Annotated in this window: 46 protein-coding genes (1 of these 46 only partly in view); 18 read left to right on the forward strand and 28 right to left on the reverse strand. The window is 72.3% G+C overall.

Features of this window, described 5'->3' with window-relative positions:
* Positions 1–550: 550 nt before the first annotated feature.
* Both IE198_RS08575 and ptsP read left to right on the forward strand, forming a co-directional pair.
* Positions 551–1,000, forward strand: a complete 450-nt coding sequence (locus tag IE198_RS08575) for a PTS sugar transporter subunit IIA (protein WP_189884422.1) — start codon at positions 551–553, stop codon at positions 998–1,000.
* Between the two features lie 75 nt (positions 1,001–1,075).
* Positions 1,076–2,746, forward strand: coding sequence for a phosphoenolpyruvate--protein phosphotransferase (gene ptsP / locus IE198_RS08580; protein ID WP_189884424.1), 1,671 nt, complete (start codon positions 1,076–1,078; stop codon positions 2,744–2,746).
* Between the two features lie 81 nt (positions 2,747–2,827).
* Here the strand turns inward: ptsP and IE198_RS08585 are convergent, their stop codons facing one another.
* Positions 2,828–3,760, reverse strand: a complete 933-nt coding sequence (locus IE198_RS08585; protein ID WP_189884426.1) for a DUF8829 domain-containing protein — start codon at positions 3,758–3,760, stop codon at positions 2,828–2,830.
* A 25-nt stretch (positions 3,761–3,785) separates the two neighbouring features.
* Positions 3,786–5,063: an MFS transporter gene (locus IE198_RS08590; protein ID WP_308426798.1), complete on the reverse strand. Its 1,278-nt coding sequence runs from the start codon at positions 5,061–5,063 to the stop codon at positions 3,786–3,788.
* A 48-nt stretch (positions 5,064–5,111) separates the two neighbouring features.
* Here IE198_RS08590 and IE198_RS08595 point away from each other — a divergent pair, with 48 nt between their 5' ends.
* Positions 5,112–6,431, forward strand: a complete 1,320-nt coding sequence (locus IE198_RS08595; RefSeq protein WP_229833799.1) for an aminotransferase class I/II-fold pyridoxal phosphate-dependent enzyme — start codon at positions 5,112–5,114, stop codon at positions 6,429–6,431.
* A gap of 40 nt (positions 6,432–6,471) precedes the next feature.
* On the opposite strand, the gene IE198_RS08600 is transcribed toward IE198_RS08595, so the two are convergent.
* Positions 6,472–8,448, reverse strand: coding sequence for an acetoacetate--CoA ligase (locus IE198_RS08600; protein ID WP_189884429.1), 1,977 nt, complete (start codon positions 8,446–8,448; stop codon positions 6,472–6,474).
* Between the two features lie 214 nt (positions 8,449–8,662).
* On the opposite strand from IE198_RS08600, the gene IE198_RS08605 reads away from it, so the two are divergent.
* Complete coding sequence (locus tag IE198_RS08605; RefSeq protein WP_189884431.1) at positions 8,663–11,026, forward strand: glycoside hydrolase family 31 protein; 2,364 nt, start codon at positions 8,663–8,665, stop codon at positions 11,024–11,026.
* A 16-nt stretch (positions 11,027–11,042) separates the two neighbouring features.
* On the opposite strand, the gene IE198_RS08610 is transcribed toward IE198_RS08605, so the two are convergent.
* Positions 11,043–11,570, reverse strand: a complete 528-nt coding sequence (locus tag IE198_RS08610) for an NUDIX domain-containing protein (protein ID WP_189884434.1) — start codon at positions 11,568–11,570, stop codon at positions 11,043–11,045.
* Between the two features lie 39 nt (positions 11,571–11,609).
* Here IE198_RS08610 and IE198_RS08615 point away from each other — a divergent pair, with 39 nt between their 5' ends.
* The 4 genes from IE198_RS08615 (at position 11,610) to glpK (ending at position 15,385) form a co-directional block, all read left to right on the forward strand.
* On the forward strand, positions 11,610–12,425 hold the full coding sequence (locus IE198_RS08615; protein WP_189884435.1) for a M15 family metallopeptidase: 816 nt from the start codon (positions 11,610–11,612) through the stop codon (positions 12,423–12,425).
* 31 nt (positions 12,426–12,456) lie between these two features.
* Positions 12,457–12,807 carry an Mpo1-like protein gene (locus IE198_RS08620; RefSeq protein ID WP_189884437.1) on the forward strand — a complete coding sequence of 117 codons (351 nt, stop codon included), beginning with the start codon at positions 12,457–12,459 and terminating at the stop codon, positions 12,805–12,807.
* A 242-nt stretch (positions 12,808–13,049) separates the two neighbouring features.
* A complete protein-coding gene (locus IE198_RS08625) occupies positions 13,050–13,811 on the forward strand; it encodes an MIP/aquaporin family protein (protein ID WP_189884439.1) in 762 nt (253 codons plus the stop codon).
* A gap of 62 nt (positions 13,812–13,873) precedes the next feature.
* Entirely contained in the window at positions 13,874–15,385 is a 1,512-nt protein-coding gene (gene glpK, locus IE198_RS08630) for a glycerol kinase GlpK (protein WP_189884441.1), read from the forward strand.
* 130 nt (positions 15,386–15,515) lie between these two features.
* Here the strand turns inward: glpK and IE198_RS08635 are convergent, their stop codons facing one another.
* Genes IE198_RS08635 through IE198_RS08650 form a run of 4 tightly spaced genes read right to left on the reverse strand, consistent with a single transcriptional unit; the run spans position 15,516 to position 19,813 of the window.
* Positions 15,516–16,121 (reverse strand): GTP-binding protein, encoded by a 606-nt coding sequence (locus IE198_RS08635; protein WP_189884443.1) that lies wholly within the window; start codon positions 16,119–16,121, stop codon positions 15,516–15,518.
* Entirely contained in the window at positions 16,102–16,506 is a 405-nt protein-coding gene (locus tag IE198_RS08640; protein WP_189884445.1) for a DUF742 domain-containing protein, read from the reverse strand. Before IE198_RS08640 ends, IE198_RS08635 begins: the two co-directional genes overlap by 20 nt.
* 8 nt (positions 16,507–16,514) lie before the next feature.
* A complete protein-coding gene (locus tag IE198_RS08645; protein ID WP_189884447.1) occupies positions 16,515–16,970 on the reverse strand; it encodes a roadblock/LC7 domain-containing protein in 456 nt (151 codons plus the stop codon).
* Complete coding sequence (locus tag IE198_RS08650) at positions 16,967–19,813, reverse strand: sensor histidine kinase (protein ID WP_189884449.1); 2,847 nt, start codon at positions 19,811–19,813, stop codon at positions 16,967–16,969. Before IE198_RS08650 ends, IE198_RS08645 begins: the two co-directional genes overlap by 4 nt.
* Before the next feature lie 458 nt (positions 19,814–20,271).
* On the opposite strand from IE198_RS08650, the gene IE198_RS08655 reads away from it, so the two are divergent.
* Positions 20,272–20,712: a hypothetical protein gene (locus tag IE198_RS08655; protein WP_189884452.1), complete on the forward strand. Its 441-nt coding sequence runs from the start codon at positions 20,272–20,274 to the stop codon at positions 20,710–20,712.
* A 32-nt stretch (positions 20,713–20,744) separates the two neighbouring features.
* On the opposite strand, the gene IE198_RS08660 is transcribed toward IE198_RS08655, so the two are convergent.
* The 8 genes from IE198_RS08660 to IE198_RS08695 form a co-directional block, all read right to left on the reverse strand.
* Entirely contained in the window at positions 20,745–25,682 is a 4,938-nt protein-coding gene (locus IE198_RS08660; protein ID WP_189884454.1) for a coiled-coil domain-containing protein, read from the reverse strand.
* A 110-nt stretch (positions 25,683–25,792) separates the two neighbouring features.
* Positions 25,793–26,710, reverse strand: coding sequence for a hypothetical protein (locus IE198_RS08665; protein ID WP_189884456.1), 918 nt, complete (start codon positions 26,708–26,710; stop codon positions 25,793–25,795).
* 558 nt (positions 26,711–27,268) lie between these two features.
* Positions 27,269–28,813, reverse strand: coding sequence for a hypothetical protein (locus IE198_RS08670; RefSeq protein ID WP_189884458.1), 1,545 nt, complete (start codon positions 28,811–28,813; stop codon positions 27,269–27,271).
* A 410-nt stretch (positions 28,814–29,223) separates the two neighbouring features.
* A complete protein-coding gene (locus tag IE198_RS08675) occupies positions 29,224–30,114 on the reverse strand; it encodes an SGNH/GDSL hydrolase family protein (protein ID WP_189884460.1) in 891 nt (296 codons plus the stop codon).
* Positions 30,114–31,280 carry a glycosyltransferase gene (locus IE198_RS08680; protein WP_189884462.1) on the reverse strand — a complete coding sequence of 389 codons (1,167 nt, stop codon included), beginning with the start codon at positions 31,278–31,280 and terminating at the stop codon, positions 30,114–30,116. Before IE198_RS08680 ends, IE198_RS08675 begins: the two co-directional genes overlap by 1 nt.
* Positions 31,277–32,401, reverse strand: coding sequence for a glycosyltransferase family 4 protein (locus IE198_RS08685; RefSeq protein WP_189884464.1), 1,125 nt, complete (start codon positions 32,399–32,401; stop codon positions 31,277–31,279). The genes IE198_RS08680 and IE198_RS08685 overlap by 4 nt, the downstream gene beginning before the upstream one ends.
* Before the next feature lie 173 nt (positions 32,402–32,574).
* Positions 32,575–33,993 carry a HEAT repeat domain-containing protein gene (locus IE198_RS08690; RefSeq protein ID WP_189884466.1) on the reverse strand — a complete coding sequence of 473 codons (1,419 nt, stop codon included), beginning with the start codon at positions 33,991–33,993 and terminating at the stop codon, positions 32,575–32,577.
* 267 nt (positions 33,994–34,260) lie between these two features.
* Positions 34,261–34,653 carry an ankyrin repeat domain-containing protein gene (locus IE198_RS08695; RefSeq protein ID WP_189884468.1) on the reverse strand — a complete coding sequence of 131 codons (393 nt, stop codon included), beginning with the start codon at positions 34,651–34,653 and terminating at the stop codon, positions 34,261–34,263.
* A gap of 294 nt (positions 34,654–34,947) precedes the next feature.
* On the opposite strand from IE198_RS08695, the gene IE198_RS08700 reads away from it, so the two are divergent.
* Together IE198_RS08700 and IE198_RS08705 are read left to right on the forward strand one after the other, a co-directional pair.
* Positions 34,948–35,142 carry a hypothetical protein gene (locus IE198_RS08700; RefSeq protein ID WP_100106149.1) on the forward strand — a complete coding sequence of 65 codons (195 nt, stop codon included), beginning with the start codon at positions 34,948–34,950 and terminating at the stop codon, positions 35,140–35,142.
* 31 nt (positions 35,143–35,173) lie between these two features.
* A complete protein-coding gene (locus IE198_RS08705) occupies positions 35,174–36,757 on the forward strand; it encodes a hypothetical protein (RefSeq protein ID WP_229833801.1) in 1,584 nt (527 codons plus the stop codon).
* Positions 36,758–36,908: 151 nt separating this feature from the next.
* Here IE198_RS08705 and IE198_RS08710 read toward each other — a convergent pair whose 3' ends face one another.
* Positions 36,909–38,408 (reverse strand): SCO1417 family PLP biosynthesis transcription factor, encoded by a 1,500-nt coding sequence (locus IE198_RS08710; protein ID WP_189884470.1) that lies wholly within the window; start codon positions 38,406–38,408, stop codon positions 36,909–36,911.
* A 64-nt stretch (positions 38,409–38,472) separates the two neighbouring features.
* On the opposite strand from IE198_RS08710, the gene yczE reads away from it, so the two are divergent.
* From yczE to IE198_RS08730, 4 genes are all read left to right on the forward strand, one after another.
* Complete coding sequence (yczE, locus tag IE198_RS08715) at positions 38,473–39,156, forward strand: membrane protein YczE (protein ID WP_189884472.1); 684 nt, start codon at positions 38,473–38,475, stop codon at positions 39,154–39,156.
* On the forward strand, positions 39,153–39,917 hold the full coding sequence (locus IE198_RS08720) for a glycerophosphodiester phosphodiesterase family protein (RefSeq protein ID WP_189884474.1): 765 nt from the start codon (positions 39,153–39,155) through the stop codon (positions 39,915–39,917). Before yczE ends, IE198_RS08720 begins: the two co-directional genes overlap by 4 nt.
* A gap of 38 nt (positions 39,918–39,955) precedes the next feature.
* Positions 39,956–41,320 carry an MFS transporter gene (locus tag IE198_RS08725; RefSeq protein ID WP_189884476.1) on the forward strand — a complete coding sequence of 455 codons (1,365 nt, stop codon included), beginning with the start codon at positions 39,956–39,958 and terminating at the stop codon, positions 41,318–41,320.
* Between the two features lie 266 nt (positions 41,321–41,586).
* Positions 41,587–41,961 (forward strand): RNA polymerase-binding protein RbpA, encoded by a 375-nt coding sequence (locus tag IE198_RS08730; protein ID WP_003959706.1) that lies wholly within the window; start codon positions 41,587–41,589, stop codon positions 41,959–41,961.
* A 646-nt stretch (positions 41,962–42,607) separates the two neighbouring features.
* Here the strand turns inward: IE198_RS08730 and fxsA are convergent.
* The 4 genes from fxsA to IE198_RS08750 all read right to left on the reverse strand — a co-directional run bounded on the left by fxsA (position 42,608) and on the right by IE198_RS08750 (position 46,643).
* Positions 42,608–43,186, reverse strand: a complete 579-nt coding sequence (gene fxsA / locus IE198_RS08735; protein WP_189884478.1) for an FxsA family membrane protein — start codon at positions 43,184–43,186, stop codon at positions 42,608–42,610.
* 46 nt (positions 43,187–43,232) lie between these two features.
* Positions 43,233–44,027 (reverse strand): polyprenol monophosphomannose synthase, encoded by a 795-nt coding sequence (locus IE198_RS08740; RefSeq protein ID WP_189884480.1) that lies wholly within the window; start codon positions 44,025–44,027, stop codon positions 43,233–43,235.
* A 521-nt stretch (positions 44,028–44,548) separates the two neighbouring features.
* On the reverse strand, positions 44,549–46,192 hold the full coding sequence (locus tag IE198_RS08745; RefSeq protein WP_189884482.1) for an amidohydrolase: 1,644 nt from the start codon (positions 46,190–46,192) through the stop codon (positions 44,549–44,551).
* 10 nt (positions 46,193–46,202) lie between these two features.
* Positions 46,203–46,643, reverse strand: coding sequence for an Lrp/AsnC family transcriptional regulator (locus IE198_RS08750; protein WP_189884484.1), 441 nt, complete (start codon positions 46,641–46,643; stop codon positions 46,203–46,205).
* A 204-nt stretch (positions 46,644–46,847) separates the two neighbouring features.
* Here IE198_RS08750 and IE198_RS08755 point away from each other — a divergent pair, with 204 nt between their 5' ends.
* Positions 46,848–47,267 carry a hypothetical protein gene (locus tag IE198_RS08755; protein WP_189884486.1) on the forward strand — a complete coding sequence of 140 codons (420 nt, stop codon included), beginning with the start codon at positions 46,848–46,850 and terminating at the stop codon, positions 47,265–47,267.
* Between the two features lie 402 nt (positions 47,268–47,669).
* On the opposite strand, the gene IE198_RS08760 is transcribed toward IE198_RS08755, so the two are convergent.
* The 4 genes from IE198_RS08760 to IE198_RS08775 form a co-directional block, all read right to left on the reverse strand.
* Positions 47,670–48,842, reverse strand: a complete 1,173-nt coding sequence (locus IE198_RS08760) for an acyl-CoA dehydrogenase family protein (protein ID WP_189884488.1) — start codon at positions 48,840–48,842, stop codon at positions 47,670–47,672.
* Positions 48,843–49,035: 193 nt separating this feature from the next.
* A complete protein-coding gene (locus IE198_RS08765; RefSeq protein WP_189884490.1) occupies positions 49,036–49,701 on the reverse strand; it encodes a TetR/AcrR family transcriptional regulator in 666 nt (221 codons plus the stop codon).
* 136 nt (positions 49,702–49,837) lie between these two features.
* Positions 49,838–49,987: an SCO1431 family membrane protein gene (locus IE198_RS08770; RefSeq protein WP_107489991.1), complete on the reverse strand. Its 150-nt coding sequence runs from the start codon at positions 49,985–49,987 to the stop codon at positions 49,838–49,840.
* 115 nt (positions 49,988–50,102) lie between these two features.
* The gene (locus tag IE198_RS08775) at positions 50,103–51,476 is read right to left on the reverse strand and encodes a C39 family peptidase (RefSeq protein WP_189884492.1); all 1,374 of its coding nucleotides are present in this window, start codon (positions 51,474–51,476) and stop codon (positions 50,103–50,105) included.
* A gap of 187 nt (positions 51,477–51,663) precedes the next feature.
* Here IE198_RS08775 and IE198_RS08780 point away from each other — a divergent pair, with 187 nt between their 5' ends.
* Together IE198_RS08780 and IE198_RS08785 are read left to right on the forward strand one after the other, a co-directional pair.
* A complete protein-coding gene (locus IE198_RS08780; protein ID WP_189884494.1) occupies positions 51,664–52,296 on the forward strand; it encodes a uridine kinase family protein in 633 nt (210 codons plus the stop codon).
* 392 nt (positions 52,297–52,688) lie between these two features.
* Positions 52,689–54,578 carry an AAA family ATPase gene (locus IE198_RS08785; RefSeq protein WP_189884496.1) on the forward strand — a complete coding sequence of 630 codons (1,890 nt, stop codon included), beginning with the start codon at positions 52,689–52,691 and terminating at the stop codon, positions 54,576–54,578.
* Between the two features lie 14 nt (positions 54,579–54,592).
* On the opposite strand, the gene IE198_RS08790 is transcribed toward IE198_RS08785, so the two are convergent.
* The 3 genes from IE198_RS08790 to IE198_RS08800 form a co-directional block, all read right to left on the reverse strand.
* Positions 54,593–55,714: a hemolysin family protein gene (locus tag IE198_RS08790; protein ID WP_189884499.1), complete on the reverse strand. Its 1,122-nt coding sequence runs from the start codon at positions 55,712–55,714 to the stop codon at positions 54,593–54,595.
* Positions 55,711–57,063: a hemolysin family protein gene (locus IE198_RS08795; protein ID WP_189884500.1), complete on the reverse strand. Its 1,353-nt coding sequence runs from the start codon at positions 57,061–57,063 to the stop codon at positions 55,711–55,713. The genes IE198_RS08790 and IE198_RS08795 overlap by 4 nt, the downstream gene beginning before the upstream one ends.
* A gap of 189 nt (positions 57,064–57,252) precedes the next feature.
* Positions 57,253–57,357, reverse strand: the final stretch of a protein-coding gene (locus IE198_RS08800; RefSeq protein ID WP_189884502.1) for a PH domain-containing protein. Its footprint extends 384 nt past the window's final position; 105 of the gene's 489 nt are visible here — the last part of the coding sequence; the start codon falls outside the window, past its right edge — the gene reads right to left on this strand; it ends in the stop codon at positions 57,253–57,255.

Here is a 57,357-nt window from a genome sequence, read left to right on the forward strand (position 1 = left end):
CGGAACAACCGGTCGGAATAAGACCGGTCGTTCACAGCGTCCTCGCTGTGATTGCCACCCCGCAAGCAGGATGGACTTTTCAAAGGAACCTCGACCATCCAAAGATGGACGGGGTATCAACATATCTGGCGTTGATTTTTGGCACACTGTTGAGTTCTCAAGGAACGGACGCTTCCTTTGGGCCCTTCTCACAGGGTCCTCCGGGCGCTTCCCTTCGGTGTTTCAAACACTATCAGGCTTTCTCGGCCCTCCTGACCACCGCCCCCGCTTGCACCCCGAAGGGGGTGCGCACAGTGGTTTAGACCAGTTAGCATCTCGGCTTGATGAGCGCTGCCGGCCTCCGACTCACTGTCGCGTCGGGGCCAAGCAGGGCTACGACCCTACCGCCGGACCGGCAGACGACGCAAATCGTTTCCGGTGCCCACCTAGGTCCGTCAACTGGGAGATCTCAGACGGAACTAGGACTTCTCATGACCTACTCTTCAGAACGGTGCGTCGTCCCGGATCAGACAGTGGCGACGCCGTACGAATCTCCGCCCCTGGAGGCTCCATGACCACAGTGACGTCCCCTCTTGCCGGCCGGGCCATCGGACTCGCGGCAGTGCCCGATCCGGTGTTCTCCGGGGCGATGGTCGGGCCCGGGACCGCCATTGACCCCGTGCGGGAACCGTCGGAGGCCATCTCTCCCGTCGACGGCATCATCGTGTCCCTGCACCCCCATGCCTTCGTGGTCGTCGACGACGAAGGGCATGGCGTGCTCACGCATCTCGGTATCGACACCGTGCAGCTGAACGGCGAGGGCTTCGAGCTGCTCGTCAACAAGGGCGACACGGTGCGGCGCGGTCAGGCGGTGGTGCGCTGGGACCCGGCGGCGGTCGAGGCCGCCGGGAAGTCCGCCATCTGCCCGGTCGTGGCGCTCGAGGCCACGGCCGACGTCCTGTCGGACGTCCGCGAGGACGGCGACGTGAAGGCCGGCGAGAGCCTCTTCGGCTGGCAGTGACCCCGTCGGCGTCAGTGACGGCGAGTCCTAGATCCATCGCGGCGGCCGGGCCGCCGCCCAATCGGAGACGGTGAAATGGAGACAACGCTGCGAGGCGTCGGCGTGAGCCACGGGGTGGCGATCGGCGAGGTGCGGCACATGGGCACGGCGGTTCTCGAACCGCCGGTCAAGCAGAACCCCACGCAGGACGCGGAGCGCGAACAGGGGCGCGCCCGCAAGGCCGTGGAAGCCGTGGCCGCCGACCTGATTGCTCGGGGCAATCTGGCAGGTGGCGAGGCACAGGCCGTGCTTGAGGCACAGGCCATGATGGCCCAGGACCCGGAGCTCATGTCCGATGTCGAGCGCCGTATCGCTGTCGGCAGCACGGCCGAGCGCGCGGTGTACGACGCGTTCGCGGCGTACCGGGCTCTGCTGGCGGGCGCCGGAGAGTATCTGGCGGGACGGGTCGCGGACCTGGACGACGTACGCAACCGGATCGTGGCGCGGTTGCTGGGTGTGCCGATGCCGGGTGTGCCGGACAGCGACGAGCCGTATGTACTGATCGCTCGGGATCTGGCACCGGCCGACACGGCGCTGCTGGATCCCACCTTGGTGCTGGGCTTCGTCACGGAGGAGGGCGGGCCCACGAGCCACAGCGCGATTCTGGCACGGGCGCTCGGCGTTCCGGCTGTGGTCGCGCTGCCGGGTGCGGGTGAGCTCGCCGAGGGCACCCTGATCGCGGTCGACGGCAGCACGGGAGAGATCTTCGTGGAGCCGAGCGACGAGAAGCGGGCGCTGATGGAGCAGGCCGCGGCCGAGCGCAGGGCGGCGCTGGCGGCTTCGAGCGGACCGGGCGCCACGTCGGACGGGCACAAGGTGCCGTTGCTGGCGAACGTCGGAGGGCCCGCGGACGTGCCTGCCGCCGTGGCCGCCGGTGCCGAGGGTGTCGGTCTGTTCCGTACCGAGTTCCTGTTCCTCGACGACAGCGAGCAGGCTCCGTCGCAGGAGAAGCAGGTCGAGGCGTACCGGAAGGTGCTCGAGGCGTTTCCCGAGGGCCGGGTGGTCGTGCGGGTGCTGGATGCGGGTGCGGACAAGCCGCTCGACTTCCTGACGCCGGCCGACGAGCCGAACCCGGCGCTGGGTGTGCGCGGGTTGCGTTCGCTGCTGGACCACCCGGAGGTGCTGCGCACACAGCTGTCCGCGCTGTCGAAGGCTGCGCAGGGCCTGCCCGTCCACCTCGAGGTCATGGCGCCGATGGTGGCGGACCGCACGGATGCCAAGGCGTTCGCGGACGCCTGCCGGCAGGCGGGGCTGGAGGCGAAGTTCGGGGCGATGGTGGAGATCCCGTCCGCCGCGCTGCGGGCGCGTTCGATCCTGCAGGAGGTCGAGTTCCTCTCGCTGGGAACCAACGACCTCGCCCAGTACACCTTCGCCGCCGACCGTCAGGTGGGTGCGGTGTCCCGGCTCCAGGACCCGTGGCAGCCCGCGCTGCTCGACCTCGTGGCGCTGTCCGCGGAGGCCGCGAGGGCCGAGGGCAAGAGCTGTGGTGTCTGTGGTGAGGCTGCCTCCGATCCGCTGCTCGCCTGTGTGCTCACCGGTCTCGGAGTGACGTCGCTGTCGATGGGTGCCGCGTCGATCCCGTATGTGCGGGCGACGCTGGCGAAGTACACGCTCGCCCAGTGCGAGCGTGCTGCCGCGGCGGCACGTGCCGCGGACACCGCGGAGGAGGCCCGGGTGGCCGCGCAGGCGGTGCTGTCCGGCGAGTAGGCGCCTGCAGTCGCGGCCCGAGTGATCCGGTGAACCGGGAGAGAGGGGGCTTTCCGCCGAGGCGGAAAGCCCCCTCTCGTATCAGTGGTGGTTCTCCGGATCGTCGGTGGTCACGGGGAATCCCGCGCAGTACTCGACACCGGGTTCCGGGGAGAGAGGGTCGCCGGTGGCCGCGTCGGTGCAGTACGCGCTGAACACCTCTCCCGCGGTGAGCGGGTCGAGGCGGCCCTGGTGAAGACGCCATCCATGGAGGTGGTCGGGGGTGCCCGGGGTGCTGGTGCGCAGCACCACTCCCCCGGAGCCCCCGAGTGCGATGCCCGCGGCGAGGACGCTGACGAACTCGGCGCCTTCCCCGGCGTCGATCTGTGCGGAGGGGGCCGACGGCGGGCCGCCCTGGGCGTGCAACGTGGCGAGGAGCTGTTCGTCAGGGCCGGGAACGCTGCAGACGAGGTGGTGCTCGCCCGGCCCGGCGAGCTCGAGGAGGCGCATCAGGATGCGCGAGGCCCGGTCGAATGCGGCGCTGCCGATGTCCTGGCCGCAGTCGGCGCAGACGCCGAGGTCGGCGAGGAGCATGGTCGCGTACTCCCAGGTGGCCTGGCGGACGGTGCGGTTGATGAGCTCGGGGAGCAGAGTGCCCATGGGCTGGCCGGTGTAGGGAACGCTTGCGCCACGGCCCGCGAGCTGGGCGGTGAATCGGCTGCGGCCGGCCGGGGCGTCGGCGTCGATGCCGGCTTCGCCGCAGTATTCGGCGAACTCGTCGGGGTCGAAGAGGGCCACGGATGTGTGCAGTTGCTGTGCGGACAGGGTTTTCAGCAGTTGTTCCGACTGCCTCAGATAGGTCGGGTAGTCGTCGAAGGCGAAGGTGCGGTAGCGGCGCATCTGCGTGAAGTCCTGCTCGTCGGCGAGGATGCCGACGGTGCTCGGAACTTCGCGGCGCAGGGCGCGCCTCATCGCTGCGTGGCCGCCGGTCCGCCGGGACCGCTTGGGCTGCTTGGACTGGTTGATGTGCGCCATGCCGATTCCCCCGGTGTGCTGTCGATCATTCGTGACTCACGGTAGTGGGAGGCACTGACAACGGCGGGGCCGGCAGCCGGTCGCGTACGAGTCGGCTCTGCACCAGGCACACCGTGCAGAGGCCGGCGCCGAAGAGGGCCCAGCCGAGCGGGCCGGCAGCGATGGTGGCGGTCATGACGAGCGGTCCGAGGCTGCGTTGGGCCGAGTTGGCCAAGCCGTGGACGCCGAGGTAGGCGCCCTGGGCCTGCTCCGGCGCCAGGGCCACGGACAGTTCCCAGGACGCGGTGGCGTGCAGCATCTCGGCGAACGTCAGCGCCACGGCGGCGACGGTGAGGGCGATCGTCGCGCCCCACGCTCCGCCGAGGGTCGACAGGCTCAGGGCGACTGCCCCCATCCCGAATGCCGCGGCGAGGGGCCGGAGGAGTCGGCGGGCGGCGTGGCTGGTGGCGCCGTGACGCGCGAGCGGGATCTGGAGGCCGACCACCATCACGTTGTTGAGGACCATCAGCAGCGGAGCCAGGCCGTGCGGTGCGTCGGTGGCGTGCACGATCCACAGCGGCAGTCCGACCTTGAAGACCGCGTCGTCGAGCAGCAGGAGCGCCTCGGTCGCGGTGTACAGGAGGTAGGTGCCATCGCGCCAGGGGCCGCCGGCTGGTTCTCCGGGGCCGGTGGTGGCGTCGTCCGTGGTTGGCCTGACGGCCGGGACGGGTGCTTCGCCGCAGCGCACGATGAGCAGGGCCGCCGTGAGGGACGCGATGCCGTTGCCGACGACCAGGGCCTGGTAGGCGAGGGTGGTGCCGACACCGAGGGCGGCCGCGGCCGCAAGACCTCCGACGGCGAACCCGATGTTGGAGACGGTGCGGTTCACCGCCTGGTAGCGCACCCGGTCGGGGCCGGCGATACGGGCGGCGTACAGCTTGGTGAGGACGCTGGTGGCGCGGTCGCCGAAGCTGCCTGCCGCGGAGAAGGCGATCAGCAGCACGTACTGGTCGGTTGTGAGCAGGCAGAGTCCCGCCGCGGCGCGAAGCAGTTGCATCGCGAGCAGCAGGCGGTTGAGGGACATCCGGTCGGCCAGGCGTCCGGCGACGGGGGAACCGGCGACGCCGATGCCGGCGGAGACGGCGATGAGGATGCCGACCTCGGCGACGGTGAGGCCGGTGACGTAGGTGAAGTAGAGGGCCCCGGTGGCTGCCCAGAGGCCGTTGCCCGTCTTGTCGACGAGGGCCGTCCAGAGCATGCGGCGACCGTCGGGGCCGCCCGGTATGCGTTCTTCGAGTGTGCGCCGGCGCTGCTTGTGACTCACGGCTCCCCCACCTTGACGCGCGTTATGTATTGGTACATAATTTATTACGTGGCAGCACAATATTCGATCTCCGGCACGACCGCCAGCACGATTGCCGCCTCCGTCGAACGGGCAGTGACTGAAGGCGATTTGGGGCCGGGAGACGCACTCCCACCGGTGCGCAGGCTCGCCGATGACCTGTCGGTCAGCCCGGGCACGGTGGCGACCGCCTACAAGGAGCTGCGCGGTCGCGGGCTCGTCGTCACCCGCGGCCGGGGCGGCACGATCGTCGCGGCGGCACCTTCGGTGGCCTCACGTCGGCCACCCAAGGTGCCGCAGGGGCTGCGGGACCTGGCCGGCGGCCATCCCGACCCGGCCTTTCTGCCGGATCTGGTGCCGCCCGGCCGGCTGTCGGCCGGCGTGCGCTCGCACCGTGCGACGCCGCGGCTGCCGGAACTCGAGGAAACGGTCCGGGCCTGGATCGGCGGTGCGGGCGTGCCGGCCGAGCACGTCACGTTCGCCCACGGGGCTCTCGACTGTGTGGCACGACTGCTGGCCACCGATCTGAGGCCGGGCGACGCGGTCGCGATGGAGGACCCGGGATATCACCATCTGCTCGACCTGGTGCAGGCGTTGGGACTGCGGTCGGTGGCGGTGGCCGTGGACGACGAGGGGATGCGGCCCGAGGCACTCGAAGCGGCCGTGCGCGCCGGTGTGCGGGCCGTGGTGTGCAGCCCGCGAGCGCAGAATCCGTACGGTGGTGCGTTCTCGGCCGCGCGGCGGGACGCTCTTGTGGCAGTGCTGCAGCGCGCGCCGGACGTTCTGGTGATCGAGAACGACCACGCGGCGGACATCGCGGGTGCACCGCTCCACTCACTGGTGTCCGGCGGCCTTGCGCGATGGGCACACCTGCGGACCGTCACCAAGTTCCTGGGCACGGACCTCCGATGGGCCGCCGCCGCCTGCGACCCCACGACACTGGCGCGCCACGACGGGCGTCTGCTGTTGACATCGGGCTGGATCAGCCATCTGCTCCAGCGCACGGTGCTCGGGCTGATGACCGATACGGACACGACGGCTCTGGTGACCCGGGCCCGCTCCGCCTACGGCGAGCGGAGGAAGGCTCTGGTGACGGAACTGGCTTCCCATGGGGTCGCGGCACACGGCGTGAGCGGGATGAATGTGTGGGTGCCCGTCCGGGACGAGTCCGCGGTGGTGAACGGCCTGCGTTCGCGGGGCTGGTGGGTCGCGGCCGGGGCTCGGTTCCGGGTCTCGTCGGCCCCGGGAGTGCGCATCACGACGGCGGATCTGCTTCCCGCGGACGCGGTGCGGCTGGCCTCGGACTTCGCCGGTGTGCTGGGCGAGTCCGAGACCACGTACGGGGGTTAGCGACCCGGCCCACGGGAGCGTCCCGCGGGCGGCGGAGCGGCTATGTCCGGGTGCGGGCGATGTCCTCGTAGAAGCGGAGGAGTTCGAGGTCGTCGACGGAGCCGGGGTTGACCGCCTTGGCCAGCGCTGTGCCCTGCAGCAGGCGTTTGACCGGGACCTCGATGCGCTTGCCGGTGAGCGTGTGGGGTACGCCGGGGACCTCGATGATGTCGTCGGGCACATGGCGCGGCGAGAGGTTCTCGCGGATGGACTGCTTGATCCGTGTGCGGAGCCCGTTGTCGAGAACGGCGCCCTCCGCGAGGTGGACGAAGAGCGGCATCCAGTAGCCGCCGTCCGGCTCCTCGAGGCCGATGACGAGTGACTCACGGATCTCGGGAAGGCGTTCGACGACCTCGTAGATGTCGGCGGAGCCCATCCGGACACCCTGGCGGTTGAGCGTGGAGTCGGAGCGGCCGTGGATGATGACGGAGCCCCGGTCGGTGATGGTGATCCAGTCCCCGTGCCGCCATACGCCCGGGTACATCTCGAAGTAGCTCTCGCGGTAGCGGCTGCCGTCGGGGTCGTTCCAGAAGCGGACCGGCATCGAGGGCATCGGGTTGGTGACCACCAGCTCGCCGACCTCACCGATCACGGGCTTGCCCTGCGGATCCCAGGACTGGAGGTCGGTGCCGAGGCAGGCGGCCTGCAGTTCGCCGATCTCGACCGGGAGGGTGGGGACGGCGCCGGCGAAGCAGCTGCACACGTCCGTCCCGCCGCTGACGGAGGCGATCCACAGGTCGTCCGCCACCTCGTCGTGCAGCCAGCGGAAGCCGTCGGGCGGCAGTGGGGAGCCGGTGGTGGCGACGCACTTCACCCGGGACAGGTCGAAGTCCCGCCCGGGATGGACGTCTGCCTTGGCACAGGCCATGACGTAGGCGGCGGAGGTGCCGAAGAGGGTGGCCCCGGTGCGCTCGGCGACGCGCCACTGGGCGCCGGTGTCGGGGTGGCCGGGGCTGCCGTCGTAGAGGACGACGGTGGTGCCGGTGAGCAGACCGGAGACGAGGAAGTTCCACATCATCCAGCCGGTGGAGGTGTACCAGAAGAAGCGGTCGCCGGGGCCCAGGTCGCAGTGCAGGCCGATCTGCTTGAAGTGCTCGAGCAGGATGCCGCCCTGGGACTGGACGATGGCCTTGGGCAGGCCGGTGGTGCCGGAGGAGTAGAGGACCCACAGGGGGTGGTCGAAGGGGACCTGCTCGAAGACGGGACCCGTGTCCCCTGCGGTGACCGCGGACCAGTCGAGGGTGCCCTCGGGGGCATCGGTGCCGAGCAGCGGGATGTGGACGACCGCGCGCAGGGTGGGCAGTTCCCGGCGGAGTTCGGCGACGGTGGCGGTGCGGTCGTGCTCCTTGCCGCCGTAGCGGTAGCCGTCGACGGTGAACAGGACGACCGGTTCGACCTGCTGGAAGCGGTCGAGGACGCCGCGGGCGCCGAAGTCGGGGGCGCACGAGGTCCAGACGGCTCCGACGGCGGCCGTGGCGAGGAACGCGGTGACGGCCTGCGGGATGTTGGGGAGGTAGCCGCTGACGCGGTCCCCCGGGCGTACGCCGAGGGCGCGCAGTTCCGCGGCCAGGGCTCCGACCTGGCCGCGGAGCTCGGACCAGCTGATGGGTGATGGCTCATGTGTCTCGTCCACATGCAGCAAGGCCGGGTCATGTGCGCGTGCCGGGTCTTCGGCCGTGCGCAGGGCGTGCTCCGCATAGTTGAGGGTGGCGCCGGGGAACCACCGGGCGCCTGGCATCGAGCGGTCGGCGAGGACCCGTTCGTACGGGGCGGAGAAGCGGACCTCGAACCATTCGGCGACCGCCTGCCAGAACGTCTCGAGCTCGTCGACGGACCAGCGGTGCAGTGCCGGATATCCGCCCTCCGCGGGCGCACCGTGGCGTTCGGCCGCCCAGGCCTGGAAGCGGGTGATCCGGGCGGCGGCGACGCGGTCGGGATCGGGCTGCCAGAGAGGGGCAGGGTTCGCTGCTGAGGTCATGGGGCGGCTCCCGGGCTGGCTCTACGCGGTGTGTGCGTGCGCCGCGCACGGGCAGGGTGTGCGCGGACGCGGCTGACAGGACGATGCCATGTGATCGTCCTTCGCACCAGGGCGGATCCCCCATGGTCGGGTCGGCGAATATGTGCTCCCACCATGGGTGAACGGCAGTTGAACAGAGCTTCCGAGCCCGCATCCGGGTGGCAGGCTGAGCCGCATGGACGGTCGTGATCTGCTGCGCGCGGTGAGAACTTTCGGTACGGCACAGGGCCTGCGAGCGGCCCGCTCGGCGTGGCGCCGGCATCGGACCGACTCCGTGGGACTGCCGGCGCGCGGGGCCGAGCGGGCCAGGGTGCCGGGGCCTGCCGACGGTGCGGAGCCGCTGCCGGGCGGCGGGACCGTGCGGTTCGCGCGTTCCGAGCTGCGGATCGTGGTCACGGTCGGCGGGGCGGTGTTCCGTGGGTGGGACGGTGCACTGCCGGAGCCGTCGTACGCGCTGGCCGGTGCTCCTCCGGAACCGGATCCACGGGCCGGTCTCGAGCCGGACAAGGACGGCGGCTGGCGGGTGGTGTCCGAGCGGCTGACCGTCGCGGTCTCGCGACACGGCACGGTGGAGATCCGTACGCCGGGCGGTGTGGTGTTGCGCCGGGACCTGCCGCCGCGCTGGTGGGAGCCGGTGGGGGGCGGGCCGGCGCGGTGGGTCCAGCGGAGCGAGATCGCGGCGGACGCGCGGCTGTTCGGTCTCGGCGGCCGGGCCTCGGGCCCTCGGCTTCGGGACGGCTCGTACCGGCTGTGGAACACCGCTCCGCGGGTCGGGTTCGGTCCCGGGGACGGGCCCCTGCACATCACCATGCCGGTGCAGACGGTGGTGGCCGATGCGGGCACCCATCTCGCCTTCCACGACAACACCTGGGAGGGCCGGGTCACCGTGCGCGAGGGCGAGGAGGGTGCCGGTTCCGGCCACGACAGGCCCGGCACGGTCGAGGTGCGGATGGACGGCGGACCGCTGCGCAGCTGGGTGCTGGTGGGGACGCCGGCGCGGGTCCTGAGCGGCTGGGCGCAGCTGACCGGAGCGCCCGCGCTGCCCCCGTCCTGGGCGCTGGGCCCGCAGCACGTGCGGCGGACCGGGGGCGAGGAGGACGTGCGGCGGACCGTGGCGACCCACCGGGACCTGGGCCTTCCGCTCTCCGCCGTCCACGTCGGCAGCGCCCCCGACGAGGCGCTGCCCGGGCCGGCCGGGGATCTGGAGCGCTTCCCCGGTCTGCCCGCCCTCGCGAAGGACCTGCGCGAGGACGGCGTGCGGCTGGTGCGGGCGGTGGATCCGGCGGTGCCCGCCGTGCCGGAGGACGCGCGGTACGGGTACGGCTGCGCCGCGGGGCTGTTCGTACGGGACGGGCGGGGCGGCGAGGTGCTCGGTACGGCCGGCCCCAGGGACTGCGTCTTCCCCGACTTCACGGATCCGCGGGTGCGCGAGTGGTGGGAGGGGTTGTACGGGGAGACGACGGCGCAGGGCTTCTCGGGGGTGTGGCTGGATCGGAACGAGCCGGTGGCCTGCACCTCCTTCGACGGCCTGACGCTGCCCCGCTCGTCGCGGCATGCGCTGGACGGGCACGGCGGCGACCACCGGGAGGCCCACAACGTGTACGGGCTCGCCATGGCGAGGGCCGGCCATGAGGCGCTGCGCCGGCAACGGCCCGAGGAACGGCCGCATCTGATCTCCCGTTCCGGCTGGGCGGGCATGCAGCGGTACGGCGGTGCCTGGGCCGGGGACGTCACATCGGGGTGGCCTGGGCTGCGTGCCTCGCTGTCGCTGGCGCTGGGCCTGGGGCTCTGCGGCGTTCCGTACTCGGGCACGGACGTGGGCGGCGCCGCCGACGGGCTCTCGGCGGAGCTGTATCTGCGCCGGCTCCAGCTGGCGGCGTATCTGCCGCTGTCGCGTACGAAGGAGTCCGGGGTGCCCTGGGCGTACGGGCCGGCGGTGAGCGCGCACGCGCGGGCCGCCCTGGCGGAGCGGGAGCGGCTGGGTCCCTACTTCGTGACGCTTGCGCAACTGGCGCGGCTCACCGGGGCGCCCTACGTGCGCCCGCTGTGGTGGCGTCATCCGGCGGACCGCGCACTGAGGGACTGCGAGGACGCGTTCCTGCTGGGCGACGCGCTGCTGGTGGCGCCGGTCCTGGAGCCGGGCGCGGACCGACGTGCCGTACGGCTGCCCCGCGGCCGGTGGTACGACACGGTCTCGGGCCGGCCGTACGACGGTCCCGGTCAGGTGCTGGTGGACGCGCCGCTGTCACGGATCCCCGTACTGGCGAGGGCGGGGGCGGTGCTGCCGGTGCTCGCGGAGCGGAGCGGCGGCAGTGGGGCGGACGGCACGGGCGGCCGGGTCGGTCTCGAGGTGTGGGCGCCGGCGCCGGGCCGCAGGGGCGGCGGGCTGGTGGTGCGCGACACCGGCGACGGGTGGGACGAGCCGGAGATCGAGCGGTACACGACGCGGCTGACGGGCGGGCGTGTGGTGGTGGAACGGGCCACGGACGACGGGGCGGTCGCGGTCGAGGGCCCGGTGCGGGTACGCGGACAGGAGTGATGTGCCTGGCCGGCCCTCAGCGGCCGTAGGCGCCGCCGAACCAGTTGCGGGCCGCGATCGTGTGGAGGGGGAAGGCGAGGTCGGCGGGGGCGTGCAGCAGCCGCCAGCCATCGGTCTCGTCAGTGGGGACGGACGGCGGCAGTTCGGCGGCGAGGCGCGCAGGGAGTAGCCCGAAGACGAGCAGATGGCCGGCCGGCGAGCTGAGGACGTCGGCCAACCGTACTTCGTGCTGCGACGCCTCGATGCCGGTCTCCTCGCGCAGTTCGCGCACCACCGCGTGTCGCCAGTCCTCACCGTGGTCGATGAAACCGCCGGGGAGGGCGGTGCCGTCGCGGGCGGGTTCGACGGTGCGCGTGATGACGACGAGTCCGGTGCCGTGGGTGTCGCGGACGGGCAGCAGGGCGACGGCGACCGGCAGCGGGTTGCGGTAGGCGGTCTCGCCGCAGGCGGGACAGGTGCGGGGCCAGCCGGCGTCGGCGCCGAAGGGCGTTCCGCAATGGCCGCAGTGGGAGTCCTTGGGCACGGGCGGACTGTATCCGATCACTCTTTCCCGGCGGGGTGGTTGCTGATAAACCGTTGCTGCATGACTCGACTTGGTTCCGCTTTCCGTGTTCTGACCGCCGCGGCCGCGGCTCTGTTCTGCGTCACCTCCGCGGTACCCGTCGCGCAGGCTTTCCCGGAGCCCAAGGCGCCCCCGGAGTTCGTGGCGCTGCGCACCGTGGCACCCACGATCATCCAGGAGATGCGGTACACGACGGACCACAACTTCGTGGGCGAGCCGGTGGACGGCTACCGGCAACCGGTGTGCATCGTCACACGGCCGGCGGCGCAGGCACTGCGCCGGGCACAGTCGCGGCTGCTGTCGCAGGGGTACTCGCTGAAGGTCTACGACTGCTACCGCCCGCAGCGGGCCGTCGACCACTTCGTGCGCTGGGCGAAGGACCTCGAGGACGAGGCGATGAAGAAGGAGTTCTATCCCCAAGTCGACAAATCACGTCTGTTCGCGGACGGTTACATCGCGGAGAAGTCCGGGCACAGCCGCGGCAGCACCGTGGACCTGACGATCGTGAAGCTGCCCGCGCAACCGACCCGCCCGTACGTGCCCGGTGAGGCGCTCCTGCCGTGCTATGCGCCGCAGGCCGAGCGGTTCCCCGACAGCTCGGTCGACATGGGAACCGGATTCGACTGCTTCGACACGCTGTCGCACACCGACGACCCGCGGATCACCGGCGAGCAGCGGGCAAACCGGGACCTGCTGAGGGGCACCCTGGCAGCGGTGGGGTTCGTGAACCTTCCCGAGGAGTGGTGGCACTTCACGTACAAGCCGGAGCCGTTCCCCGACACGTACTTCGACTTCCCCGTCGCCGTGCGTTCCGTCGCGGGGCACCGGGCGGGCTGACGCGAGACGCCGGGGCGGCTACGGTGCCGGCATGGCGAAGCAGCAGATGTTCGAGTCGTACGAGGAGTTCTGGCCCTACTACGTCGCGATGCACTCACGGGCGGCGACCCGGTGGGTGCATCTGACAGGCACGCTGACCGGGCTCGCGGTCAGCGTGTACGGGCTGGCGCGGGGCCGGAAGCGGTATGCGGCGGCTCTGCCTCTGATCGGGTACGGGACCGCGTGGCCGGCCCACTTCCTCATCGAGAAGAACAATCCGGCGACGTTCGGCCATCCGGCCTGGTCGCTCCGCGGTGATGTGCAGATGATCCGGATGATGCTGGCCGGCAGGGACGCCGAGCTGGCGGAGATCGCCGCCAAGTGGCTGGCGGAGCACCGCTGAGGCCGGCCGTCCGTGCGCTCATGGCCCCATGGCCGGTGGCAGCACCTTGACACCGGCCCTCTCCCCGGCCGGCAGCCGCCGTGAACTGCGCGTGCAGGCCGCCTCCTTGACGCCCCGTCACGGTGGGTGAAAACTGCCCTCTCGTCAGCTGCGCCGCATTTCCCGGCGCGCACGCACATGGAGCACGAACCCTGCACGGAGGACCGGCTGCCCCGCGGCCGGGCCAGGGCCAAGGAGCAGCCATGAGCAACGCAGACATATTCCTCGGTGAGGTCATCGGCACCGCGATACTCATCCTCTTCGGCGCAGGCGTCTGCGCCGCGGTCACCCTGCACCACTCCAAGGCGAAGGCAGCCGGCTGGGTCGTCATCGCCTTCGGCTGGGGCTTCGGCGTGCTGGCCGGCGCGTACACCGCCGCGCCGCTGTCCGGCGGCCATCTCAACCCGGCCGTGACCGTGGGCCTGGCCGTCGACACCGGCGGGTGGAGCAAGGTGCCGCTCTACATCCTGGCGCAGATGGTGGGCGCGATCCTCGGCGCGGTACTCGCCTACCTGGTCTACTTCGCACAGTTCCAGGCCAATGCGGACATCAAGAACGCCCAGCCCACGCTGGGGATCTTCGCCACGGGCCCGGAGATCCGCAAGCCGTGGGCCAACGTCCTCACCGAGGTCGTGGCGACGGTCGGGCTGGTGCTCCCGCTCCTCGCGTTCGGCAGGAACGACGGCATCGGCATCGGCCGGATCCCCGGCGAGGAGGCCGGGATCTACGGCTCCGGCATCTCCATCCTGCTGGTGTCGCTCCTGGTCGTCGGCATCGGACTCTCGCTCGGTGGTCCGACCGGCTACGCCATCAATCCGGCCCGGGACCTCGGTCCGCGCATCGTGCACGCACTGCTGCCGATCCCCAACAAGGGGACCTCCGACTGGGGTTACGCCTGGGTGCCGGTGGCCGGGCCGATCATCGGCGGGCTGCTGGCCGGACTCGTCTTCAACGCAGCCTACTAGGGCCGTCGGGCCGCCCGGCCTGCCGCCGGCTTCACCCGACGCCGATGAGACAAGGGGACGTCATGACGGACAAGTTCGTCGCCGCCATCGATCAGGGCACCACGTCCAGCCGCTGCATCATCTTCGACCGACACGGAGCCGTCGTCGCCGTCGACCAGCGCGAGCACCGCCAGATCTTCCCCAGGCCAGGCTGGGTGGAACACGACGCCACAGAGATCTGGTCGAAGGTGCAGGCCGTCGTCGCCGGCGCCCTGGCCAAGGCCGGCCTGCGCGCCGACCGGCTCAGTGCACTGGGCATCACCAACCAGCGCGAGACGACGGTCCTGTGGGACCGGGCCACCGGAAGGCCCGTGCACAACGCGATCGTCTGGCAGGACACCCGTACGGCCGCCCTCTGCCACGAACTGGGCGGCGCGGACGGACAGGACCGCTTCCGCGACACCACGGGCCTGCCGCTCGCCAGTTACTTCTCCGGCCCCAAGGCGGCCTGGTTGCTGGACAACGTGCCCGGGCTGCGCGCGCGGGCGGAGCGGGGCGAGATCGCCTTCGGAACCGTCGACTCCTGGCTGATCTGGAACCTCACCGGCGGAACCGAGGGCGGCGTGCACGTCACCGACGTCACCAACGCCTCGCGCACCATGCTGATGGACCTCGGCACCCTGCAGTGGGACGGACGGATCCTCGCCGCGATGAATCTGCCGGAGGCGATGCTGCCCGAGATCCGGTCCTCGTCGCAGGTGTACGGGACGGCCGTCGGGCAGCTCGCCGGTGTGCCGGTGGCCGCGGCCCTCGGGGACCAGCAGGCCGCGGTCTTCGGCCAGGCCTGTTACGACACGGGAACCGCCAAGAACACCTATGGCACCGGCAGCTTTCTGCTCCTCAACACCGGCGACCGGCCCGTGCCGTCGAAGAGCGGGCTGATCACGACACTCGGGTACAAGATCGGCGACGAGGCGCCCGTCTACTGCCTGGAGGGCTCCATCGCGATCACCGGCGCCCTCGTCCAGTGGTTCCGCGACCAGCTCGGCATCATCCGCTCGGCCGACGAGATCGAGACCCTCGCCGCCGGGGTGGAGGACAACGGCGGAGCGTACATCGTGCCGGCCTTCTCCGGCCTCTACGCACCGTACTGGCGCTCCGACGCGCGGGGTGTCGTCACCGGCCTGACCAGATACGTGACCAAGGCGCACCTGGCGCGGGCGGTGCTGGAGGCGACGAGCTGGCAGACGCGCGAGGTCGTCGACGCGATGTACCAGGACTCCGGGGTGCGGATCACCACGCTGAAGGTCGACGGCGGAATGACCGCCAACCATCTGCTGATGCAGCATCAGGCGGACGTGCTGGCCGTGCCGGTCATCCGGCCGAAGGTCTCGGAGACGACTTGCCTCGGCGCGGCCTACGCCGCGGGGCTGGCCACCGGCGTCTGGTCGGACCTGGACGAGCTCAAGTCGCACTGGCAGCGCGATGTGGAGTGGTCGCCCCGGATGGAACCTGAGGTTCGCGAGCGGGAGTACCACAACTGGCGCAAGGCGGTGGAGAAGAGCTTCGGCTGGGAGGAGACCGGCCAGGGCTGAGACCGCCTGCCCGCGCGCCTGTCCGCGCCGCGAGGTCCTGGCTCCTTACGCGCCGTGAAGCCCACGGCCCGTACCCCGGTCGGTGGGGGTACGGGCCGTGTCACGGCGAAGCATTGCCTCCGGTGGTGACTCAGGTGGTGGCGGGTTCCCGTTGCCGGTCCGCGCGGGCGAGCGCATGCTCGACGACCGCGACGAGGATGTTCTTGACCGACTCCCTTTCCCGAGCGTCGCCGATCAGCAGCGGCACCTCCGGGTCGAGGTCGAGCGCGGCCCGTACCGTCTCGGCCGGGTACCGCTTCGCCCCCTCGAAGGAGTTGACCGCGACCGCGAAGGGAATGCCCCGGCGTTCGAAGTAGTCGATGCCGGCGAAGCTGTCGTCCAGGCGGCGGGTGTCCGCGAGGACGATCGCACCGAGTGCGCCCTGCGCCAACTCGTCCCACAGGAACCAGAAACGGTCCTGCCCGGGTGTACCGAACAGGTACAGGACGAGATCCTCGCGGAGCGTGATGCGCCCGAAGTCCATGGCCACCGTGGTGGTCGTCTTGCCCTCGACCCCGGCGATGTCGTCGACCGGCCGCCCGGCCTCGGTGAGCCTCTCCTCGGTGCGCAGCGGCTTGATCTCGCTGACCGCGCCCACCAGGGTGGTCTTGCCGACGCCGAAGCCGCCTGCCACCAGGATCTTCAAAGTCACCGGCTCGATCGGCGCCTTGCGGCGGCTAGAGCGCCCGAAGGCCATTGATCACCTCTCGGAGGATGCTCACGTCCGGCAGTTCGGCCGGCGGTACGGGACGGGTTACGTGCACGAGGGCGTCGTCGACGAGATCTCCGACGAGGACGCGGACCACACCGACGGGCAGGTCGAGCCCGGCGGCGAGTTCGGCGATGGACTGGGGTGCGTCGCCGCAGCGTTCGACGATCTCGACGTGTTCCGGCGAGAGCGTCTGGTCACGGCCGGGGTCGTCGGCTGCGGGCTCCGGCACGACCAGGGCGATCAGGTCGAGCCGGTGCCGGCCGGCGTGGCTGGTGCGGCCACGGGTCATCGCGTACGGGCGCACCACCGGGCCCGCGTCGGCGTCGATCCAGTGGTGCGATCTGCGACTGTGCCGGACTGAGTCACTCATGGGCCGCCTCACCCTCCGGCGGCCGGACCGGTCCGTGGCGCCGTGACGAGGTGTGCTCCGACACGCTTGACCATCAGCGTCATCTCGTACGCGACCTGGCCCACGTCGGAGTCGGCGTCCGCCAGGACTGCCAGGCAGCTGCCGTCACCGGCCGCCGTGACGAAGAGGAACGCCTCGTCGAGTTCCACGACGGTCTGCCGGACCTGCCCGGCGTCGAAGTGGCGGCCGACCCCCTTGGCGAGGCTGTGGAAGCCGGAGGCCACGGCGGCCAGATGCTCGCTGTCCTCACGGGTGAGTTCGCGTGAGGTGCCGGTGGCGAGGCCGTCACTGGAGAGGACCAGAGCCTTGCGGATGGTGGCGACGCGGTCCACCAGCTCGTCGAGGAGCCAGTTGAGCCCGCTCGAGCGCTGGGCCCCGAGCTGGGCTCCGGTGACGTCGGTTGCTGCGGCGTGCGGTGCGGTCATCGACCGTCCCCCTCAGATGTCGGTCCTGGTGCGGTCCGGCCGTCGCCGGTCTGGTCGGTGGCTTGCTCGGCGGCGGTTTCCGCGGCGTTGTGGCGACGGCCGCGCTGCCAGCCACGCTGCATGGAGGCCATGCGGTTGCGGACCTCCTCGGCGTCCCGTGCCGGCTCGCGGCCGGCGGCGGTCGCGGAGGGCTGTTCGGCGGGGTCCGGGGCCCTGAGCTGGGGTGCGAGGCTGGCCTGCCGTACGCGGCGGGGCAGTCCGTCGAGCGGCGGAGTCCCGCCCGGCGCGGGGCCGCCGTCGGGCTGCGGTGCCGGCCGCGTCCCGGCGTCGTGGGACGGCGGCACGGGCAGCGGCCCGGACCTCGACCGGTCCCGCCGCTCGGATGTGATCGGCGTAGGGGCGGCGGTGAGCGGCGGCCGAGCGAACGGCGTCGGCTCCGCCGGCCGCCCCGGCTCCGCGGCGGGGTGGCTGCGGCCGCCGGTGCCGCGCTCGTCGACCCGCCGGCCGTGGTCCGCGACGAGCGTGGGAGGCCTGCGCCTCGGCAACGGGACGGGGCCGGCGACACGGTGCTCTCCCGGCTGCGCCGCCTGCGGGTGGTGCTGGCCGACTCCGTCGCCGCGGCGGTCACGCCGGCGGGCCCGGAAGATGCCGCCCCGCTCGCTGTCGCCGTCGTCCAGGTCGGCGAGACGGTTCTGGCCGGCCTGGTGGTCCGGGTCGGCGTGGTGGTCCCGGTCGCAGGGCAGGGAGCCTTCGTGGCCCAGCAGCGAGCGGTCGCGCTCGTCGAGGCCGAACGCTCCGACGGGTGCTTCCAGTTCGACGGGGCCGTCGAGGAGAGCAGCGCCGTTCAGACCGGTGGGCACCTTCGACAGGGCCGCCTGCCTGCTGTCACGCCGTCCGGCGGCGCTGTCGCTCTTGCGGTCGAGCCGGAAACCGACACCCTGGGTCTCCGGCGCCTCCGTGAGCAGCGCCGCGGGGATGAAGACCACGGCGGTGGTGCCGCCGTACGGGGACTGCTGGAGCGACACCCGTACGTTCTGGCGCTGGGCGAGGCGGCTGACGACGAAGAGGCCGAGCCGGTCGGTGTCGGAGAGTTCGAACTCAGGGGTCTCCGCGAGTCGCAGATTGGCCTCGAGGAGGGCGTCGGCCGCCATGCCGAGGCCACGGTCGTGGATCTCCAGGGTGAAGCCGTTGGCGACCCGCTCGCCGAGGACCTGCACTCCGGTGTGCGGGGGCGAGAACACCGTGGCGTTCTCGAGCAATTCGGCTATGAGGTGGGTGAGGTCGGCCACCGCGGGGCCGCCGACGCCGATACGCGGCAGCCTGCGCACCTCGATCCGCTCGTAGTCCTCGACCTCGGCGACCGCGGCACGCACGACGTCCATCAGCTGGATGGGCTTGCGCCACTGCCGCGAAGGGGCGGCGCCCGAGAGGATCACCAGGCCCTCCGCGTGACGCCGCATGCGGGTGGTGAGGTGGTCGAGGCGGAACAGGTCGGCCAGTTCCTCCGTGTCCTCGGTGCGCCGTTCCATGGTGTCCAGGAGGGACAGTTGGCGATGGAGCAGGACCTGGTTGCGGCGGGCGAGGTTGACGAACACCTCCGAGACGCCGCGGCGCATGTCCGCCTGGCGCACGGCGGCCTCGACCGCCGCCCGCTGGAGGGTGTTGAGCGCCTGACCGGCCTGACCGATCTCGTCCTTGTCGTACTCGAGGCGCGGTGCCTCCGTCTCGACGTCGACGTGCTCTCCGGCGGCGAGGCGGCGCATCACGCTGGGCAGCCGTACGCCGGAGACCTCATGGGCCTCCTTGCGCAGCCGGGTCAGGTCGCGGACCAGGTCACGTCCGATCCGAACGGAGACGATGACGGAGACGAGCAGGGCGAGGAAGCCCAGGACGCCTGCCACGCCGGCCTTGACGAGGACACCGTACGCGGCGGGTTCGACGCGATCCTGGTAGCGGTCGCGGGCGTCGGCCGCCTCACGATCGAGGTTGTCGAGGACCGGTGTGGCCGCCTGCTGCCAGCGCTCGATCTCGGACACCGGGAGCGCGTCGGCCGGGCCGCCCGCGATCAGTCGCTCCTCGGTCTCCCGCAGCGGCGCGGTCTCCGGGCTGTCCCAGTACTCCTCGAACCGCTCCCGGTCCTTGGCCGGCAGTAACTCGAGGTTCGTCTCGTAGTAGACCTGCCGGTGTGCGGCGTGGTCGGAGAGTTCGCGGATCTCCCGCGCCGACACTTTCCGCGCCGTGAGCGAGGAGGCGATGAGGGCGTCCTCACGGGCGAGCATCTCGCGGGCACGGGAAAGGCCGACGAGAGCCCGGCCCTGGCGTTCCAGTTCGACGTCGTCGATGGCGTGCAGCGTCAGCAGAAAGCTGTGCGAGAGGTCGATGATCCGGTTGAAGATCTCCAGCACCTGCGGGCGGGTGACGGTGTTGGTGCCCACCGACCGGCGGAGTGCGCCGATACCGTCGAACGCGTCGACGAGCGCGGTGAGTTGCTCGAGCGACTCGGGGGTCATCTCGCTTCTGAGGGAGGACTTCCGGGCGTTGTTCCGGATGTCCGCCAGGGCTTCGTCGGTGGCCTCGCCACGGTGGCGCAGTGCAGGCAGCGCGTCGGCGGCACGGCGGTCGGCGAGATAGACGAGCGTCTGCCGGCGCTCCTCCTGGATGACGCCGACGGTGTCCTGGACCGGTATTCCGACCTGCTCGGCCACCGAGGCGGCGTCGAGCAGTTGGCTCGCCTCCCGACCGGTCAGTACGGTGGCGAAGCCCCACAGTGCCGTGAGGGAGACCAGCGGGACGAGCAGCAACGCCACGATCTTCCGGCGGATGGACTTCCCGCGAAAGCGCATGGCCTCCCCCTGCTCGACCCCGCACGGCGCGGGTGGTGTCCGGTCAGCAAACGGCGTGAGCCTACTACTGCCGCACAGCCAACTCGAAGACTCGTCCGGACGGTTTTCGGCCGCGATGGCGTCGTCTGATCACGGGATGTCCCGGTATCCGGGGAGATGGCGTTCCCGGCCGCACCGGGTGTCGGCGACGGCACACCATTTATCAGACCCGGGCAGATGGCCGGAATCGTTCGGTGCGCGGGAATCATCGCCCCTGGTCGTTCGTCCTTCAGGGCGGGGGCTCCTGGGGTTCGCAGGCGCCACGCGCATCGAATCCGGCCTTTGTCGCCGGGTGTTCCGGTCCGCGGGCCGTGCAAAGAGTGCTGCGATCGTGCCGCGAAAGCGCGGCCGCCGGAGTACGGCGGAAGAATCCGGGCACCCACCGTGGAGTCGGACAAAGGTGGGGAGTGACACGATCCATGGACACGGACGAGCGTCGTGACGCGGCGCCGACGGCGGACGACGCGCATGTGCCGCGGCAGCTCTGGGTGGAGGAGCCGGTGGCCAGACGGCGTATGGCCGACCCTGTCCGTGCAGCGGCGGTCCGTTCGGTCATCATCATTTCCCTGACGATCATTCAGGCGATGGCCGCGTTGCTCTTCACGCTCTCCGGGGCGTGGCTGGCGTTCCCGGTGGTGCTGAGCTCCGTGGCCAGCACGGTGATCGCCACATGGGCCGTGCTCGATGTGTGGATCACCCGCCAGGTGTGGAACCAGCGCAACGGCGTGGTGTCGATGCCGAGCAGCACCGCCCGCGGGCTGCGCCGCGAGCGCCGCCGGACCCGCCGGGCGGCCCGTGCCGCCGCCCGCGGGCCCTCACGGATACGGCGACGCGGCAGCGGCAGGCTCTCGCAGGCGTGACGCCAGGGCGGTTGTCGGCGCCTGGGCGCCCGTCACGCCTGCCGGTCCGGGGCGGCCCCGGTCGGCTGCGTCTCGGCAGCCGTCTCCACCGTGGGCTGCTCGGGCAGCGGGGCGCGCTTGAACATACGCGTCGCGGTGATCTCTCCGTGTACCGTCGCGCCCGTCGGGTCCAGCTGCGGCAGACCGGGGCGCAGATGTTCCTCGACGCTGATGTACTTCAGGCCCGCCCTCAGGTCCGCGTCATTGCGCAGCCGGATCACCAGCGGGAACTCCGCCAGGGCCGTCGTGTCGAAGAGCCCCGTGGTGTAGAGCAGTTGCACGCCCAGCGCGTCGGACACCGCACGCTGGAGCTCCAGCAGATACGTAGCGTTCGCCCGGCCGATGGGATTGTCGAGGAACAGCGTCCCCGCGTGCCGGTGCCTGTCCCGGCCGCGGTCGTTACTGCGCAGCGCGGCCATCGTGCAGTACAGCGCGATCGCCGCGGTCAGCAGCTGGCCGCCCGAGAACACGTCGCCCATCTGCCCGACCGGCACCCGCTCGGCCCGCAGCACCGCGTCCGGCTTGAGGATCTCCACGGCCACGCCCCGCGGTTCGAGGGCCGCCTGCACACCGCGCAACAGCAGCGACATGCCGTCCCTGCGCAGATCGGAGTTCTTCCGCACGGCTGCGCGGGTCGCCTCGTCGATGACCTCGCCGAGCCGCTCCGCGAGCGTGGCGTGGTCCGGTTCCTCGAAGCGGATGCGCAGGAACTCCTGCCCCGACCACTCCCCGAGTCCCTCCGGCAGACGTGACAGCCGCTGCGCGGAGCGGAGCGTCGCAAGCGCCGACTCCACGAGGCCGCGCAGCCGGTCGACGATGGTGTCCCGATTGCGCTCGAGCTGCTCCAGCTCGTCGGTGAGCACCCGCAGCCTGGGGGCGAACGCCTCCGCCCACTTCGCCGCGTGCTCGGGCAGCGCGGCCGCCGGCAGTTCGCGGATCTGCTGGCGGGCGGGGGTGCGCACCTGCTCGTAACGGGTGGAGTTGGCGTGCCGTACGAGCACGTCGCTCGCCTCCCGTACGGCGGACTCTGCGGCGGACAGGTCGGTGGCGCAGCCCCGCAGCGAGCGGCGTGCCTCCGCGGCTGAGTGGCGTGCCTCCTCGAGGCTGCCGGGATACGGCTCCGGGGGCTGCGGCGTCTCGTCTTCTTGATGGTGTTCGCGCAGCAGATCGCGAAGGAGTGCCGCCGTCTCGTCGAATCCGCCCGCCGCGTCCTCCGCGGCGCGGTGGGCCTGGAGCAGTCCGGCGTGTGCGGCGCGGGCCGCCTCCAAAGTATCCGTACAGGCGGCGAGTTCGCCGGTGGCCGTGCGCAGGAGCGCCTGGGCGTGCTCGGCGTCCTCGGGGACGAGTTCGTCGGGCAGGTCCGTGTGCGCCCCGCCGTCGGCGGGGGCGAGACGCTCGGCCTCGCCGCGCAGCCGGCCCAGCTTCTCGCTCGCCTCCGAGGCACGCGACTCCAGCATCTGCACGAGGGACTCGGCCCGGACCACCGCTGCCTGACGGGACGGCCCGTCGGCGCCGTCCGTACCCTCCAGCAGCTGGGCCGCGCGGGTGCGGACCTTGTTGGTGAGCCGGTCGAGTTCCGCGAGCGCGGCGCTCTCGTCGCTCTCCGCACGGGCCTGCTCGGCGCGCAGGTCGGCGCCGACGCCGACCTTCTCGTACAGCTGGGACGCCGCGCGGTACGCCTCACGCAGCGCGGGCAGCGAGGAACGGGCGGCGCCTTGGTCCTGCTCCGGCAGAGTCTCGGGTGCTCCGGCGATCTCGGCCCGCTCGGCCCGCAGCGCGCGAGCCGTACGGCGGGCGTCATCACCGGCGCGCTGGGCGGCACGGCGGTCCTCGTCGGCGGCCTTCGCACGCTCCAGACAGCTCGCGGCGCGCGCCTCCGACTCGGCGGCCTCTTCGGCCAGTTCGCGGAGTTTGACCTGCCAGCCGGCCCGCTCGCGCAGCCTGAAGGCGAGGCCCGCGAGGGCGTCCGCGGCCCGGCGGGCGCGCTGCGCGGCGTCCTGCCGCTCGTCACGGATGCGGGCGGCGTCGGCAGCCGCCTCCTCCGCCTCGGCGCGGGCGGTGCGGGCCTCTGCAAGCGCTTCCCGCACCTCCTCCGCCACCTCGCGGGCAGTGCGGGCGCCTTCGGCGAGTTCATCGAGCATGCCGGGCGGGCAGTCGGCACGCCATGCTCCGAGTCGGGCCCCGATGGCCCGGTCGGCGGCGAGACGAGCGGCGAGCGCACGGATGTCCTCGTCCCGCGCGGCCGCCCTGGCACGCAGCGCGTGGCGCTCCTCGTCGGCGGCGTGCTCGTCGTGCATCGCCGGGTTCGGCGGCACCAGGAACACATCCCCGTCGCCGTCACCGGTACCGGGCTGAGGAACGGGGGCGAGCAGGGCGGCGGCAGTCCCGACGGCCACGGCCGACCGCGGCAGCAGGGCCGCGCCCGCGAGCACCGCACGTGCCCGGGCGTGCGAGGCCGGGTCCGTGATCACCACGCCGTCGACCAGCTCCGGTCGCGCCGCCAGCACGGCGGCGTGGTCCGCGGGGTCGACGGACTGCGCGAGATAACGCCAGCCGGGCAGGGCGGGGATGCCGTGCTCGCCCAAGTACTCGACGGTGGCCAGGACATCGGGACCGGGGGGCAGCAGCCCGCCGTCGCCGAGGGCGCCGAGAATGCGGGCGTCGTCGGCGGCGGCGGTGCGCAGGTCGAAGAGCTGCCGCTCGGCGGAGGTGACGGACTGGTCGAGCAGCTCACGCAACTCGTCGGCGAAGCCGTCGAGTTCCTCGACGGTGAGGGGACCGTCGGCACCCCGGACCCGCCGGCCGCGGGGGCCGTCGTCGCCGGTGGGCGCGGTGACACCACTCGGCGCAGCGGCACCTGTGGAAGAAGTGCCGGGAGCACCGCCGCCCCGTGCCGCAGCGACGTCTGCAGAACCGGCATCGCCGGGCGACGGCTGCGGGGAGGTGGCGGGCGTACCGGTGGTGTGCTCCGCTGCCGATCCAGCGGCCCAACCAGCGACTCCGGTGCCGTCGACGGCGGGCCGCGGGGAGGTGCCGGCGGCACCCGCGGCGCCGCGGGGGGACGGGACCGCAGCGGGCGGGGCCGGCGGGGCAAGGCTCAGCAGGTCCCCGAGGCGGTCGTCCGCCGCGATGGACTCGGCGGCTCGGCGTTCCGCCTCGTACGCGTTCTCCGCGGCCTGCGCCGCGTCGGCCGCGCGGGCCGCGGCCAGTTCGGCGCGGCTCTCCGCCGCAGCCGCTTCCTTCGCGCGGTCCGCCGCGGAGCGGGCCGACTCGCGGGCCTCGTCCCACGCGGCCACCGCCGTCTTCTCCGCGTCGCTCGCCGCCAGTGCGGCGCGCGCCGGGTCGGCGTCGGGAGCGGTGTCGTCGAGCCATCCGGCCCGTACCGCCTCCGCGGTCTCCTGCTCGACCTCTGTCAGCCGCTGGCGCAGATGGCCGATCTCGCTGCGGGCGCGCTGCGCCTCTGTCGCGGCGGCGGTGGCGTCGCGGTGGGCGGCCTCCGCCGTCTCCTGCAGTGCCCGCGAACGCTCTTCCTGCTCGTTGGCGACGCGTTCGCCGTCCTCCGCCGCCGTGTGCAGGGCCCGCACCAGGTCGCCTGCCGCCTTGGCGCGGGCGGCGAGCGCGGGAGCGGCATCGAGCTCCGCCTCGCGGATCGCCGCGGCGACGCGGGCGGAACGGTCACTGGCCGCCCGGTGCCGGAGCACCGCCTCCGCTGCCAGCCAGGCGGAGTGCAGCGTGCGCGCGTCGATGAGCTCTCGGCGTTGCGCCGCCGCGCCCTTCTCCGCGGCCGCGAGTGCCAACGACGCGTGGCGAAAAGCCAGTTCGGCGGCGACCAGGGAGCTGCGGCTGCGGGCCTGTTCGGCGCCGGTGACCGTGTGGGCGGCGGCGGTGACCTGCTGGGCGAGGTCCGCGGCGCGGGACCGCTCCTGCGCGGCGCGGGCGAAGAGGCGACGCGCCAGGGTACGGGTGCGGCGCTCGGCGCCGACGTGGATGTCGCGTGCCCTGGTCCTGATCTCGGCCGCGTCGACGATACGGCCGAGCAGGTCGACGGACCCCGCCGTGAAGTCCCGTTCCGCGGTGAGCTCCGCACGGCGGCCCAGCTTGTTGCCGAATCCGCTGACGAGATCGGCGAGGCCGTCCGTGTCGCGGGTGTCGGTGACGGCGCGCAGCAGCAGATCGGTGAAGTCGGAGTCCTTCTTCACCGCGAAGAGACCGGCCGCCTCTCCCTCGTCGGCGTTCATCTCGCGCTGGTAGCGGAAGAGCTCGGGGTCGAGGCCGAGGTCACCGAGGTGCTCGTTCCAGCGGTCGTGGATCTCCTCCCAGTAGACCTCGAGGTGCGGATACGCCTTGCCCGCCTCGGTGACCGCGTCACGGAAGCCCTTCATGGTGCGGCGGCGTCCCTGGGCGCCCGAGGCGCCCTCGACGGGCGGGCGGACGGCGGTGGCCTCGGCCACGGGCAGGGAGTCGAGGCCGAGGCCGGGTCCGGGTCGGAACGAGTACCACGCCTCGGCGAACTTCCGCGGGTCGTTCGACACCTGGCGCCCGCGCCACTCGGAGACCTTGCCGACGACGACCAGTTCACCGGTGAGCGTGTGCTGCCATTCGAGGGCGACGTGCCCGCAGTCGTCGGCGAGGAGGAACTTGCGCAGGACGCCGGAGCTGGCCCCGCCGAGGGTGTTGCGGTGTCCGGGCAGCATCACGGAGAAGATCAGCTTCAGCAGGACGGACTTGCCTCCGCCGTTCTCCAGGAAGAGCACGCCCGCGGGCGCGGGGCGGCGCGGCGGGCCGACCGGCTCCTCCTCGAAGAACTCCGCCTGTGTGGGGGCGGGGTTGGGCACGGGCTCGCCGACTCCGCGCAGGTCGAGCACGGTGTCGGCGTAGCGCGCACCGGCAGGACCGATGGAGTAGAGGCGGACCCGGGACAACTCGTACATGGCGGCGGACTTTCGGTTTCGTCGATGCGGTTACGCGTCTGGGCGCTTACGCGTCCTGGTCGTTGCGTGTCGTGGCGGTTGCGCGTCGTGGCGGTTGCGCGTCGTGTCGGTCATGCGTGGAAGGGCAGGCCGGCGTCGGCGACCAGTTCGAGGTCGTCGCCGTCCGGCGGCGCCACCAGCGTCGCGGATCCGTCGCTGACCGGGACGACACCCAGCTCCAGCAGCTCGGCCATCGCGGCGCTGCCCGCCATGTCGCGGACCTGCAACTGGTAGCGGGCGGTGGTGCGGTACGCGCCGCCGGCGTCGTCGCCGGTCCGCTGCAGGAAGCCGGAGTCGGTGAGGAAGGCGACGGCCTTGCCGACGATGCCGGTGGTCGAGCCGGCAAGGCGGCGGGCGTCCTTGGTGGCACCGGTCGCGCTGCGGCGCGCGTACACCCGCCAGGCGGCCTCCAGGCCGGGAGCGTCACTGGCCGGATCGGTGTTCTCTCCCTGCTCGTCCGCCCGCTCCTCCAGGCGTCGGCACGCCTGGCGTACGAAGGCGTCGACGCCGTTGACGGTGATCCGGCCGACGTACCCGTCGTCGGCGAGGTCCTCGGGGCGGGGGAACGCCAGGGCGGCGACGGCGAGATGGGCGAGTCCGTGCAGGAAGCGGTCCGCGGAGTCGGCCGCGGCCCGGCGTGCGTAGTCGCCCATCCGTACCGCGAACACCGAGTCCTCTCCCGCGGTGACGGCCATGCCGGCGCGGGGCGACACCTCGAGCACGACCAGGCCGAGGCCGGTGGCGACGGCGTCGGCGAGGCGGGCGAAGGCGGTGTCCTCTCGGTAGCGGCGCAGCAGTTCGGCGTATTCGGCGTCGCGGGCCGGGAGCAGTTTGGGCTGCAGGCCGAAGGAGACCAAGCGCGCGGCGTCGGCGGCGTCGGCGGGCGTGACGGTGCCGCCTGGGGCGGTGGAGACGGGGCCGGCCGGTGGCCCCTGAGGGGCGACCGGCTCGCTCCACGCGGCGTCGGGCTCGGCGTGGTGGTCGCTCACGGCGGACTCCTTGGGGGCGGTGTGGTGGTACGGGGTCGGCTGGGTCGGTGGGACGGGCGGTGGGGGCGAGGGCGGAGAGACGGGGCTGCTGCACGGAGCCTGTCTCGCTACCCGCTCCTTTACGGATCCGTGGCACCGCCCCGGGCCCGGTTCACAGGGGCTCGGCCCCGCGCCTCGGACGGCGGCGGGGGGTGCGGCGGCGCGCCGGTCTGCCGCGCAGCGGCAGGTCCGGCCCGTCCGGGGGTGCTTCCCACGCCGGCCGTGGCGCAGGGGGGACGCAGGCGCGAGGGCTCGGGAGCGGAGCCCTGGAACACCGCGCGAAGCTTGGTGACGGACCGAAGCTCGGTGACGGACCGGGGCCGAGCCCGGTACGAGCCGCGGAGCGGGGCACGGGGGCCGGGGCCTGCCCCGAACGACGCCCGAGAGGGGTTCCCCCTCCCGGGCCGAGCCCGGCACGGGACCGGGGGCGCAGTTCCCATGAAGCCGGGGCCGGGGCGCAGCACGGAACGGCGCCCAGGCGCGGAGCCCCCGGTTCGGGAAGGGGCGGGCCGGGGAAGGTCACGGGACCTCCGACCGCGCCGCCGCCATGCCCGCCGCGTCCAGCAGCGCCGTGCCGACGATCAGGTCGGCGCCGCCGAATTCCGGGTCGTCCAGCTCGGTGCCGTCGTCGACGGCGAACAGCAGGCGCTGCTCGCCCTGCCGGTACGCGGTACCGACCGGCGGGCTCGCCGCGTGGACGGCGAGAAGCGCCACCAGGTACGGAAGGTCGGGGTCCCGGCGGCGCGCCTCCGCGAGCAGGCCCGAGAGGCGGCGCGGGGCATCGTGCTCCAGGTCCAGCAGTTCCATGGCGCTCGCGAACTGCCGCTCGCTGAAGCGGCTGTCGTCGGGTGTGGCGATCAGGTCCGGTTCCGGCATCTCCGCACCGAGGTGCTCGCGCTCCGCAGGCGGGGTCAGCAGCAGGTCGACCAGGTCCCCGACCCGGACGGAGGACGGCGTGCGCAGACCGGTGCCGCGTGCGAAGAACGCGTCCGTGACGCGGATCGCCGACTGCACGGGCAGCGGCAGCACGGGTGCCACCAGCTGGCCGTACAGGTCGAGACCGGTGCGCGCGGTGGGCCGGGCGAAGGCCTGGCGGTCCTGTTCTGCCCGGAACAGCGGCCCCGCCTCCAGCAGGCGGGACTGGAGCTGTGTGTGCCGCCGGATGCAGTCCTTGACGATGTCCACGAGCTCGGCGGCGCGCCGCTTGTGCTCCGCCGTCTTCGGGTCGGCCCCCGTCTCGGCCTCGTCGCGGGCCTTGCGGATGTTGGTGAGGATCGCGTTCTCGTGACGGTAGCGGTCGGCCACGTGGTCGAGTGCCTCGGCGATCATGTCGGGCACGGTGTGGAGCCAGTCCACCGCGCGGACATCGCGGCGGGTGGCCTCGAGCGTCCTGCGGAGGGTCTCCGCATACTGAACGGTCCGGTAGCGGGCCTGCTCGGCGGCGAGCTGCGCGTCGGCGAGGCGGCCCCGGTTGATGAGGACCTCCAGCTTCACCTCGGCCGCGATCTGCGCGCTGGTCACATCGGTGTCGAGCGCTCCTACGAGTACGTTGACCGCCTCGTCGGTGGTGCGCAGGTAGACCGTGCCGTCGTAGCCGGGCACTTCCTCGACGAGCTTGAAGTCGTAGTCGCGACGGGTGTAGACGCCGTCCGTGCCGAACGTGCCGTAGACCGCGCGGAAGCCGCGGTCCACGCTGCCGACGTTGATCAGGTTCTCCAGCACCCAGCGGGCGACGCGCTCGTGCTCGGCGGCGGGCCGACGGGGGGCCTGGGCGGCCACCCGCGGCAGCAGACGCGCGATTATCTGGTCGTGGTCGGCGCCGGTGTCGAAGTCCATGTTGAGCGTGACGAGGTCGATGGCCGCGAGGGCCACCTCCGCCATGGCGTAGACCGAGTACTCCCCCGCGAGATTCGCCTTGCGCACGTCGAGGTCGTGCAGGGGCGCGGTGCACGCGAGTGCGCGGAGCCGCCGCGCGAGCCCTTCGTCGGCGGCCGGGCCCTGCGCGGGGCGCGGCCCCGCGCTGAGCTGGGGCGGAGCGGTGTCCGTCGGGGCTGGCGAAGTCACGGTGCACAGATTAGGTCCTCGCACCGACAACGGTCGAAACGACGCAGAGCGGGCCGGTGCGGCCCGCCCGCTCCTTCGATCCCGCGACACCCGAGAGGAGAACGGCCCATGGGACGAGCACCGGCCGCAACGCTCCTGCCCCGGCGCTCCGGCGTCGGTACGGGGCGCCGGCATCGTCGCGTTCGCGCGGACCAATTGTGCGCGTGAGTCGTCGACGCAGGCGTCGAGGAGCGCCGGCACCTCCTTGCGTCGGCCGGTGCGCGGCAGGCTGATGCCCCCGCGAGGGAGCGTCGCGGTACCGCCCGGGGGTCGCGCGAGAGCATCTTGTGGGCGCTGCCGGCCTGCGTGGCGCGTGCCCGTGATCTTTGTGAAGGTGCCGCCTCGGCCGATCCGGAACTCCCAGGGCCCGGTCATTCCCCGGTACTTGCTCCGACCCGTCCGCCGGGAACGGCGGGCGACACGGCCGCGAGCGCGGCGGACAGGGCGAGCTCGGCACTTCGGTCGAGGCGCTCGCCGGTGCCGCGTGCCCAGTGGTGCACCTCGTCACCCGCGAGCCGCAGCAGCTGGGGCAGCAGGTCCGTGCAGCGCCGCGCCACCCAGCCGGTGCCCGCCGTGGCCAGCCACAGCAGCGCGGCGGCCCGGGTCGGGGGCGGCTGGTCGGGCTCGGCGCCCGGCGCGGGGCCGGCGGCGAGCCCGCGGGCGGCGAGCAGTTCGTGGAAGCGCCGCGCGAGCATGCGGTGGCCGCGCTCGGCCGGGTGCAGCCGATCGGCGCTCCACATGGCCCGGTCCGCGACCCAGGGGGCGTCGGCGGCGTGCAGATGGACGGTGTCGTAGCGGTCCGACAGCGCGTGCACGACGGCGTTGACGGCACGCTGCCGCCTGGCAAGCGGCCGGGCGAGCGGGGCGGGCAGCCCGAACATGGCGCCGGGGTCGGGGAGGCACGCCGTCAGCAGCACGGTCCCGCGGGCGGCGAACGCGGAACAGACGTCGTCGAAGCGCCGGGCGAGGTCCGCTATGTCGAAGGTGCGGCGCAGCGTGTCGTTGACACCCACGACCACGGAGGCGATGTCGGGCCCGAACGCGACCGCGGCGGGCGTCTGGTCCTCGGCCACGTCCTTGCTGAGGGCGCCGCTGACGGCGAGGTTACGGAACACGGCGGGCGCGTCCGCGCTGCCGACCCCGCCCGCGAGCAACGCCGCCCACCCCCGCCACCCTCCCTCCACCGGATCCCCGACCCCCGCGGTGAGCGAGTCCCCGAGCGCGGCGAACCGCAGCGGACGGCCGCCCTGCCGCGTCGTCATCAGCGTCTCCCTTTCGCGGCGGCCCGGCCGGCGACCGGCAGCGCTTCGTGGGCGGCGAGGAACGCCGTGACCGACCGGCGCCAGTCGAAGAGTTCGGCCCGCGCCCTGGCCGCCTCGCGGCGCCCGGCCTCCGGGCGGGTCAGCAGCTCCAGGACGGCCGCCGCGAAGTCCTCCCCCGTGTCGGCCGCGGCCACCCCCGCGTCGCCCACGACCTCCGGCAGCGCCGAAGACGCGCTGGCCACGACCGGAGTACCGCATGCCAGCGCCTCCAAGGCGGAGAGGCCGAAGGTCTCGGCCGGTCCGGGGGCCACGCACACGTCGGCCGCCGCCTGCAGATCGGCGACGGCCTCGCGGTCGGGGACGTGGCCGAGGAACTGGACCGGCAGCCGGTCCGTACGCGCCCGCCGCACGAGCGAGGCCTTCAGCGGCCCGTCCCCCGCGACGACCATCGAGACCCGCAGTCCCCGTTCGCGCAGTACGGCAAGGGCGTCCAGGGCCGTCCCCGGACGTTTCTCCACCGAGAGGCGCGAGCACAGCAGCAGGAGCACGTCGGCCCCGGCGGCGTGCCGGGCCCGCAGCACCGTGCTGCGCCGACCGGGCCGGCAGCGCCGCAGGTCGACGCCGAGCGGGGCACGCACGACGTTGAGCGCCCCGATGCGTACGAACTCCCGCTCCGCCCACTCCGTCGTGCAGACGATCCGCGAATACGCCCAGGCACTGCGGCGGTTGAGCCGGTCCGCCGCACGCGCGGCGACCGACTCGGAGAGCCCCCACGTGCGCAGCACGCCGTCCGCGGTCTCGTGGGAGACCATCACCGAGGGGATCCGCCTGCGCCGGGCCCATTCACCCGTCCACCGCAGGGTGGTGCGGTCGGAGACCTCCAGCCGGTCGGGCGCCAGTTCCTCGAGCACCTGCCGCAACCGGCGCCGTCCGGCCAGCACCCGGTACCCGCCGGTGCCGATGATCTCCGGCCCCGGCAGGGTGATGATGCGCCCCTGATCGGTGAGCCGGTCGCTCTCCGCGTCGCCGGGGACGACGAGCACCGGTTCATGGCCCGCGGCCAGGTAGCCGCGGCCCAGTTCGGCGAGCGCGGTGCGCAGCCCGCCGGACGAGGGGGTGACGAAGTTCGCCAGCCGTACGATGCGCAGTCCCCGCTCCCCGCTCACGCGGCCACCGCCGTACGGGCGCCGAGCACCTCGGCGTAGTGGTCCAGCAGCATGTCCCCGACCGCAGCCCAGGTCCGGCCCTCCACGGCGGCGAGCCCGGCCTGGCCGTACGCCCTGCGCATCACGGGGTCCGCCGCGAGTGCGGCGACGGCCGTGCGTACGGCGTCGGCGCTGTGCGGTTCCACGAGCAGCCCGGTGCGGCCGTGTGCGACGAGGTCGAGGGGCCCGCCGGCAGCCGGTGCGATGACCGGCAGACCGCTGGCCATCGCCTCCTGCACGGTCTGGCAGAACGTCTCGTACGGGCCGGTGTGGGCGAAGACGTCCAGTGAGGCGAAGATCCGGGCGAGGTCGTCGCCGGTCCGCCGGCCGAGGAAGACGGCGCCGGGCAGGGCCGCTCGCAGGGAGGTCTCGCTGGGCCCGTCCCCGACGACGACGACCCGGACACCGGGAAGTCCGCAGACCCCGGAGAGGAGTTCGATGTGCTTCTCCGGGGCAAGCCGGCCCACGTATCCGACGATCAGTTCACCGCCGGGGGCGAGGGTGCGGCGCAGCTCCTCGTCGCGCAGCTCCGGGCGAAAGCGTGTGGTCTCCACTCCGCGCGGCCACAGACGTACCCGCTCGACACCGTGCTCCTCGAGATCGCGCTGGGCGGCCGTGGAGGGAGCGAGAGTGCGGTCGGCGGCTCCGTGTACGGCCCGGATGCGCCGCCAGGCGGTGCCTTCGCCGGCGCCGACGTAGGTACGGGCGTAGCCGGCCAGGTCCGTCTGGTAGACGGCGACGGCCGGCAGTCCGAGCCGCGCGGCGGCGGCCATGCCCCGCACCCCGAGCACGAACGGGCTTGCGAGGTGCACGATGTCGGCCCGGTGCGCGGTGATGGCCGCCGCTACCCGGCGGCTGGGCAGTGCGACGCGAACCTGCGGATAGCCGGGCAGCGGGAGCGAGGGAACGCGCACGACGTGGCACGGGGCGGCGGCGTCGCAGCTCATCGCCCCGGCCGCGGCCGGGGCGATGACGAGCGGCTCGTGACCGCGGGCGGCGAGATGCCGTGCGGTCTGCTGGGCGCAGTGCGCCACACCGTTGATGTCTGGCGGAAAGGATTCGGTGACGATGACGACACGCATATCCGTGTTGTCGTCGGGCCCGGAGTGGCTGCGCCAACGTGGATCTTTCCGGATGCGGAACGTCCCGTGAGCGTTTGTGGCCGCACCGGGCGCGAAAGGTCGTCAACCGCCCCCAACCACCGCCGAACGCACCGAGCGGCGCCCGCGCTGCGGGCGCCGTCGGCGCCGGGAGCTCACACGGCCGGCCTGTCCCGACCGATCCGGCTCCGCACGGCGGTCTGCACCTCGGCCTCCTCCGCGGGATCGGCGGCGAGCCGGCGCAGCCGCTCGGCGACGCGTACGTCGCCCGTCTCCGCGTGCCGCGCGGCGAGTTCTCTGGTCGTCTCCTCGCAGTCCCACAGGCACTCGACCGCGAAGCCGGTGGCGAAGGAGGGGTCGGTGGCGGCGAGCGCCCGGGCGGCACGGCCCCGCAGATGGGAGGAGGCGGTCTCACGGTAGACGTGGCGCAGTACTGGTGCGGCGCAGCCGATGCCGAGGCGTCCGGCCCCGTCGACGAGGGTCCACAGCCGGGGTGCGTCGGGACCGTCCGCACGTACGGACTCGCGCAGCGCGCCGAGCACGAGCTGTGCGTCGCCGGCGCCGCCACGGCAGGCGAGCACGCCGGCCGCGGAAGCACCGAGTGCATCGGGCCGGTGGACCCAGCTCCGTGCCCGGTCGACGGCTTCCTCGCCGCACATCCGCTCGAACGCGGCGACGGCGGCTTCCGCGACTGTTGCGCTCCCCGCGGTGACGGCCGTCTCGATCAGGTCGAGGACGACGGCGTCGCGTGACTGGGCCAGGTAGTGGAGAGCGGCGCAGCGCGCGCCGTCTGAGCCGCTGCGGGCGGCCTCGACGATGGCGGGCCGGTCCTCCGGCCCCGCCACGGCGGTCAGGCAGCGGGCGGCCGGGACGTGCAGCGCGGTGCCGCGATCGTGGCCCTGGTCGGCCCATTCGAGGACCGCCTGGACGCTCCAGCCGGGCCGCGGCCCGGAGGGGCGCATCTGGCGCTGCCAGCGGTCGAAGGAGCCTGCTTCCTGCGCGGCCCTGACCCTGGCGCCGACGGCTTCCCGCGTGTCCTCCGCCCACAGCCGCCACGGCCGCGGTTCGAAGGAGTCCCGCACGGCGACGGCCAGTTCGGCCTCGCCCTCGGGGGTGGCGGGAAATCTGGCGAGGACGGGGGCGGCGAGCGCACGCAGACCTGCGTCGTCGTCACGCAGCGCGAGCTCGTCGAGCGCCCACGCCCAGTTGGCGCCGGTCGTCGCGTACCTCCGCAGCAGGGCGAGCGCGTCGCCCCGGCCGTAGGAGGCGAGGTGCCCGAGCACCGCGAGGGCGAGACCGGTCCGGCCCTCCTCGGTGTCGAGGTGGTCGTCGGTGTCGCACAGGTGCCGTTCGATCTCCTCGAGACTGCCGTGGAGATCCAGGTAGAGGCGTGCGTAGTAGAGGGAGCGGTTCTCGACCTGCCAGTCGTGGCGGGGGTCGTTGAGCACACAGTGGTTGAGGGCGGCGAGTGCCTCGGCCCGCGGGGCGGCGAGCGCGTGCAGCGTGCCGTCGCCGCGGCCCCTCTGCAGCAGACCGAGCAGGGTGCCGCTCGGCGCTATGACTGGATCGAACATGGAAGATGCCTCACATCAAGCTGTCGACGCAACCGGGGAGTGGAGTGCCTAGGCCGCGCAGCGGCATGTAGGGCCGCCCGTCGTGATGCGCGTCTTCCGCTTGGTGTTGACCATCTTCTCTCTGCCTCTCTTCGGTGGCCCCAGGGGAAACTCCCGGTTGATGTCGTCCGGGATGGGGCTGACGTCATGATGACCCACCCATTTCGCCACCGCGACCACATTTACGGCGCCCCCACGGCGGCCTTCCCAGCGCTGCCCGCGAGCCGCTCAGCGGCCTTCGAACAGCTCCAGGAGTTCTGTCTTCCCGAACATCCGAGCAGTATCCGCGGCGGACGGGGTGCCCGCCCGGGGGTCGGCGCCGCCTGCGAGGAGTGCCCGGATCACGGCGTCCTCCCCCTTGAACACCGCCCCGGCGAGAGGCGTCTGACCGCGGTCGTTGGCCCGGTTCGGCTCCGCGCCGCGGGCGAGCAGCGCCTCCACCGCGGCGGCGTGGCCGTGATAGGCGGCGAGCATGACGAGCGTGTCGCCCTTGTCGTTGGTGAGGTTGGCCGGTACGCCGGCATCGACGTAGGCGGCGAGCGCCTCGGTCTCTCCCTGGCGTGCCAGGTCGAAGACCTTGGTCGCCAGTTCGATCACCTCGGAGTCCGGGACCTCACTCATCGGACTTACCGCCTTTCACCGTCTGACCTGGGCGCACGGCAGGAGCAGCCGTACGAGTGAATCGACAGGGTACTGGCCCGGCGGCCGACATGACGCCGGGCGGCGGCGGCGAGGATCACGTCGCGGAGGGACTGTGCCGCGCCGTTCTGCCCTTTGCCCGCCGGGCAACGACCGACCGTCCGCCAGTGCAGTGAAATGCCGAGTATTTCACTCGTTTGCACCTTTTATCACATAGATACTTTCGGTAAGCCTGGAAGAACTCATGGTGACTGTCCCCTCACCCAGGAGAACCTCATGATTCTGTCCATGTCCGGCGTCGTGCTCCTCGGCATCATCGTCTTCCTCTTCTTCCGGAAGGACGGCCTGAAGGCCTCGCACGCATTCGTCTCCGCGCTGTTCGGCTTCTTCCTCGCGGGCACCGCGATCGCCCCCAGCATCCAGGCAGGCACGACGAGCCTGGCCGGTCTGCTGGGCGGGATCAAGTTCTGACCGGCTGTCCCTTCACCCCCAAGGAGACGATGTGGCCCGGCGTCCACTCCCCCGCATCCTGAGCAGCGGCGGCGCGCAGATCGCCCGCAGCCGCGAGATCGCGCGCACGGCCGCCGACAGCGCCACCGACGTCCTCCATCCGCTGATCACGGTCTCCCGTGGTCTGCGGAAGCTGGCCGCGACGGGCCGGCAGAGATGGGCCGCCACACCCAAGGAGCGGCGTGGTCCGACCCTCTTCCTCGTCGCCGCCGGCGTCCTGGTGGTCGCGCTCATCCCGTACGGGCCGCTGATCGCCCTGATCACGGTGATGGCCGCGGCCGCCTGGAAGGGGCGTGTACGGACACCGGTCAGGACCGGGCCCGACGAGGCGGAGGCCGGCCGCCTCAAGGCGCTGTACGAGGCTCTCGTCCCGTACTTCTCCGTCCCCGAGGACCCGGCTCCGCTGTACGCCCACGGCGGGGACTGGAGCAAGACCTTCAGCGAGTACGAGTTCGACGGCAACGGGCGGCTCACCCGGCTGCGCGTCAGGTACCCCGCCTACTTCACCGACGGCGAAGCCGCCGCCAGGATGCGGATCGAGCGGCTGCTGCACGCGAAGTCCGGACGCGGACGCGAATACCTCTTCACCTGGGACGAGGAGGTGAACGAACTCGTCATGAACGTGCTGCCCGCCCTGTCCACCGCCATCGCCGCCCAGCGCTTCGTCACCGTCCCCGGTGAGACGGTGCTCGGCTTCACCGACGCCGACGCCGTCCAGCGCACGGTGCCGGTGGTGATCGGCGACGAGATCGGTCAGGCGCCCCCGGTCGTGTGGCGCACCGGGCCCCGCTCCACCGAGCCGCACCTGCTCGCCGTCGGCGAACCCGGGAGCGGCACCACGACCCTCCTTCGCTCCATTGCCCTGCAGGCGCTGCAGCACGGGGACGTCCTCGTGGTGGAAGGCAGCGGAACCGGCGAGTACGCCTGCCTCACCGGGCGCGCCGGCGTCCTGACCGTCGAGTGCGGGCTGGCCGGCGCGCTGGCCGGTCTGGAATGGGCCGCCCATGAGACCGAGCGGCGCCTCATCGCCGCCAACCGCGCCCGGCAGGCGGGGCAGGCCGCGCCCGACGACACCAAGCGGCCGCTGTGGATCCTGGTGGACCGGCCCGGCGTCTTCGGCCACCTGGCCGCCGCGGACGGGCGCATGGACCCCCAGGAGCTGCTCTCCGTGCCGCTGAGGCACGGGCGGGCCGTCCAGGTCACCGTCGTCGTGGCCGAGCAGTTCGACAGCGTCGGCGCGCTCAGTGAGACGGTCCGGACCCACACCCGGGCCCGGGTCGTCCTCGGCGGGATCGGCTTCCCCGAGGTCGAGTCGGTGCTCGGCGTGACACCGCGGACCACGCCCACGACCGACGTACCCCCGGGGCGGGGGTACGCACGGCTGGGCAACGGGCCGGTCCTGCGGCTCCAGGTGCCGGCGACGCCCGACCCGTTCGACCACGCGACGACGGAGGCCCACCGGCAGGCGGTCCTCGCGCTGCTGCCTCCAGGGCCCGAGGACACGGCACCGGTCGCGCCGCCGCCGGGAATCCCGGCGAAGCCGCTCACCCCACCGACGGTCCCGGCGAAGCCCTGACGCGGCCGGCACACCGGGTCACGCTTCCAGGGCGTGGCCCGGTCTTTCCGTTCCCGCCCCTTCCCGCTGTATCGATGTGCGGCTCCCCTCGTCGCCGGCTCCGCCCTGACCCGTTTCCGGGCTCCGGACCGGAGCGGCGCCGGCACAACGACTACGCCACGAACGTGCGCGGAGCCTCCGTACCCGTCAATGCGCCCGTGGAGACGAGGCGCGCTGCCGCTGCGAGGCGTACCGCCGCCTCCTCGGCCACCGGACCGCCCACGGTGAACGGCAGGCGTACGTAGCCCTCGAACGCGCCGTCCACGCCGAAGCGCGGTCCCGACGGCACCCGGACACCCACGCGCTCGCCGACCTCTGCGAGGCGGGAGCCGGAGAGGCCGCCCGTGCGGACCCAGAGGGTGAGGCCGCCGGCGGGGACGTCGAACTCCCAGTCCGGCAGCTCCCGCCGCACCGCGGCGACGAGCGCGTCACGGTTCTCGCGCGCCTGGTCGCGGCGGACGGCGACCGCCTCGCTCCAACCACCCGTGTGCATCAGCCAGTTGATCGCCAGTTGTTCCAGCACGGGCGTGCCGAGGTCCGCGTAGGCGCGAGCCGCCACGAGGGAGCGGATCACGTCGGGGGCCGCGCGGACCCAGCCGATCCGCATGCCCGCCCAGAAGGCCTTGCTGGCGGAGCCGACGGTCAGGACCGTCGACCCGGCGGGGTCGAACGCGCAGACGGGACGCGGCATCTCGATGTCGGCGTCGAGGTGCAGTTCCGACATGGTCTCGTCGACGACGAGCACCGTGCCGGCCGAGCGGGCCGCCTCGACCAGGGCGCGCCGCTGGGCCTCGTCGGCGAGCGCGCCGGTGGGGTTGTGGAAGTCGGCGACGACGTACGCCAGGCGGGGCGCGGCGTCGCGCAGGACCTGGCGCCAGCGATTCAGGTCCCAGCCGGTCAGGCCCTCGGCCATGGCCACGGGCACGAGCCGTGCGCCTGCTTCGCGCATCAGCTGGAGGATGTTGGCATAGGAAGGGGATTCGACGGCGATGCGTTCGCCGCGTCCGGCGAACAGATGACAGATCGCGTCGATCGCACCCATCGCTCCGGTGGTGACCATGATCTGTTCGGGCATGGTCGGGATGCCGCGTTCCGTGTACCGGTCGGCGAGCATCTGGCGCAGGGCGGGCAGGCCGGCCGGGTAGTCGCCGTGGGTGTGGGCGTACGGCGGGAGTTCTTCGAGCGCGCCCTGGACGGACCGGGTGAGCCATGGCTCGGGCGCGGGCAGGGCGGCGCATCCGAGGTCGATCATGGAGCCGAGCGACTCGGGCGGCAGAGGCTCGAGGCCCCGGGCGGGCAGCGGGTTGCCCGCGGGTACGGCGGTCCAGCTGCCGGCGCCTCTGCGGGACTCCAGGAAGCCTTCGGTGCGCAGCGCCTCGTAGGCGGCGGCGACGGTGGTGCGGCTGACGGACAGGGCGAGGGCGAGTTCGCGCTCGGCGGGCAGCCGGGCCGCCACGGGGACACGGCCCTCCAGGACGAGCAGCCGGATGCCGTCGGCGAGCGCCCGGTAGGCGGGCGGCTTGCGGGTGCCTGGCCCGGCGGGGCGCGGCTGCTGGGAGGTGAGCTGCCGGGCGAGCTGGGCCGCACCCACCGCAGAGGTCCACTGCGTCATGGAATTCAGTCCACCTTCCTCGAATTGGCCATGGTTGCCGATTGTTCCGTAGCCACAGAGTGTCATGCATCAGTCCACGAACACCAGACAAGGGGGCGCCATCGTGTCCGCGCATCTCACCCGCAGGCTGCTCCAGTTGTACGTCGGCCTCGCGCTGTACGGAGTGAGTTCCGCGCTGCTGGTGCGCGCCGGGCTCGGCCTGGAGCCGTGGGGGGTGCTGCATCAGGGCCTGGCCGAGCTGACCGGGCTGACGATCGGCGTCGTGTCGATCATCGTGGGCGCCGTGGTGCTGCTGTGGATCCCGCTCCGCCAGCGGCCGGGCCTCGGGACGGTGTCGAACGTGTTCGTGATCGGCCTCGCGATGGACGCCACCCTGGCGCTCGTTCCGCGGGTGGACGGGCCGGGCGGTCAGATTCCGCTGATGGCCGGCGGCATCGTGCTCAACGGCGTGGCCACGGGCCTCTACATCGCCGCCCGTTTCGGACCGGGCCCGAGGGACGGCCTCATGACCGGCCTGCACCGGCTGACGGGCCGGTCGATACGGCTGGTGCGCACCGCGATCGAGGTGGCGGTCGTCGTGACCGGTTTCGCGCTCGGTGGTTCCGTCGGCGTCGGGACGGTGGCGTACGCGCTGGCCATCGGGCCGCTGGCGCAGCTGTTCCTGCGGGTCTTCGCCATCCCGGAGAGGGAGGGACGCAGCACGGTGGTCGCCGGGGGGTCACCCGCACGGGCCATACTGCAGAGGTGACCCACGTACCCCACCCCTATCTGGATCATGCCTCGACGCTCGCCTTCGCCCACCGCGGCGGGGCGGCGGACGGAATCGAGAACACCGCGGCGGCCTTCCGGCGGGCCGCCGATGCCGGCTACCGCTACTTCGAGACCGATGTGCACACCACGGCGGACGGCCGGCTGGTGGCCTTCCACGACGCGACGCTGGACCGGGTGACCGATGCCCGGGGACGTATCGCGGCCCTGCCGTGGAGCGAGGTGCGGAAGGCCAGGGTCGCGGGCCGCGAGCCGCTGGCGCTGTTCGAGGAGTTGCTCGAGGAGTTCCCCGAGGCCCGCTGGAACGTGGACCTGAAGGCGGAGTCCGCCCTGGTGCCGCTGGTGGACCTGATCCGCCGGACCGACGCCTTCGACAGGGTGTGCGTCGGCTCGTTCTCCGAAGGCCGGGTGACGCGGGCGATGCGCCTCGCGGGGCCGCGGCTGGCGACCTCGTACGGGGTGCGCGGTGTGCTCGGGCTGCGGCTCGGCTCGTACGGGATACCGAGCGCGGTCCGCAGCGGCGCGGTGTGCGCCCAGGTGCCGGAGACACAGGGCGGCATACGCGTGGTGGACCGCCGGTTCGTACGAGCGGCCCACGCGCGTGGTCTGCAGGTCCATGTGTGGACGGTGAACGACGCCGATCGGATGGCCGCCCTCCTGGACCTTGGCGTGGACGGAATCATGACCGATCATCTTGAGACGTTGCGCACCGTGCTGACCGACCGGGGCGTGTGGATCTGATCCGGCGCTTCTGCGACGGCACGAGCGAGGGGGCGCGGGTGACGGCGGACACCGCGGACCGCACCGGAGGCACCGGCGGGGACGAAGGCACCGCCGCGCGCAGACGCGAACAACAGGGCTGGTACTTCTACGACTTCGCGTGCTCGGTGTATTCGACGAGCGTCCTCACGGTGTTCCTCGGCCCCTATCTGACGTCGGTGGCGAAGGCGGCGGCGGACGCCGATGGCTTCGTGCACCCGCTGGGCATCCCGGTGCGGGCCGGTTCGGTCTTCCCTTACGCGGTGTCCGTCTCGGTGGTGCTCGCCGTGCTGATCATGCCGCTGGCGGGGGCGGCGGCGGACCGCAGCGGCCGTAAGAAGCCGCTGCTCGCCGTCGCGGCGTACGTGGGCGCCGCGGCGACGACGGGGATGTTCTTCCTCGACGGTGACCGTTATCTGCTGGGCGCGTTCCTGTTGATCGTGGCGAACGCGTCGCTGGCCGTGTCGATGGTCCTCTACAACGCCTACCTGCCGCAGATCGCGGCCCCCGACGAGCGTGACGCGGTGTCGTCGCGCGGCTGGGCCTTCGGATACACGTCGGGCGCGCTGGTGCTGGTCCTGAACCTGGTCGTCTACTCGGGCCACGACTCCTTCGGCCTCTCGGAGGCGGACTCGGTCCGTATCTGTCTTGCCTCTGCGGGCCTGTGGTGGGGCGCGTTCACGCTGATTCCGCTGCGGCGGCTGCGCGACCGCGGGATCGCACCGTCCGGGGAGGGCGCGGTCGGCTCCGGGTGGCGGCAGCTGGTCGCGACCCTGCGCGACATGCGGCGGCATCCATTGACTCTGTCGTTCCTGCTCGCCTACCTCGTTTACAACGACGGCGTGCAGACGGTCATCTCGCAGGCGTCCGTCTACGGCTCCGAGGAGCTGGGGCTCGACCAGACCACGCTGATCACGGCGGTGCTGCTGGTACAGGTGCTGGCCGTGGCCGGCGCGCTGGGGATGGGCCGGCTGGCCCGCACGTACGGGGCGAAGCGCACGATCCTCGGGTCGCTGGTTGTCTGGACGCTGATTCTGGCCGCCGGGTACTTCCTGCCTGCGGGCGAGCCGGTGTGGTTCTACTGCCTGGCAGCGGGGATCGGCCTCGTGCTGGGCGGCAGCCAGGCGCTGTCGCGGTCCCTCTTCTCGCATCTGGTGCCGCGGGGCAAGGAGGCGGAGTACTTCTCCGCGTACGAGATGAGCGACCGGGGCCTGAGCTGGCTCGGGCCGCTCGTATTCGGTTTGGCGTATCAGATGTCGGGCAGCTACCGGGACGCGATCATCTCTTTGGTGATCTTCTTCGGGCTGGGATCCGTGCTGCTCGCAAGGGTTCCGGTGAGGCGTGCGGTGGCCGCGGCGGGGAACCCGGTACCGGACCGGATTTAGACGCCTGAGTGAAAGGCCGGTAGTGTACGCCTTTGGCTTGCCAGGCGGACCGTTACTGCGTGCTGGAATAGTGAAATCAGTGGGTGACACTTTCTGTCAGATGTGACAAACCGGGCACTGGTGGGTACCCCAACCAATGGCAAAGCAGCGGCACGACGGGCGACGCATGACCCGGAACGGGAATCTTTACCGCCGACCGGACGTTGACCGGATGACGACGACAGCGACACCTGTCCTGTGGGCGACAAGCCCGGGAGGCACGATTCATGAGTGAGCGAGCTCTCCGCGGCACGCGACTTGTGGTTACCAGCTACGAGACGGACCGCGGCATCGACCTGGCCCCGCGCCAGGCGGTGGAGTACGCATGCCAGAACGGACATCGTTTTGAGATGCCGTTCTCGGTGGAGGCGGAGATTCCGCCGGAGTGGGAGTGCAAGGCGTGCGGCGCCCAGGCACTTCTCGTGGACGGGGACGGCCCCGAGGAGAAGAAGGGCAAGCCGGCGCGTACGCACTGGGACATGCTGATGGAGCGGCGCACCCGCGAGGAGCTGGAGGAGGTCCTGGCCGAAAGGCTGGCGGTCCTTCGCTCCGGCGCGATGAACATCGCGGTGCATCCGCGCGACAGCCGGAAGTCGGCGTAGCGCGCGCCAGCGCGCGAAGCGACACAAGACGGAGCCGCGGGCCGTGACCACACTGGTGTGGTCACGGCCCGCGGCTTTGCCACGCCCGGCCCGGGGAGCGCAGCGGGTGCGGGGGCACCCCGCCCCGTCCCAAAACCGGGGCAGGCCCCCGGGCCCGCACCCGTTTCCCGGGACGGACCGGACCCCGCCCGAACCCGTTCACGCTCCGCGCGGCTTGGTTCTCCGCCCCGGGCCCCGTACCGCGATTCGCACCCGCTGTCCTCGAGCGCCGGACGGGCCTGTTCGCGGCCTGCCGGGTTCGCCGTGCGGGAGCGATCCGACCGTGGGAGACCTCCCGCGCCCGCCAGCCCGCAGGAAGATTTTTTTGAAGGCGCGGGGATACGGGGCAAAGCCCGCGAACAAGGCCCGGGCGAAGCCCCGTGAACGAGACCCCGGGGCCGGGCCCGAAGACGGGGCCCGGGGGCGGAGCCCCGGTTACGGGCCAGGGGGCGGGCTTGGGACAGCGGCCGTCGCAGGCGCGCCCCACACCCCACCCGGTCCGGGAGGGGTGCCGGAACCGACCGGAACGGGCGACAGCGGCGCCGTCCGGCTCAGAACGGGGCACCCGCCGGTCACCGCTGTGGCCGGCACCGCCCGGTCCGGGCGGTCAGGGTGTGAGCGGAGGCCGTGGGGCGTCGTCGTCGCGGCGCGGGGCAGCGCCGTCGCGGATGACCTCGCCCTGGACGACCTTGCCGTCCGGACGGTGGATGCGGGCCTGCTGGAAGGCGTTGCCCAGGCCGTCGGGCATCGCTGCGTTCATCCTTCGCTCCAGCGAGCGTTCGGCAAGACGGCCGAGGCGGGTTCGGACCGGTGGGAGCAGAAGCAGTAGGCCCGCCGCGTCGGAGGCGACGCCCGGCAGCATCAGCAGCAGGCCGCCGAGCATCAGCAGGCCGTTGCCCTCGGCGCGGCCGGAGGGCATGGAGGTGGCCGGGTCGCCCTGCCCCGTCTGCTGCTGCAGCGTTCGTGTGAGGTTCGCGAAGGCCCGCCGCCCCGCCCGTTTGACCACCACGGCCCCGAGCACCCCCGCGCCGACCAGCAGGGCGAGGACGGCGAAGCCGCTCGCCGCGTCGGCGATGACGGTGAGCAGCCAGACCTCGAGGATCAGCCACGCGGCGACGGCGAGCGGGAGGAAGGTGCGGGCGCGCGAGCGCCTGCGGGCGGTCGGGGGCGGTGCGCCGGTCGTCATGCCCCCAGTGTGCCTGGGCGCCCGTCGAAGCGGTGTAAGGGGGTCGTCAGAAAGATCGTTTGCGGCCGAGGAGCCGGCGCGCCCGCTCCTCCACGCCCCATGCGGTGACGCGCCAGAGCGCCTCCACGACGATGTCCCTGCTCATTTTGGAGTCGCCGTGCTCGCGTTCGACGAAGGTGATCGGGACCTCGACCACATGGAAGCCCGCGGCCACGGCCCGCCTCGCGAGGTCGACCTGGAAGCAGTACCCCTGGGAGGCGACGTCGCCGAGGCCGAGGCCCTCGAGGGTCTCGGCGCGGAAGGCGCGGAAGCCTCCGGTGACGTCCCGCAGGGGCACACCGAGCAGCAGCCGTGAGTAGGTGCTGCCGCCGCGGGAGAGGAACTCGCGGTGCTTCGGCCAGTTGACGACGCGCCCTCCGGGCACCCAACGGGATCCCAGCACGAGGTCGGCGCCCTTCAGGGCGGTCAGCAGTCTGGGCAGTTCCTCGGGCTGGTGCGAGCCGTCGGCGTCCATCTCGACCAGGACGCCGTAGTCGTGTTCGATCCCCCAGCGGAAGCCGGCGAGGTAGGCCGCGCCGAGCCCTTCCTTGCCCTTGCGGTGCAGTACGTGCACATGCTCGTCCTGGGCGGCGACCTCATCGGCGAACTTGCCCGTGCCGTCGGGGCTGTTGTCATCGGCGACGAGCACGTCCGCGTCGGGCACCGCGGCACGCACCCGGGAGACGACGGCCCGGATGTTCTCGGCCTCGTTGTAGGTCGGGATGATCACCAGGGTCCTGCCGAGCGGGCCGTACCGCCTCCCCCGGGCTCCGCCATGGGGAACCGCACCACCGTCGTTCACTGCTGCCCCTTAAAGTCCGTACGCAGAGCCCAACCATAGCGAGCCCGCCTCACGCGCTCGCAGCGACACTGATCTTCAAGGAGCGGACGGAGAGGGCGGAACGGACCGGCCCGGACGCAGCGGATCGGGCCCGGCGTCCTTCGGGCCGACCTGGGGCCCGCTGGCTGCGGGTCCACCGAGAGCCGTTGTCTACTGAACGCCGGGCCCCACCCGGGTCGCACCTGCCGACCGGCTGACACCTACCCTCTGCCCCCGAGGCGCGGGCGCTGAACCTGGCTCCCAGCGGTGGTGCACCGGTGCGGCACACCACCCCATGACCCAGCGGCGTTCGACGACTTGCGTGGAGGTTGCCGGTCGGACGTTCTTCGGTGGACTGGGCCGAACCTACCCGCCGGTGGGCGCTCGCTGTCAACAGTCGCCTGATCAGCGACAATTAACGGAACTACCAGGTCAGGCGGGAAGATCCGCAGGTCGTGGCGGAACGCTGGGAGAATCCGCCACGGGTGCGAAATGTCCCTACGTCACCCGTTCGGGCCCGCGAAGACGGTTCGCCCCGAGACCACTGTCCGCAGACAGACGGGCAGTTCGGCGCCGGGGCCGAGGTCGGGCAGGCCGGGGGTTCCGGAGCGCGGGTCGGTGGACCAGCGGGCGACCCGGTCGTCGGGAGCCTGGACCACCAGCTCGCCGGTGCGCCAGACCGCGTAGTCGGCCGGAGCGCCGGGGACGAGGACTCCCGCATCGTCGCGGCCGACGGCACGCCAGCCGCCGCGGGTGTGCGCGGTGAAGGCGGCGCGGACGGAGATCCGGTGCTCGGGGGTCCGGTGGAAGGCGGCCGCACGCACCGTCCCCCAGGGGTCGAGCGGTGTCACCGGACTGTCGGAGCCGAAGGCGAGCGGCACTCCGGCGCGCAGCAGCGCGGCGTACGGGTTGAGGGTGCGGGCCCGCTCGGCACCCAGCCGCTGGGCGTACATGCCGTCGTCGCCTCCCCACGCCGCGTCGAAGGCCGGCTGGACGGAGGCGGTGAGCCCGAACTCCGCGAAGGCGGCGATGGTTTCGGGGGTGAGCATCTCGGCGTGCTCGATCCGGTGCCTCGCGGCGCGGACGCGGGCGATTCCGAGCCGGTCGGCGGCCGTGCGGACACCGTCGATCACAGCGCCCAGGGCGGCGTCGCCGATGGCGTGGAACCCCGCCTGCAGTCCGGCCTCGGTGCAGGCGGCCACATGTGCCGCGACCGCCGCCGCGTCGAGGTGGGCGCTGCCCGTGGTGGCAGGAGCGTCGGCGTACGGGTCGTGGAGGCACGCGGTGTGCGAGCCGAGGGAGCCGTCGACGAACAGGTCTCCGGCCGCTCCGGCGGCGCCGAGTTCCCGGATCCGCTCGGCGCCCTTCTCGTCGGTGACCTGCTCGGCCCAGTAGCCGACGACCCGGGGGCCCGGCTCCGTGCGGGCGAGCGCGAGGAGGGAGGTGAAGTCGTCCTCGTCGGAGATCTCGGGTCCCGCGCATTCATGGACGCTGCCGATGCCGAGGGACGCGGCACGGGCGAGCGCCGCGCTCTGCGCCTCGCGGCGCTGCGCGGGGGTGACGGCCGCGTGGGCGGCGGCTCGGACGGCGTGGTGGGCGGCGGCGGTCAGTGGGGCGTCGGGGTGGAAGCCCGCGAGGTCCGTGACGCCGGGGACGAGGTCGAGCAGGGCGGTGGTGACGACCGCGGAGTGGACGTCGACGCGCGGCAGGTACAGGGGCCGCCCGCCGGTTGCTTCGTCGAGCTCCGCACGGCTCGGCGGCCGCTGCTCGGGCCAGCGCGTCGCGTCCCAGCCGTGCCCGAGGAGCATCTGGCCGCCGGGGTGGGCCGCGCTGTGCTCCCGTACGAAGCGCAGGGCGTCGGCGAGGGAGCGCGCACCGGAGAGATCGAGGCCGGTGAGGGCGAGTCCGGTGGACGTGGTGTGGATGTGCGCGTCGGTGAACGCGGGCGTGACCAGGGCGCCTTCGAGGTCGACGACCTCGTCGACGCCGGTGGCGAAGGCATCTGCGGCGCCTTCCGACCCCACCCAGGCGATGTGTCCCTTTTCCACGACCATCGCGGTGGCGAAGGGGTCGGCGGGGCTGTGTACTTCTCCACCGCGCAGCAGCACGGTGCGGTGATCGCTCTGGGGGGCGGTGCTCTCGGTCATGGGACCAAGACTAGATACGTGGCGGGCGGGCCTCGTACGGGGTGGAGAGGACGACCGTCGTGCGGGTGGAGACGCCGGCCAGGGAGCGGATGCGGGTGAGGAGGTGCTCCAGCTCGAGGGGGGTGGCGACACGTACCTTGAGGATGTAGTTCTCGTCGCCCGCGACGCTGTGGCACGCCTCGATCTCGGGAACGCCGCCGAGCCGGTCCGCGATGTCGTCCGGGGCGCTGGGGTCGAACGGCTTCACCGAGATGAACGCGGTGAGCGGCAGCCCGACGGCCTCGGGGTCGACGACGGCGGCGTAGCCGCGGATGACACCTCGCTGTTCCAGGCGGCGGACGCGCTGATGCACCGCCGAGGTGGACAGGCCGGTGGCCCTGCCCAGGTCGGTGTAGCTCATCCGCCCGTCCTTGACGAGCAAATCCACGATCTGACGATCCAGCTCCTCCATGCGGATCAACCTATTGCCACAGGTCGCCTCCGGCACAGTCCAGGAGGGCCAGGAAGGACGCCCACGGCGGTCATGTGACGAACACCACAGACTTGCCGCCCGATGCGCCGTGACCTTACGGTTACCTGCCCCGCGCGGTGGGCATTGCTTGCTGTGGTCGAGGCCGCGAGTGCCTGATCGACCCATCCGAGGGGGAGATTCTCCATGCAGAGCATCAAGACTGTGGCGTCCAGGAGCGGCGGACGTACCGAACCGGAGCCTGTTGATCCGGCCGAGCCGGCGGACACGGACGTCCTGGACGAGTACGACACCTTCGAGATGTACCGGGTGATCTGCCCGGACTGCGCGCAGCCCATCGCGCTACTGGCGGACGAGGACGTCCTGCCCGAGCACGCACTGTGCCCCACCCCGTGGAACCCGTTCGGGCTGACGGTGTGCTCCGGGACCGGCCGGGACGCCTCCTCGTCCCGTCCCGCGGACGAGTCGCTGGAGCTCCAGGAGCAGGACACCGCGCTGCTGCTGACGCTGCCACAGGGACTGAACTGGCGTACCCAGCCGTTCTCCCACGTCGGCGGCCCTGGATCGCGGCCGCTGAGGACGACGCCGCTGCGGCGCGCCGCCTGAGGACGGAGCCTGCCGGGCCCGGAAGGCCGAGTGCCACGGGCCCCTGGCAGTGAGCGCCCCGGGCGAGCGCGAGCGCCTGCGGCGGGGGCTGCGGCCGCCGCACGGACCGGCCCGGCAAGACCACGGGTAGTCCCTGCACTGGCGCTCGAATAGCCCCGACGGTAACCGTCCGCGCGCGTGGCGCGTTGGCCCGGTATGAGCCCGCACTCCACGACCGCGCACGGCCGTCGGCGCCTCGTCGTGCCCGTCCGTGCCGCGTATGAAGAATCGGTTCCGCACCCGACCGACCCGCCCATCTACCGTGAGCTCCTCCAACTGTGGGCCAGCCGGGGCAGAACGCTGCCGGGGCGCCGCGACTCCGAATGGATCAGACTCGCGGCGCCTCTGTGCCGAACGCGCGGGTCAGCGCGTCTCAGGCCCGGCGAGGTGGCGGGCGATGACCATCCGCTGGATCTGGTTGGTGCCCTCGACGATCTGCAGCACCTTGGCCTCACGCATGAAGCGCTCGACCGGGAAGTCCTGTGTGTAGCCGTAGCCGCCGAGGACCTGGACCGCGTCGGTGGTCACGCTCATCGCCGCGTCGGTGCAGAACAGTTTGGCCATGGCGGCCTGCTGGGAGAACGGCCGGCCCGCGTCCCGCAGCCGGGCCGCGGAGAGGTACAGCGCCCGCCCCGCCTCGATTCGGGTGGCCATGTCCGCGAGCATGAAGCGCAGACCCTGGAAGTCGGCGATGGGACGGCCGAACTGCTTGCGTCCGGTGGCGTATTCGACCGCCTCGTCCAAGGCGGCCTGGGCGACGCCGACCGCGCAGGCGGCGATGCCGAGACGCCCGGAGTCGAGGGCGGACAGCGCGATGGCGAATCCCTGGCCCTCCTCACCGAGACGGCGGGAGTCCGGGATGCGGACGCCGTCCAAGTGGAGCTGGGCGGTGGGTGAGCCCTTCATGCCCATCTTCTTCTCGGGCACGGCGGCGTTCAGCCCGTGGGCGTCGCCCGGGACCAGGAACGCGGTGATGCCGCGCGGCCCCTCGAGACCCGTACGGGCCAGGACCGTGTAGAAGTCGGCCACACCGCCGTGGGTGATCCACGCCTTCGTCCCGGTGATCACCCAGTCGTCGCCGTCCCGCACCGCCTTGGTGCGCAGCGAGGCGGCATCGGAGCCGGAAGCGGGCTCCGAGAGACAGTAGGCGCCGAGCAGCCCGCCGCCGAGCATCGCGGGCAGGTGCTCGCCCTGCTGCTCCTTGGTGCCGTAACCGGCGAGCGCATGGCAGGCGAGGGAGTGGACGCTCACACCGAGGCCGACGGTGAGGCGGGCCGCCGCGAGCTCTTCGAGGACCTGGAGGTAGACCTCGTAGGGCTGGTCACCGCCGCCGAATTCGGAGTCGTACGGGAGGCCGAGCAGTCCTGAGTCGGACAGGAGCGAGAAGACCTCACGCGGGAAGTGCCCGGCCTCCTCCTCCTCGGCCGCGCGGGGGGCGATCTCCCGCTGGACGATGTCGCGGACCAGGGTGATCAGATCCCTGGCCTCCTCGGTGGGCAGCTGACGGTCCACCGGCTGCGGGGCGCGGTCGGGCATTGCGGCGCTCTCCTCCCTGTCGGGCGCTGCGGCGGTCGCACGCGATGGGTGTGGGTGCGCCGCCGGTTGTACTGCCAGGCCGATGTTGCCCTTCCGGATCACGAAAGCGGCAGGACAGCGGCTTGTGGCGCGTTGAGTATGCCCGATTCGGCTCCGCCCGTCACGGGCACGCCGGAGGCCTGGTACCTGATCGTCATACGGGGGCGGTGACAGGGACCGGCACGGCAGCCGGGTCGGGGGCCGGCGGCTCGGGACAAGCGGGCTCGAACTCCGCGATGGTACGGAGGGTGGCCTGCAGCAGCCGCACCAGCAGGGCGCACACCGCCTCACGGTCGGGCCGCTGCCCGGCCAGCCAGTCGAGGATGATCTGCTCGGCGCTGCTCAGCCAGCCCAGCAGGGCCAGCCTGGCCAGCAGCGGGATCTCACGCCGTCCGTAGGCGCCTTCCGCGATCGTCGCGATCAGTTCTTCGCGCACGGCGTCCCTGATCGACTGCACCTGGGTGTCGAAGCCGACGCCGCCCGTCACGATCGTGCGGAAGGCCGCCTGGTGGTGCTGTGCGTAGCACAGACAGCCGTCGATGGTGCGGTGCACACGCTCCGCGCGCGGCAGTTCCCGCTCACCGGCAGCCCGGTCGAAGAGCTCGGCCACCGAGTCCTCGATGACTGCCAGGTAGTAGCCGCGTTTGCTCTTGAAGTAGTAGTAGATCAGCCCTTTGGCGATGCCGGCCTGGTGGGCGATGTCGTCGACGGACAGGGCGTCGTACGAGGTGTCGGCGAACAACTCGCGGCCGAGAGCGATGAGTTCGGACCGCCGCGTCCGGGCGCGATCGGTCGCGCCGCGCTGGTGGCTGCTGCTCAAGATGATCCTTGGTCTCGAAGTGCCGGAGGATCGTGTCGGAGCTTCGCAGTATGTCAGAGCTGGATCATGCCGAAGGTGCCGTGGCCGACGGGCGGTCCTGGCTGTCGGGGGACGGGCCGGCCTGCCGCGCGCAGGCCTAGAGCAGGCCGACCTGGGTGATGAGCATGGCGAGGACGACGACGAGGGTCCAGCCGAGGATGTGCTCGAGGGGGTTGGACTCGTCGTCCGGACCGCCGGTGCGGGTCGTCGGCAGGGTGCGGTCGGCGGTGGCTGCGGTCGAAGTCATGTGCGTCTCGCTCGGTCGTCCGGCAGGTGGCTCCCCCATTGCCCCACCACAGTGCCAGCGATACCGGCTCCCGGGGTAGAGACATTGGTCACTGCCCCGGGAGCCGTGGCGTGCGTCAGTGGACGCCGACGGCCGCCAGCGCCCGGCTCTGGTCCGGCGTGGGGTGGGTCGGCCAGTACAGGTAGCAGACGCCTCCTGTGCCGGACACCACTTTGCCGGTCGCGTTGTAGCGCTTGGTGCGGAGCCAGATCTTCTCCCACTCCGCCCGGCGGTAGACGCGGCGGACGGCCTCGTTGCTCGTCGAGGCCGGGTCGTTCGCGATCACGTCGCCGTCGGCGGTGAAGCCGATCACCGTCATCAGATGGCCCGCGGTGCCGTAGCCGGCTCCTGTCAGCTCCTCCTTGAGGAACGACTGGGACGTGATGGCCGGGATGCCCGCGGCGATCAGCGTCTCCAGGTCGGTCAGCGAGGAGAGCCGGGTGACGACCGCGTTCATGTCGCGGTAGGTGGCGGCGTAGGCCGCGTTGAAGGGCCAGTTGCCGCAGCCCTCGTACTGGTGGTCGTAGGTGTGGCGGGCGGCATGACAGACCTGCGGGTCGTCGAAGTCGGGATTCACCCAGGCCAGATCGTCGGCGGAGGGCTTGCGCCCCCAGTATTCGATGATCATCTGCGAGGACGTGGGGCTGCACCACGCCTCGCCGCCGTTGTCGTACTCCGGATACCGGCCCACGTGCGTGTTCTGGGAGTAGCGCGGCACGATCAGCTCGCGGGCGAGACCCGGCTCCGACGCGGGGACCCCGAAGCGGTCCGGGACGTCGGAGGCCATGGCACCCAGTCGCCATACGGTGGGCGTGAGACCGCTGCCGGGCCGCCGGTAGAGGGTGAGCCGCAGCCGGTACGCGTCGAGACGCAGTCCGCTCGCGGCGTCGTCGACGGAGAAGGTGTCGGTCCAGATGCTCGCCCTGCCGTCACCCTGGCCGTCGACCGACGTACGCCGGATGTCCATGTCACCGGCGGCCCAGCGCCCCATCACGAACCACGGGGTCGCGCTGCCGTCCGAGTAGCGGCCGCCCAGCTCCACCTGCAGCCAGGTACCGGCAGGGGTGTCGGCGTTCCATGACGCGATGACCTCGGTGGCGGGAACGCTCGAGCGGTGCTCGGGCGAGGTCCAGGTGGCGTATTCCCAGCGCGCGGTCGTGCCGGTGTGCGGGTCGGTGTGGTCGGTGGTGCCGGCGGGCTCGGCGATCACCACGCCGGGGCGGTGGCCGGCGACGGCCTTCGTGCCGGCGCGGCCGCCGCACCGCCAGTCCGTGTAGGTGGACCAGAAACGGTTGTCCACGAGCGTCCTCGGTTGCCGGAGAGGCGCTCGGGGGACGGCGGTCGTGGCGGCGGCAGCCGCCGGTCCGGTGGAGGCGGACAGTGTTCCCGCGGTGGCGGCTGCCGCGATCGCGGCGCCCAGAACGTTTCTGCGCGAAGTCGGTCTGGCCATGGGACCCCCAAGTCAGGTGCGCGGCAGTGGGGCCACTATCGCGGGTCCCGCCGCGGTTCTGCCAGAGATTCGCCGCGTGCCGCGGCGCCAATATTGGTCTGGTCCACTGGCGTGACCTGCGGCGTCGTGTCCCTGCCCTGCCCCAGGGCCCCTGCGGCGCCGTCCGGTCGCCTCTTAGGGTGGCCTCATGGACGACCTCGACCGGCGGGCAGCCCGGCTGCGCGCGCTGCCCCCCTCCTGTGGCCCGGCGCGCCTGGTGGCCGTGGACGGTCACGCGGGCTCGGGCAAGAGCACCTTCGCCGGCCGGCTCGCCCTCGCGCTCGGCGAGGACGTGCCCGTGTTGCACCTCGACGACCTCGCCAGCCATGCGGAGTCGTTCGACTGGACCGGGCGGATGCTGCGCCAGGTGATCGAGCCGCTGACGCAGGGGCGGGACGCGGCGTACACCCCGTACGACTGGAATCTGCGGCGTTTCCTCGCTCCTCGTCCGCTGCCCGCGGCGGCCGTCGTCGTGGTCGAGGGTGTCGGGGCGGGACGGCGTGCGCTGCGGCCGTATCTGGCTGCGCTGCTGTGGATGGACAGGGGCGCCGAGGAGTCCTGGGCGCGGGGCCGGGCTCGGGACGGCGCAGCGCTCTCCGGGTTCTGGGACGGCTGGACGGCGGCGGAGACTCGCCATTTTTCGTCCGATCCTTCGCGGCCGTTCGCCGACGCGCTGATACGGGAGTGTTCCGAGGGATACGAGTGGCTCCCGGCGCCTGGCGAGACTGCGTGCGCACACCGATCATTCACGCACAGTGATGGCTTTCCCCCGGCATACTGAGCAGCCGGAATTCGGGCTGAAGAGTGGCTCAAGACTGGCTCAACACTGCTTGACCGACGGGGCGGACAGGTCTTACGTTCTCAATGTGCGGCTTTTCGAAGCCGCCGCAGACGCGAAGCCCCCGGTTGTTCCCCCGTGATCGGGGGCTTCGTTCTGCCCTTCCCCGCTTCCGCCGCCGCCCCCGAAGCCCCCGCCGCTCACCCTGGGTCACCCTTTCCGGCCCTTCCGAGGGCCGCCACGGCGCTCTTAATCGCCACCCCGTGCGCGGGTACGATGCACCCGGTGGTCGTCAATTCCCGCCCGTGGCCCGGCCGTTCCTGGCTACGACCCGCGGGTGTCCACCCGGCGCGACAACACTGGTGCACGGTTTGTGGGGGGAGTGGGGGGACCCTATGGACATCGGCACGCAGGGCGCCCGGACGCCGGCGGACGTCGCCTGGGTGCGTGGTGTGGACGCCTGCACCATGGGCGCGTACCCGCAGGCGGAGGAGGAGTTCCGCACGGCCGTCCGGCTCGACCCGGGCATGGCTGACGCCTGGCTGGGCCTGCACGCCCTGCGCGTCGACACCGCGACCGCCCTGCTGCACATGTACCGCAGCCGCGACCGCTTCGGAGAGCAGCGGACCCGGCACCGCCGCACGCTCAACTCCTGGTACTGGCTGGGCTGGTGGGTGCAGCCGGTACTGGAGAGCCCACGCGACCTGCTGCTCGCGCACGCCTCCCACTGGCTCGACGGCCGTCATGTGCCCGAACTGGACCGGGCGCTCGCCGCGCTGCCGCCGGTCGACACCGACCCCCAGGTCCGCTTCCTGCACGCCTGCCGTGCCTATCTGGTCAAGGACTGGGAACAGCTGGTGCGCCATACGGAGCCGCTGGTCGACGATCCGCTGCTGGGCATCGAGGCCGGGCTCTTCGGCGGCATGGCCCGGGTGCGCCTGGAGATGTACGGGCAGGCGGAGCCGCTGCTGTCCGCCGCCCTGATGCGCTGCCGCAGCGAGCAGCCGCAGCGCAAGGAGCTGCGGTACTGGCTGGCCCGGGCGCACGAGGGCACCGGCCGCAGCGCGGCGGCGCTGCCCCTGTACCGCGCGGTGCACCGCATCGATCCGGCGTTCATGGACACCTCCGCGCGTCTGGCGGCCATCGCGGAGTACGACGGGATCGACGTCTACGACGACTCGGTCGGCCTGGCCGCCGTGTCCCTCGCCGGGTACGGCGGTGACGTGGCGGACGGTCAGGCGGAGGGTGAGGAGCCACAGGGCCCGGAGCCCCGTTTCGGTACGGACCCCGGCGGGCAGCTGCCGGGGTCCGTACCTGTGGTGCCGGAGGAGATGCCGCGCCGCAAGGCAACCGTCTCGGCGAAGTCCGCTCCCCCGCAGTTCCCCGCAGGACCCACCGATCCTGTGCTGCTCGCCCAGGCGCTGGCCGAGCTGGAGCGGATGGTGGGGCTCGAGCCGGTGAAACGGCAGGTGAAGGCCTTGTCGGCACAGCTGGAGATGGCGCGGCTGCGTGCCGGGCAGGGGCTGCCCGTACAGCCGCCGAAGCGCCATTTGGTCTTCTCCGGTCCGTCGGGCACGGGCAAGACGACCGTCGCCCGCATTCTCGGGCGGGTGTTCTACGCCCTCGGGCTGCTCGGCGGTGATCATCTGGTGGAGGCCCAACGGGCCGATTTAGTCGGCGAGTTCCTCGGCCAGACGGCGGTGAAGGCCAATGAACTGATCGACTCGGCGCTCGGCGGTGTGCTTTTCGTGGACGAGGCGTACAGCCTGTCCAACTCGGGCTACACCAAGGGGGACGCGTACGGCGACGAGGCCCTGCAGGTGCTGCTCAAGCGTGCCGAGGACAACCGCGACCATCTGGTGGTCATCCTGGCCGGCTATCCGGAGGGCATGGACCGGCTGCTCGCGGCGAACCCGGGCCTGTCGTCCCGTTTCACCACCCGCGTCGACTTCCCCTCCTACCGGCCCCTGGAGCTCACCGCGATCGGTGGTGTGCTGGCCGCCGACAACGGCGACGTGTGGGACGAGGAGGCGCTCGACGAGCTGCGCTCGATCAGCGGCCATGTCGTCGACCAGGGCTGGATCGACGAGCTGGGCAACGGCCGCTTCCTGCGCACCCTGTACGAGAAGAGCTGCGCCTATCGCGATCTGCGGCTGTCGAGCTGTCCGGGCCCGCCGACCCGCGAGGATCTGTCGACGCTGCGGCTGCCGGACCTGATGCAGGCCTACGGAGAGGTCCTGTCGGGCCGCGGTCCGGCGGGCCGGCAGGACCCTCCCCTGGTCTGATTCCTACGGCACCCTCAGCCGCTCACGAGCTCCCCGGCGCTGTCCTGCGCACCGTCACCCTCGGGTCCCGAGGGGGCCGACGGAGCGGGGGCGGTACGCGCCGCCACACGGTGGGCCGGGTCGCGCACCTCACCGACGAGCATCTCGAGGACATCCTCCAGCGCGACCAGTCCCAGCACCCGGCCGGACGCGTCCGCGACCTGCGCAAGGTGGGTGGCCGCACGGCGCATCACGGTGAGCGCGTCGTCCAGCGGCAGCTCCGCGCGCAGCGTTGCCATCGGCCGCCAGACGTGCTGGGGCACGGCCCGCTCCCCGTCCTCCAGGTCGAGCACGTCCTTGACATGCAGGTATCCCATGAACGGGCCCTCGCCTTCCGCGCAGACGGGGAAGCGTGAGAAACCGGTACGGACGGTCAGCTCCTCCAGCTGCCGCGGTGTGACCGACGGCGCGACGGTGACCAGGTCGAAGCGGCGGATCAGGACGTCGGTGACCGGACGGCTGCCGAGTTCGAGAGCGTCCTCGAGCCGCTCCTGCTCTTCCGGCTCCAGCAGCCCCGCGTGGCCCGCGTCCTCGACCAGCCGGCCCAGCTGCACGCTGGTGAAAACGGCCTCGACCTCGTCCTTCGGCTCGACCCGGAAGGCCCGCAGCACCAGTCGTGAGCAGGCGCCGAGCCCGGTGGTGACGGGGCGGCAGAGCCGGGCGAAGCCGACCAGCCCCGGGCTGAGCCACAGCGCCGTCCGCTCGGGCGCCGCCATGGCCAGGTTCTTCGGCAGCATCTCGCCGACGACGAGGTGCAGGAAGACCACGACCGCCAGGGCGATCACATAGCCGAGGGGGTGGACGAGCCCTTCGGGCACATGGGCCGCGTGGAAGACCGGCTCCAGCAGATGGGCGACGGTCGGCTCCGCGACCGCGCCGAGGGTGAGTGAGCAGACCGTGATGCCGAACTGGGCGGCGGCCATCATCTGCGGCAGGTTCTCCAGACCGTGCAGCACCTGACGGGCCCGCGCGGAACCCGCCGCGGCGAGCGGCTCGATCTGGCTGCGGCGTACGGAGACGAGGGCGAACTCGGCGCCGACGAAGAAGCCGTTCGCGACCACCAGCAGCAGGGCGAACAGCAGTTGGAGGGCGCTCATCGGGCGGCCCCCGTCATCGCGCCGTCCGGCACGGCCGCCCCGGCGGTGCGCACCAGGCGGACCCGTTCGGCGCGGTAGCGGTCGACCTGGCGCACGGACAGTCGCCAGCCGGGCAGTTCCGCACGGTCACCGGGGGCGGGAATGCGTCCGAGCAGGTCCGCGACGAGGCCGGCGACGGTCTCGTAGGGGCCGTCCGGCACGTCGATGCCTATCCGGCGCAGCGTCAGAACACGGCAGCTGCCGTCGGCCTCCCACGCAGGCCGTCCGTCCTCAGCGGCGACCGGGGCCAGTTCGGGGCGGGCCTCGGTCTCGGCGTCGTGCTCGTCGCGGACCTCGCCGACGAGTTCTTCGACGATGTCCTCGAGCGTGACGACGCCGGCCGTGCCGCCGTACTCGTCGACGACGACGGCCATGGGCTGCTCGCTGCGCAGCTGTTCCAGCAACTGCCGGACCGGGAGAGTTTCGGGCACCAGCAGCGGGGCGACCGCGATCCGTTCCACGCCGACCCGCCTGCGTTCCTCCGCACGCACCGCGAGGGCGTCCTTGAGGTGCACCACGCCGACGATCTCGTCGATGCGCTCCCGGTAGACGGGGAAGCGGGAAAGTCCCGTGGCGCGGGTCAGGTTGAGGACGTCCGCAGCGGTGGCGTCCGACTGGAGGGTGCTCACCCTCACCCGTGGGGTCATCACGTGCTGGGCCGTGAGGTGGCCGAGGGACAGGGTGCGTACGAACAGGTCGGCGGTGTCCTGTTCCAGCGTGCCGGCCCGGGCCGAGTGGCGGGCCAGCGACATCAGTTCGCCGGGGGTACGGGCGGAGGCCAGTTCCTCGGCGGGCTCCACGCCCGCCAGCCGTACGAGCCGGTTGGCGGCGGCGTTGAGCAGGGTGATGACCGGGCGGAGGACGGCCGAGAAGGCGGTCTGCGGGCCGGCCACGAACCTGGCCACCTGCAGGGGCCTGGACACCGCCCAGTTCTTGGGGACCAGTTCGCCGATCACCATCTGGACGGCGGAGGCCAGCAGCATGCCGACGACCACCGCCAGGCCCGGCACGGCGCCCTGCGGCAGTCCGGTCGCTCTCAGCGGTCCGCCGAGCAGTTCGGCGAGCGCCGGTTGCGCGAGCATGCCGACGACCAGTGAGGTGATGGTGATGCCGAGCTGGGTGCCGGAGAGCTGGAAGGACAGCTCACGCAGCGCGGTGACGACGCGGCGGGCGCGGCGGTCGCCCTCGGCCGCGGCGCGCTCGGCGTCGGGGCGTTCCACCGTGACGAGCCCGAACTCGGCGGCCACGAAGAAGCCGTTGGCGAGGATGAGAAGGAACGCTGCGGCGAGCAGCAGAAGGGGGATGATCATGCCGCCGCCTCCTGGGAGGGGGCGGCGCAGGTACTACCGGACGATCCGTCCATTGCCGGAGGGAGTCACTCCTCGGGTCGCAGGGGCCCCACCGGCCGACGGCCGTTGCGATCGCGGGGCGGGGCGCCCTCGGCGCCGCCGCCCACCAGAGTAATCAAGCCGGCCCGGTGCGGGCAGGGGCGCTGCCGCTCAGTGTTCGGCCGGGCGGGTGCCGCCGGGTTCCTCCGGCCGGGTGCCGAGTGTCTCGACGAGAACCCGCAGGGCGCGGGCGTCCTCGATGGCCCTGGCTTTGGC

It is taken from the genome of Streptomyces xantholiticus (assembly GCF_014651015.1).
GTDB lineage: Bacteria > Actinomycetota > Actinomycetes > Streptomycetales > Streptomycetaceae > Streptomyces > Streptomyces xantholiticus.

Excerpts from the sequence above, each read along its gene's own strand:
- IE198_RS08575 (WP_189884422.1), top strand. The coding sequence starts at position 551 with ATGACCACAGTGACGTCCCCTCTTGCCGGCCGGGCCATCGGACTCGCG.
- ptsP (WP_189884424.1), top strand. The coding sequence starts at position 1,076 with ATGGAGACAACGCTGCGAGGCGTCGGCGTGAGCCACGGGGTGGCGATC.
- IE198_RS08585 (WP_189884426.1), bottom strand. The coding sequence starts at position 3,760 with ATGGCGCACATCAACCAGTCCAAGCAGCCCAAGCGGTCCCGGCGGACC.
- IE198_RS08600 (WP_189884429.1), bottom strand. The coding sequence starts at position 8,448 with ATGACCTCAGCAGCGAACCCTGCCCCTCTCTGGCAGCCCGATCCCGAC.
- IE198_RS08605 (WP_189884431.1), top strand. The coding sequence starts at position 8,663 with ATGGACGGTCGTGATCTGCTGCGCGCGGTGAGAACTTTCGGTACGGCA.
- IE198_RS08615 (WP_189884435.1), top strand. The coding sequence starts at position 11,610 with ATGACTCGACTTGGTTCCGCTTTCCGTGTTCTGACCGCCGCGGCCGCG.
- IE198_RS08620 (WP_189884437.1), top strand. The coding sequence starts at position 12,457 with ATGGCGAAGCAGCAGATGTTCGAGTCGTACGAGGAGTTCTGGCCCTAC.
- IE198_RS08625 (WP_189884439.1), top strand. The coding sequence starts at position 13,050 with ATGAGCAACGCAGACATATTCCTCGGTGAGGTCATCGGCACCGCGATA.
- glpK (WP_189884441.1), top strand. The coding sequence starts at position 13,874 with ATGACGGACAAGTTCGTCGCCGCCATCGATCAGGGCACCACGTCCAGC.
- IE198_RS08635 (WP_189884443.1), bottom strand. The coding sequence starts at position 16,121 with ATGGCCTTCGGGCGCTCTAGCCGCCGCAAGGCGCCGATCGAGCCGGTG.
- IE198_RS08640 (WP_189884445.1), bottom strand. The coding sequence starts at position 16,506 with ATGAGTGACTCAGTCCGGCACAGTCGCAGATCGCACCACTGGATCGAC.
- IE198_RS08645 (WP_189884447.1), bottom strand. The coding sequence starts at position 16,970 with ATGACCGCACCGCACGCCGCAGCAACCGACGTCACCGGAGCCCAGCTC.
- IE198_RS08650 (WP_189884449.1), bottom strand. The coding sequence starts at position 19,813 with ATGCGCTTTCGCGGGAAGTCCATCCGCCGGAAGATCGTGGCGTTGCTG.
- IE198_RS08655 (WP_189884452.1), top strand. The coding sequence starts at position 20,272 with ATGGACACGGACGAGCGTCGTGACGCGGCGCCGACGGCGGACGACGCG.
- IE198_RS08660 (WP_189884454.1), bottom strand. The coding sequence starts at position 25,682 with ATGTACGAGTTGTCCCGGGTCCGCCTCTACTCCATCGGTCCTGCCGGT.
- IE198_RS08675 (WP_189884460.1), bottom strand. The coding sequence starts at position 30,114 with ATGACGACGCGGCAGGGCGGCCGTCCGCTGCGGTTCGCCGCGCTCGGG.
- IE198_RS08685 (WP_189884464.1), bottom strand. The coding sequence starts at position 32,401 with ATGCGTGTCGTCATCGTCACCGAATCCTTTCCGCCAGACATCAACGGT.
- IE198_RS08690 (WP_189884466.1), bottom strand. The coding sequence starts at position 33,993 with ATGTTCGATCCAGTCATAGCGCCGAGCGGCACCCTGCTCGGTCTGCTG.
- IE198_RS08695 (WP_189884468.1), bottom strand. The coding sequence starts at position 34,653 with ATGAGTGAGGTCCCGGACTCCGAGGTGATCGAACTGGCGACCAAGGTC.
- IE198_RS08700 (WP_100106149.1), top strand. The coding sequence starts at position 34,948 with ATGATTCTGTCCATGTCCGGCGTCGTGCTCCTCGGCATCATCGTCTTC.
- IE198_RS08710 (WP_189884470.1), bottom strand. The coding sequence starts at position 38,408 with ATGACGCAGTGGACCTCTGCGGTGGGTGCGGCCCAGCTCGCCCGGCAG.
- yczE (WP_189884472.1), top strand. The coding sequence starts at position 38,473 with ATGCATCAGTCCACGAACACCAGACAAGGGGGCGCCATCGTGTCCGCG.
- IE198_RS08730 (WP_003959706.1), top strand. The coding sequence starts at position 41,587 with ATGAGTGAGCGAGCTCTCCGCGGCACGCGACTTGTGGTTACCAGCTAC.
- fxsA (WP_189884478.1), bottom strand. The coding sequence starts at position 43,186 with ATGACGACCGGCGCACCGCCCCCGACCGCCCGCAGGCGCTCGCGCGCC.
- IE198_RS08745 (WP_189884482.1), bottom strand. The coding sequence starts at position 46,192 with ATGACCGAGAGCACCGCCCCCCAGAGCGATCACCGCACCGTGCTGCTG.
- IE198_RS08750 (WP_189884484.1), bottom strand. The coding sequence starts at position 46,643 with ATGGAGGAGCTGGATCGTCAGATCGTGGATTTGCTCGTCAAGGACGGG.
- IE198_RS08755 (WP_189884486.1), top strand. The coding sequence starts at position 46,848 with ATGCAGAGCATCAAGACTGTGGCGTCCAGGAGCGGCGGACGTACCGAA.
- IE198_RS08760 (WP_189884488.1), bottom strand. The coding sequence starts at position 48,842 with ATGCCCGACCGCGCCCCGCAGCCGGTGGACCGTCAGCTGCCCACCGAG.
- IE198_RS08770 (WP_107489991.1), bottom strand. The coding sequence starts at position 49,987 with ATGACTTCGACCGCAGCCACCGCCGACCGCACCCTGCCGACGACCCGC.
- IE198_RS08775 (WP_189884492.1), bottom strand. The coding sequence starts at position 51,476 with ATGGCCAGACCGACTTCGCGCAGAAACGTTCTGGGCGCCGCGATCGCG.
- IE198_RS08780 (WP_189884494.1), top strand. The coding sequence starts at position 51,664 with ATGGACGACCTCGACCGGCGGGCAGCCCGGCTGCGCGCGCTGCCCCCC.
- IE198_RS08785 (WP_189884496.1), top strand. The coding sequence starts at position 52,689 with ATGGACATCGGCACGCAGGGCGCCCGGACGCCGGCGGACGTCGCCTGG.
- IE198_RS08790 (WP_189884499.1), bottom strand. The coding sequence starts at position 55,714 with ATGAGCGCCCTCCAACTGCTGTTCGCCCTGCTGCTGGTGGTCGCGAAC.
- IE198_RS08795 (WP_189884500.1), bottom strand. The coding sequence starts at position 57,063 with ATGATCATCCCCCTTCTGCTGCTCGCCGCAGCGTTCCTTCTCATCCTC.